General features: G+C 70.1%; 52 protein-coding genes and 3 pseudogenes (1 of these 55 running past the window's edge). 26 read left to right on the top strand and 29 right to left on the bottom strand.

Going from position 1 to position 55,805, the window contains the following annotated elements; genetic code table 11:
- A pseudogene (locus tag GAK38_RS13575) lies at nt 1-273 on the top strand (transposase); its annotated part reaches 51 nt to the left of the window's first position; the annotation flags it as partial.
- Nucleotides 274-434: 161 nt separating this feature from the next.
- Here the strand turns inward: GAK38_RS13575 and ompA are convergent.
- The gene (ompA, locus tag GAK38_RS13570; RefSeq protein ID WP_325344948.1) at nt 435-1,100 is read right to left on the bottom strand and encodes an outer membrane protein OmpA; all 666 of its coding nucleotides are present in this window, start codon (nt 1,098-1,100) and stop codon (nt 435-437) included.
- A 229-nt stretch (nt 1,101-1,329) separates the two neighbouring features.
- Between ompA and gyrA the strand changes: the two genes are divergently transcribed.
- From gyrA to GAK38_RS13490, 16 genes are all read left to right on the top strand, one after another.
- Nucleotides 1,330-3,972, top strand: coding sequence for a DNA gyrase subunit A (gene gyrA, locus GAK38_RS13565; RefSeq protein ID WP_325344946.1), 2,643 nt, complete (start codon nt 1,330-1,332; stop codon nt 3,970-3,972).
- 79 nt (nt 3,973-4,051) lie between these two features.
- Nucleotides 4,052-5,170 (top strand): 3-phosphoserine/phosphohydroxythreonine transaminase, encoded by a 1,119-nt coding sequence (serC, locus tag GAK38_RS13560; protein ID WP_325344944.1) that lies wholly within the window; start codon nt 4,052-4,054, stop codon nt 5,168-5,170.
- 1 nt (nt 5,171) lies between these two features.
- The gene (gene pheA / locus GAK38_RS13555) at nt 5,172-6,287 is read left to right on the top strand and encodes a prephenate dehydratase (RefSeq protein WP_325344942.1); all 1,116 of its coding nucleotides are present in this window, start codon (nt 5,172-5,174) and stop codon (nt 6,285-6,287) included.
- A 15-nt stretch (nt 6,288-6,302) separates the two neighbouring features.
- Nucleotides 6,303-7,184, top strand: a complete 882-nt coding sequence (locus GAK38_RS13550; protein ID WP_325344940.1) for a prephenate dehydrogenase — start codon at nt 6,303-6,305, stop codon at nt 7,182-7,184.
- A gap of 20 nt (nt 7,185-7,204) precedes the next feature.
- Nucleotides 7,205-9,217 (top strand): bifunctional 3-phosphoshikimate 1-carboxyvinyltransferase/cytidylate kinase, encoded by a 2,013-nt coding sequence (locus GAK38_RS13545; RefSeq protein WP_325344938.1) that lies wholly within the window; start codon nt 7,205-7,207, stop codon nt 9,215-9,217.
- A gap of 189 nt (nt 9,218-9,406) precedes the next feature.
- Nucleotides 9,407-11,092 carry a 30S ribosomal protein S1 gene (gene rpsA, locus GAK38_RS13540; protein WP_325344936.1) on the top strand — a complete coding sequence of 562 codons (1,686 nt, stop codon included), beginning with the start codon at nt 9,407-9,409 and terminating at the stop codon, nt 11,090-11,092.
- Nucleotides 11,093-11,253: 161 nt separating this feature from the next.
- Entirely contained in the window at nt 11,254-11,565 is a 312-nt protein-coding gene (locus GAK38_RS13535) for an integration host factor subunit beta (RefSeq protein WP_325344934.1), read from the top strand.
- A gap of 37 nt (nt 11,566-11,602) precedes the next feature.
- On the top strand, nt 11,603-11,920 hold the full coding sequence (locus GAK38_RS13530) for a LapA family protein (protein WP_325344932.1): 318 nt from the start codon (nt 11,603-11,605) through the stop codon (nt 11,918-11,920).
- Nucleotides 11,910-13,070, top strand: a complete 1,161-nt coding sequence (gene lapB / locus GAK38_RS13525) for a lipopolysaccharide assembly protein LapB (RefSeq protein WP_325344931.1) — start codon at nt 11,910-11,912, stop codon at nt 13,068-13,070. Before GAK38_RS13530 ends, lapB begins: the two co-directional genes overlap by 11 nt.
- A gap of 135 nt (nt 13,071-13,205) precedes the next feature.
- The gene (locus GAK38_RS13520) at nt 13,206-13,586 is read left to right on the top strand and encodes a ComEA family DNA-binding protein (protein ID WP_325344929.1); all 381 of its coding nucleotides are present in this window, start codon (nt 13,206-13,208) and stop codon (nt 13,584-13,586) included.
- A gap of 164 nt (nt 13,587-13,750) precedes the next feature.
- Nucleotides 13,751-16,729, top strand: a complete 2,979-nt coding sequence (locus tag GAK38_RS13515; RefSeq protein WP_325344928.1) for a monovalent cation/H+ antiporter subunit A — start codon at nt 13,751-13,753, stop codon at nt 16,727-16,729.
- Complete coding sequence (locus GAK38_RS13510; RefSeq protein ID WP_325344926.1) at nt 16,729-17,091, top strand: Na+/H+ antiporter subunit C; 363 nt, start codon at nt 16,729-16,731, stop codon at nt 17,089-17,091. Before GAK38_RS13515 ends, GAK38_RS13510 begins: the two co-directional genes overlap by 1 nt.
- A complete protein-coding gene (locus GAK38_RS13505; protein WP_325344924.1) occupies nt 17,091-18,806 on the top strand; it encodes a monovalent cation/H+ antiporter subunit D in 1,716 nt (571 codons plus the stop codon). Before GAK38_RS13510 ends, GAK38_RS13505 begins: the two co-directional genes overlap by 1 nt.
- A 14-nt stretch (nt 18,807-18,820) precedes the next feature.
- On the top strand, nt 18,821-19,315 hold the full coding sequence (locus GAK38_RS13500) for a Na+/H+ antiporter subunit E (protein WP_443089216.1): 495 nt from the start codon (nt 18,821-18,823) through the stop codon (nt 19,313-19,315).
- Nucleotides 19,315-19,593, top strand: coding sequence for a K+/H+ antiporter subunit F (locus GAK38_RS13495; RefSeq protein WP_325344921.1), 279 nt, complete (start codon nt 19,315-19,317; stop codon nt 19,591-19,593). Before GAK38_RS13500 ends, GAK38_RS13495 begins: the two co-directional genes overlap by 1 nt.
- Before the next feature lie 58 nt (nt 19,594-19,651).
- Nucleotides 19,652-20,017, top strand: a complete 366-nt coding sequence (locus tag GAK38_RS13490; protein WP_325344919.1) for a monovalent cation/H(+) antiporter subunit G — start codon at nt 19,652-19,654, stop codon at nt 20,015-20,017.
- Nucleotides 20,018-20,061: 44 nt separating this feature from the next.
- Here GAK38_RS13490 and GAK38_RS13485 read toward each other — a convergent pair whose 3' ends face one another.
- Entirely contained in the window at nt 20,062-21,282 is a 1,221-nt protein-coding gene (locus GAK38_RS13485) for an MFS transporter (RefSeq protein ID WP_325344917.1), read from the bottom strand.
- A 90-nt stretch (nt 21,283-21,372) separates the two neighbouring features.
- Here GAK38_RS13485 and GAK38_RS13480 point away from each other — a divergent pair.
- Nucleotides 21,373-22,218 (top strand): annotated as a pseudogene (locus GAK38_RS13480) (TIGR00730 family Rossman fold protein); the annotation flags it as partial.
- A 13-nt stretch (nt 22,219-22,231) separates the two neighbouring features.
- On the opposite strand, the pseudogene GAK38_RS13475 reads toward GAK38_RS13480, so the two are convergent.
- The 11 genes and pseudogenes from GAK38_RS13475 to pncB form a co-directional block, all read right to left on the bottom strand.
- Nucleotides 22,232-23,206 (bottom strand): annotated as a pseudogene (locus tag GAK38_RS13475) (Bug family tripartite tricarboxylate transporter substrate binding protein).
- Nucleotides 23,207-23,241: 35 nt separating this feature from the next.
- Nucleotides 23,242-24,300 carry an Ldh family oxidoreductase gene (locus tag GAK38_RS13470; protein ID WP_325344915.1) on the bottom strand — a complete coding sequence of 353 codons (1,059 nt, stop codon included), beginning with the start codon at nt 24,298-24,300 and terminating at the stop codon, nt 23,242-23,244.
- Nucleotides 24,297-25,271, bottom strand: a complete 975-nt coding sequence (locus GAK38_RS13465) for a Bug family tripartite tricarboxylate transporter substrate binding protein (protein ID WP_325344913.1) — start codon at nt 25,269-25,271, stop codon at nt 24,297-24,299. The genes GAK38_RS13470 and GAK38_RS13465 overlap by 4 nt, the downstream gene beginning before the upstream one ends.
- A 62-nt stretch (nt 25,272-25,333) precedes the next feature.
- Nucleotides 25,334-26,518 (bottom strand): enolase C-terminal domain-like protein, encoded by a 1,185-nt coding sequence (locus GAK38_RS13460; protein WP_325344912.1) that lies wholly within the window; start codon nt 26,516-26,518, stop codon nt 25,334-25,336.
- A gap of 40 nt (nt 26,519-26,558) precedes the next feature.
- The gene (locus GAK38_RS13455) at nt 26,559-27,527 is read right to left on the bottom strand and encodes a Bug family tripartite tricarboxylate transporter substrate binding protein (protein ID WP_325344910.1); all 969 of its coding nucleotides are present in this window, start codon (nt 27,525-27,527) and stop codon (nt 26,559-26,561) included.
- Nucleotides 27,528-27,559: 32 nt separating this feature from the next.
- Nucleotides 27,560-28,465 (bottom strand): dihydrodipicolinate synthase family protein, encoded by a 906-nt coding sequence (locus tag GAK38_RS13450; protein WP_325344908.1) that lies wholly within the window; start codon nt 28,463-28,465, stop codon nt 27,560-27,562.
- A 119-nt stretch (nt 28,466-28,584) separates the two neighbouring features.
- The gene (locus GAK38_RS13445; protein ID WP_325344906.1) at nt 28,585-29,640 is read right to left on the bottom strand and encodes a LacI family DNA-binding transcriptional regulator; all 1,056 of its coding nucleotides are present in this window, start codon (nt 29,638-29,640) and stop codon (nt 28,585-28,587) included.
- 68 nt (nt 29,641-29,708) lie between these two features.
- Nucleotides 29,709-30,851, bottom strand: coding sequence for an MFS transporter (locus GAK38_RS13440; RefSeq protein ID WP_325344904.1), 1,143 nt, complete (start codon nt 30,849-30,851; stop codon nt 29,709-29,711).
- Nucleotides 30,848-32,176 (bottom strand): DNA recombination protein RmuC, encoded by a 1,329-nt coding sequence (locus tag GAK38_RS13435; protein WP_325344902.1) that lies wholly within the window; start codon nt 32,174-32,176, stop codon nt 30,848-30,850. Before GAK38_RS13435 ends, GAK38_RS13440 begins: the two co-directional genes overlap by 4 nt.
- Nucleotides 32,176-33,168, bottom strand: a complete 993-nt coding sequence (locus GAK38_RS13430; protein WP_325344900.1) for a 2-hydroxyacid dehydrogenase — start codon at nt 33,166-33,168, stop codon at nt 32,176-32,178. Before GAK38_RS13430 ends, GAK38_RS13435 begins: the two co-directional genes overlap by 1 nt.
- 88 nt (nt 33,169-33,256) lie before the next feature.
- Nucleotides 33,257-34,438, bottom strand: coding sequence for a nicotinate phosphoribosyltransferase (pncB, locus tag GAK38_RS13425; RefSeq protein ID WP_325344898.1), 1,182 nt, complete (start codon nt 34,436-34,438; stop codon nt 33,257-33,259).
- 282 nt (nt 34,439-34,720) lie between these two features.
- Between pncB and GAK38_RS13420 the strand changes: the two genes are divergently transcribed.
- Nucleotides 34,721-35,302: a phasin family protein gene (locus GAK38_RS13420; protein WP_325344896.1), complete on the top strand. Its 582-nt coding sequence runs from the start codon at nt 34,721-34,723 to the stop codon at nt 35,300-35,302.
- Between the two features lie 133 nt (nt 35,303-35,435).
- On the opposite strand, the gene GAK38_RS13415 is transcribed toward GAK38_RS13420, so the two are convergent.
- The gene (locus tag GAK38_RS13415; protein WP_325344894.1) at nt 35,436-36,368 is read right to left on the bottom strand and encodes a patatin-like phospholipase family protein; all 933 of its coding nucleotides are present in this window, start codon (nt 36,366-36,368) and stop codon (nt 35,436-35,438) included.
- 144 nt (nt 36,369-36,512) lie between these two features.
- On the opposite strand from GAK38_RS13415, the gene GAK38_RS13410 reads away from it, so the two are divergent.
- Nucleotides 36,513-37,274 (top strand): 3-hydroxyacyl-CoA dehydrogenase, encoded by a 762-nt coding sequence (locus GAK38_RS13410; protein WP_325344892.1) that lies wholly within the window; start codon nt 36,513-36,515, stop codon nt 37,272-37,274.
- 154 nt (nt 37,275-37,428) lie between these two features.
- On the opposite strand, the gene infA is transcribed toward GAK38_RS13410, so the two are convergent.
- Complete coding sequence (infA, locus tag GAK38_RS13405; protein ID WP_325344890.1) at nt 37,429-37,683, bottom strand: translation initiation factor IF-1; 255 nt, start codon at nt 37,681-37,683, stop codon at nt 37,429-37,431.
- A 367-nt stretch (nt 37,684-38,050) separates the two neighbouring features.
- On the opposite strand from infA, the gene GAK38_RS13400 reads away from it, so the two are divergent.
- Nucleotides 38,051-39,283: a multidrug effflux MFS transporter gene (locus GAK38_RS13400; RefSeq protein WP_325344888.1), complete on the top strand. Its 1,233-nt coding sequence runs from the start codon at nt 38,051-38,053 to the stop codon at nt 39,281-39,283.
- Nucleotides 39,284-39,344: 61 nt separating this feature from the next.
- Here GAK38_RS13400 and GAK38_RS13395 read toward each other — a convergent pair whose 3' ends face one another.
- The 3 genes from GAK38_RS13395 to orn form a co-directional block, all read right to left on the bottom strand.
- Nucleotides 39,345-40,820, bottom strand: coding sequence for a sensor domain-containing diguanylate cyclase (locus GAK38_RS13395; RefSeq protein WP_325344886.1), 1,476 nt, complete (start codon nt 40,818-40,820; stop codon nt 39,345-39,347).
- Between the two features lie 144 nt (nt 40,821-40,964).
- A complete protein-coding gene (locus GAK38_RS13390) occupies nt 40,965-42,710 on the bottom strand; it encodes a DEAD/DEAH box helicase (RefSeq protein ID WP_325344884.1) in 1,746 nt (581 codons plus the stop codon).
- A gap of 304 nt (nt 42,711-43,014) precedes the next feature.
- Entirely contained in the window at nt 43,015-43,620 is a 606-nt protein-coding gene (gene orn / locus GAK38_RS13385; protein ID WP_325344882.1) for an oligoribonuclease, read from the bottom strand.
- A 51-nt stretch (nt 43,621-43,671) separates the two neighbouring features.
- On the opposite strand from orn, the gene GAK38_RS13380 reads away from it, so the two are divergent.
- The 3 genes from GAK38_RS13380 to rsgA are packed head-to-tail and all read left to right on the top strand — an operon-like array spanning nt 43,672 to nt 46,252.
- Nucleotides 43,672-44,964, top strand: coding sequence for a M48 family metallopeptidase (locus GAK38_RS13380; protein ID WP_325344880.1), 1,293 nt, complete (start codon nt 43,672-43,674; stop codon nt 44,962-44,964).
- The gene (locus GAK38_RS13375; RefSeq protein WP_325344878.1) at nt 44,961-45,317 is read left to right on the top strand and encodes a 4a-hydroxytetrahydrobiopterin dehydratase; all 357 of its coding nucleotides are present in this window, start codon (nt 44,961-44,963) and stop codon (nt 45,315-45,317) included. Before GAK38_RS13380 ends, GAK38_RS13375 begins: the two co-directional genes overlap by 4 nt.
- Nucleotides 45,314-46,252, top strand: a complete 939-nt coding sequence (gene rsgA / locus GAK38_RS13370; RefSeq protein ID WP_325344877.1) for a ribosome small subunit-dependent GTPase A — start codon at nt 45,314-45,316, stop codon at nt 46,250-46,252. Before GAK38_RS13375 ends, rsgA begins: the two co-directional genes overlap by 4 nt.
- A gap of 3 nt (nt 46,253-46,255) precedes the next feature.
- Here the strand turns inward: rsgA and GAK38_RS13365 are convergent, their stop codons facing one another.
- From GAK38_RS13365 to rpsP, 8 genes are all read right to left on the bottom strand, one after another.
- Nucleotides 46,256-47,224: a TraB/GumN family protein gene (locus GAK38_RS13365; RefSeq protein ID WP_325344876.1), complete on the bottom strand. Its 969-nt coding sequence runs from the start codon at nt 47,222-47,224 to the stop codon at nt 46,256-46,258.
- Nucleotides 47,221-48,312, bottom strand: coding sequence for a histidinol-phosphate transaminase (gene hisC / locus GAK38_RS13360; protein ID WP_325344875.1), 1,092 nt, complete (start codon nt 48,310-48,312; stop codon nt 47,221-47,223). The genes GAK38_RS13365 and hisC overlap by 4 nt, the downstream gene beginning before the upstream one ends.
- Before the next feature lie 88 nt (nt 48,313-48,400).
- Nucleotides 48,401-49,381, bottom strand: a complete 981-nt coding sequence (locus tag GAK38_RS13355; RefSeq protein ID WP_325344873.1) for a CobD/CbiB family protein — start codon at nt 49,379-49,381, stop codon at nt 48,401-48,403.
- Nucleotides 49,382-49,406: 25 nt separating this feature from the next.
- Nucleotides 49,407-50,132 carry a CoA pyrophosphatase gene (locus GAK38_RS13350; protein WP_325344872.1) on the bottom strand — a complete coding sequence of 242 codons (726 nt, stop codon included), beginning with the start codon at nt 50,130-50,132 and terminating at the stop codon, nt 49,407-49,409.
- A 94-nt stretch (nt 50,133-50,226) separates the two neighbouring features.
- Nucleotides 50,227-50,625 (bottom strand): 50S ribosomal protein L19, encoded by a 399-nt coding sequence (rplS, locus tag GAK38_RS13345; protein WP_325344871.1) that lies wholly within the window; start codon nt 50,623-50,625, stop codon nt 50,227-50,229.
- Nucleotides 50,626-50,750: 125 nt separating this feature from the next.
- Nucleotides 50,751-51,518 (bottom strand): tRNA (guanosine(37)-N1)-methyltransferase TrmD, encoded by a 768-nt coding sequence (trmD, locus tag GAK38_RS13340; protein WP_325344869.1) that lies wholly within the window; start codon nt 51,516-51,518, stop codon nt 50,751-50,753.
- Nucleotides 51,519-51,674: 156 nt separating this feature from the next.
- Entirely contained in the window at nt 51,675-52,238 is a 564-nt protein-coding gene (gene rimM, locus GAK38_RS13335) for a ribosome maturation factor RimM (RefSeq protein WP_325344868.1), read from the bottom strand.
- 55 nt (nt 52,239-52,293) lie between these two features.
- A complete protein-coding gene (gene rpsP, locus GAK38_RS13330; RefSeq protein ID WP_325344866.1) occupies nt 52,294-52,557 on the bottom strand; it encodes a 30S ribosomal protein S16 in 264 nt (87 codons plus the stop codon).
- 156 nt (nt 52,558-52,713) lie between these two features.
- On the opposite strand from rpsP, the gene GAK38_RS13325 reads away from it, so the two are divergent.
- Both GAK38_RS13325 and GAK38_RS13320 read left to right on the top strand, forming a co-directional pair.
- Entirely contained in the window at nt 52,714-53,250 is a 537-nt protein-coding gene (locus GAK38_RS13325) for a GNAT family N-acetyltransferase (protein ID WP_325344864.1), read from the top strand.
- Complete coding sequence (locus tag GAK38_RS13320; protein ID WP_325344863.1) at nt 53,247-53,693, top strand: NINE protein; 447 nt, start codon at nt 53,247-53,249, stop codon at nt 53,691-53,693. The genes GAK38_RS13325 and GAK38_RS13320 overlap by 4 nt, the downstream gene beginning before the upstream one ends.
- 9 nt (nt 53,694-53,702) lie before the next feature.
- On the opposite strand, the gene GAK38_RS13315 is transcribed toward GAK38_RS13320, so the two are convergent.
- From GAK38_RS13315 to GAK38_RS13305, 3 genes are all read right to left on the bottom strand, one after another.
- The gene (locus tag GAK38_RS13315; protein WP_325344861.1) at nt 53,703-54,713 is read right to left on the bottom strand and encodes an inorganic phosphate transporter; all 1,011 of its coding nucleotides are present in this window, start codon (nt 54,711-54,713) and stop codon (nt 53,703-53,705) included.
- A 16-nt stretch (nt 54,714-54,729) separates the two neighbouring features.
- On the bottom strand, nt 54,730-55,368 hold the full coding sequence (locus tag GAK38_RS13310; RefSeq protein ID WP_443089215.1) for a DUF47 domain-containing protein: 639 nt from the start codon (nt 55,366-55,368) through the stop codon (nt 54,730-54,732).
- A gap of 26 nt (nt 55,369-55,394) precedes the next feature.
- The coding region (locus tag GAK38_RS13305; protein WP_325343662.1) for an IS3 family transposase at nt 55,395-55,805 on the bottom strand (411 nt) is incomplete at its 5' end.

Here is a 55,805-nt window from a genome sequence, read left to right as displayed (position 1 = left end):
CGCCCATCGATGGGCAGCGTAGGTGACGCGTACGACAACGCCATGGCTGAGAGCTTCTTTGCGACGCTCGAATGCGAGTTGATCGAGCGACGCAGCTTCCGATCCAAGGTGGAGGCGAAGGCGGCGTTGTTCAGCTACATCGAGGGCTGGTACAACCCGCGCCGGCGCCACTCGGCGCTGGGCTATCACTCGCCTGAGGAGTTCGAGCACCGCGTCGTCGCCGAGGTGCAAGTGGCAACCGAGATCAACGAGGAAGATCCAATCCCGGCTTGAGAATCAAGCCGATAACCGTCCGGGGAACCGGGACAACTTCAATCCATCACATGTGCCCTTTCTTGGAGGCAAATGTGTCAACGCTGGCTAGGGTGGGTCACAGCCAATAAAAAAGGCTCCTCGCGGGAGCCTTTTTGAATTCGGCGTGAGCCGAATGAAGATCAGCGGGTAGCGCGGGTACCGACCACTTCGATTTCCACGCGGCGGTTCTTGGCGCGGCCTTCCTTGGTGCGGTTGTCAGCCACCGGCTGCTTCTCGCCCTTGCCTTCGGTATAGACGCGGTTGCGTTCGACGCCCTTGCTCACCAGGTAAGCCTTCACGGCTTCGGCGCGGCGGACCGACAGTTTCTGGTTGTAGGCATCGGTACCGATCGAGTCGGTGTGGCCGACGGCGATGATCACTTCGAGGTTGATACCCTGGATCTTGGAGACCAGATCATCCAGCTTGGCGCGGCCTTCGGGCTTCAGGACCGACTTGTCGAAGTCGAAGAAGGCATCAGCAGCATAGGTAACCTTCGAAGCCACAGCCGGAGCAACGGGGGCCGGTGCTGGCGCGGGAGCGGGCGGGGTCACGACCGGAGCGGGCGCGGGAGCGGCTACGGGAACCAGAGCACCGTCGCAGCCCTTGGCTGCAGTAGCGGGGGTCCAGTTGGAATCGCGCCAGCAGTATTCGTTGGTACCGTTCTTCCAGACCAGTTCGCCGGTGCCGTTCTGCCAGTTGTCGATGACGTTGCCATCGTTGGCTGCGGTCACGCGGGCTTGGGCGCCGGCGGCCGTGGCGAGCGCTGCAGCGGCGAACAACATCGCTACTTTGTTCAGTTTCTTCATGGTTCTCCTCTTGGGGAAAAAGCCGCAGCCGCGCTGCGATTTCAGTTACGTCGTCAGTGACCATCACCAAAAACGTTGAATTCATTGTGCCATACGTAACCAATGAAACCCCTAGGCCCCAAGGGCCCTACCGTAGGACAAAAGCGCTTTTGCCGCAGTTCTGTTGCGCGACTGCCACATCTCCCCTCTCCCTTAGAATGGGCGGCCTTTTGCCGCCAGCGCCGCCCCCATGACCCAGTTCGCCAAGGAAACATTGCCCATCAGCCTCGAAGAGGAGATGCGGCGCAGCTATCTCGACTACGCCATGAGCGTGATCGTGGGCCGAGCCCTGCCGGATGCACGCGACGGCCTGAAGCCGGTGCATCGCCGGGTGCTCTATGCGATGCATGAACTCAACAACGACTGGAACCGTCCGTACAAGAAGTCCGCGCGCATCGTCGGCGACGTCATCGGCAAGTACCATCCCCACGGCGACAGCGCGGTCTACGACACCATCGTCCGCATGGCACAGGACTTCTCGCTGCGCCACATGCTGGTGGACGGCCAGGGCAACTTCGGCTCGGTCGACGGCGACAACGCGGCCGCCATGCGGTACACCGAAATCCGCCTGGCCAAGATCGCCCATGAGATGCTGGCCGACATCGACAAGGAGACCGTCGATTTCGGCCCCAACTACGACGGCAGCGAGAAGGAGCCGCTGGTCCTGCCCAGCAAACTTCCCAACCTTCTGGTCAACGGCTCGGCCGGCATCGCGGTCGGCATGGCGACCAACATCCCTCCGCACAACCTCAACGAGGTGGTGGACGCCTGCCTGCACCTGCTGAAGAACCCCTCAGCGTCGATCGACGACCTGATGGAAATCATCCCGGCGCCCGACTTCCCCACGGCCGGCATCATCTACGGCATCAACGGCGTGAAGGACGGCTACCGCACCGGCCGCGGCAAAGTGGTGATGCGCGCCAAGGTCCACTTCGAGGACATCGACCGCGGCCAGCGCCAAGCGATCATCGTCGACGAGCTGCCCTACCAGGTCAACAAGAAGACGCTCCAGGAGCGCATGGCCGAGCTGGTGCACGAGAAGAAGCTCGAAGGCATCAGCCACATCCAGGACGAGTCCGACAAGTCGGGCATGCGGCTCGTGATCGAGCTCAAGCGCGGCGAGGTGCCCGAGGTCGTCCTCAACAACCTCTACAAGCAGACGCAGCTGCAGGACACCTTCGGCATCAACATGGTGGCGCTGGTCGACGGCCAGCCGCGCCTGTGCAACCTGAAGGACCTGATCAGCGTCTTCCTGCAGCACCGCCGCGAGGTGGTGACCCGCCGCACCGTGTTCGAGCTGCGCAAGGCCCGCGACCGCGGCCACGTGCTCGAAGGGCTGGCGGTGGCGCTGGCCAACATCGACGAGTTCATCCGCATTATCCGCGAATCGCCCACGCCGCCGGTGGCCAAGGCCGAGCTGATGGCCCGCGCGTGGGGCAGCACGCTGGTGCGCGAGATGCTGACCCGCACCCGCGCCGACGGCGGCACGATCAATGCCGACGACTACCGACCCGAAGGGCTGGCACGCGCGTTCGGCCTGGGCAGCGACGGTCTCTACCGGCTGTCGGACACCCAGGCGCAGGAAATCCTGCAGATGCGCCTGCAGCGCCTGACCGGCCTGGAGCAGGACAAGATCGTCGCCGAGTACAAGGACGTGATGGCCCTGATCGACGACCTGCTGGACATCCTGTCGAGGCCCGAGCGCGTGTCGGTCATCATTGGCGAGGAACTCACGGCCATCCGCACCGAGTTCGGCCAGACCAAACTCGGCGCGCGCCGCAGCCTGGTAGAGCACAGTTCGTTCGATCTCTCCACCGAGGATCTGATCACGCCGACCGACATGGTCGTCACACTGTCGCACGGCGGCTACATCAAGAGCCAGCCGCTCAACGAATACCGCGCGCAGAAGCGCGGCGGCCGCGGCAAGCAGGCCACGGCGACGAAGGAAGACGACTGGATCGACCAGCTCTTCATCGCCAATACGCACGACTACATCCTGTGCTTCTCCAACCGCGGCCGGCTCTACTGGCTCAAGGTCTGGGAAGTACCGTCGGGCTCGCGCGGCTCGCGGGGCCGCCCGATCGTCAACATGTTCCCGCTGGCCGACGGCGAGAAGATCAACGTGGTGCTGCCGCTGACCGGCGCCTTCCGCAGCTTCCCGGCCGACCACTACGTGTTCATGGCGACGTCGATGGGCACGGTGAAGAAGACGGCGCTCGACGAATTCAGCAACCCGCGCAAGGCCGGCATCATCGCCATCAAGCTCGACGAGGGCGACCAGCTCATCGGCGCCGCGGTCACCGACGGCAAGCACGACGTGATGCTGTTCTCCGACGGCGGCAAGGCGGTGCGCTTCGACGAAGGCGACGTGCGCGTGCTCGGCCGCGACACCCGCGGCGTGCGCGGCATGAACCTCGACGAGGGCCAGAGCGTGATCGCCATGCTCGTCGCCGAGGACGAGCAACAGAGCGTGCTGACCGCGACGATCAACGGCTACGGCAAGCGCACGCCGATCGGCGAGTACACCCGCCACGGCCGCGGCACCAAGGGCATGATCGCGATCCAGCAGAGCGAGCGCAACGGCAAGGTCGTCGCCGCCACGCTGGTGCATGCCGACGACGAGATCATGCTGATCACTGACCGCGGCGTGCTGGTGCGCACGCGCGTGGCCGAGATCCGCGAGCTCGGCCGCGCCACGCAGGGCGTCACGCTGATCGCGCTCGACGAGGGCGCCAAGCTCAGCGGCCTGCAGCGCATCGTCGAGAACGACGCGAGCCTGGCCGCGCCGGCCGACGACGACGAGAGCCCGGACACCGAGGCGCCGGCCGCCTGAGGCTGCGCCCCGCTTCACCGACCGCTGCCGGCAGCGCATGCGCGCGCCGGCAGCATTTCATTGACGGATGGATGAGCGCATGACCCGCCCCTACAACTTCTCCGCCGGCCCGGCGGCGATCCCCGAAGAAGTGCTCGCCCAGGCGGCTGCCGAACTGCTCGACTGGCACGGCAGCGGCATGAGCGTCATGGAGATGAGCCACCGGGGCAAGGAGTTCATCTCCATCTACGAGGCCGCCGAGGCGGACCTGCGCGAGCTGCTGGCCGTGCCGCCGGACTACCGCATCCTGTTCCTGCAGGGCGGCGGCATCGGCGAGAACGCAATCGTGCCGCTGAACCTCTCGCGCGGCGGCGCGGTCGACTTCGTGCTGACCGGCAGTTGGAGCCAGAAGTCGCAGAAGGAGGCCCGCAAGTACGCCGACGTGGCCATCGCCGCGACGTCCGAAGCCGACCACTTCACCTCCATCCCCGACGCGGCCACGTGGCAGTTGCGCGATGGCGCCAGCTACGTGCACATCTGCTCCAACGAGACGATCAACGGCACCGAATTCCAGACCCTGCCCGACCTCAAGGCGCTCGGCAGCGATGCGCCGCTGGTGATCGACTTCAGCTCGCACGTGGCCTCGCGCCCGGTGGACTGGTCGAAGGTCGGCCTGGCCTTCGGCGGCGCGCAGAAGAACCTCGGCCCCGCCGGGCTGACGCTGGTCGTCGTGCGCGACGACCTGATCGGCCACGCGCTGCCGGCCTGCCCGAGCGCCTTCGACTACCAGCTCGTGGCCGAGAACGACTCGATGTTCAACACACCGCCGACGTACGCGATCTACATCGCCGGCCTGGTGTTCCAGTGGCTCAAGCGCCAGAAGGAAACCACGGACAAGGGCGATCTCGCCGGCATCGCTGCGATCGAGGCGCGCAACATCGCCAAGGCGAAGCTGCTCTACGACTTCATCGACGGCTCCGATTTCTACGTCAACCGCGTGGCGCGCGACGCCCGCTCGCGCATGAACATCCCGTTCCAGCTGCGCGACGAGAGCCGCAACGATGCCTTCCTCGCGGGCGCCAGAGCGCGCGGGCTGCTGCAGCTCAAGGGCCACAAGTCGGTCGGCGGCATGCGCGCCTCGATCTACAACGCCATGACGATCGCCGGTGTGCAGGCGCTGGTGGACTACCTGAAAGAATTCGAGCGCGAACACGCCTGACATGAGCACAGCCCCCACCTCCAACGAGCCGGCGGCGTCTGCCGACCTGGCCCAGCTGCGCGTGCAGATCGACGCGCTCGACCAGCAGCTGCTCGACCTGCTCAACCGCCGCGCTCGCGTGGCCGAGCGGGTCGGCGAAGTGAAGAAGCGTGAAGGCACGCCCTTCTTCCGCCCCGACCGCGTGGCACACGTCATCGAGAAGATGCAGGCCGCCAACCCCGGGCCGCTGAAGGACCTGCACATCGCGGCGATCTGGCGCGAGGTCATGTCGAGCGGCCTCGCGCTCGAATCGCCGCAGCGCGTGGCCGTGCTGGGCCCCGCCGGCACCTTCTGCGAGCAGGCTGCGATCGAATACTTCGGCGGCGCGGCCGACCTGATCTACTGCGCGAGCTTCGACGAGGTGTTCCACGCCACGGCCGGCGGCAGCGCCCAGTACGGCGTGGTCGGCGTCGAGAACATGACCGAGGGCGTGGTCACCCGCTCGCTCGACCTGTTCCTGCACACGCCGACGCACGTGGTCGGCGAGGTCAGCCTGCTGATCCGCCACAACCTGCTACGCCAGTCCAACTCGCTCGACGGCATCGAGGCGGTGCTGGCCCACCCGCAGGCGCTGGCGCAGTGCCAGAACTGGCTGGCCAAGAATCTGCCGCATGCCGAGCGCCGCGCCGTCGCGAGCAATGCCGAAGGCGCGCGCCTCGCGGCCACCAACCCGGCCTGGGCCGGCCTCGCCAGCGAGCGCGCGGCCACGCAGTTCGGCCTGCACATCGTCGCGCACGCAGTCCAGGACGAGGCCTACAACCGCACCCGCTTCGCCGTGATCTGCCTGCCGCAGACGCTGGACACGCCGCCGCCCTCGGGCCGCGACCGCACCAGCCTGATCATCTCGGTCGCCAACCGGCCGGGCGCGGTGCACGACCTGCTGGTGCCGCTGAAGGAGAACGGCGTGTCGATGACGCGCTTCGAATCGCGCCCGGCGCGCACCGGCCAATGGGAGTACTACTTCTACATCGACGTCGACGGCCATCCGGCCCAGCCGCACGTGGCCAAGGCGCTGGGCGAACTGCAGCAGCTCTGCGCCTTCTACAAGGTGCTGGGCACCTACCCGGTCACCACATGACGGGCGGCAGCCATCATGTTTGAGCAGCTCGGCCTCATCGGCTGCGGCCTCATGGGCGGCTCCTTCGCACTGGCGGCCAAGCGCTCGGGGCTGGTGCGCCGCGTGGTCGGCTACAGCAAATCGCCCTCCACCACCGAGCGCGCGCGCCAGCTCGGCGTGATCGACGTCGAGGCGCCGTCGGCGCTGCTGGCTGCGGCCGGGGCCGACCTGATCCTGCTGGCCGTGCCGGTGGCCGCCACCGAAACCACGCTGCGCGCCATCCGCCACCTGGCCACGGCCGAGACGCTGATCATGGACGTGGGCTCGACCAAGGCCGACGTGGTGGCCGCCGCCCGCACGGCCCTGCGCGACCGCTTCGGCTCCTTCGTGCCGGCGCACCCGATCGCCGGGCGCGAAGTGGCCGGTGTGGAGCATGCCGATGCCGACCTCTACCGCGGCCGGCAGGCCATCCTCACGCCGGTCGAGCAGACGCTGGCCCGCCAGGCGCATGCCGCGCAGGCCGTCTGGGAAGCCGTGGGCTGCCAGGTGCGCACCATGTCGCCCGAGGCGCACGACACGGCCTTCGCAGCGGTCAGCCACCTGCCGCACCTGCTGGCCTTCGCCTACATGAATGGCATCGCCGCGCAGCCGGCGGGCCGGGAATTCCTGTCGCTGGCCGGCCCGGGCTTCCGCGACTTCAGCCGCATCGCCGCGGGCGACCCGGCGATGTGGCGCGACGTGCTGCTGGCCAACCGGCATGAGCTGCTGGCCCAGGCCCAGCAGTTCCAGGCCGCGCTGCACGCCTTCGAGCGGGCGGTAGAGCGGGCCGACGGCCCCGCCCTGGAAGAAATGATCCGCCAAGCGCGAGACAGCCGCGCCAGCTGGTCGCTGGACCGCAGCGCACCGCCCGCCGCCTGAACCGACGACGATCCGACGCCATGTACGACACCCCCTTCCTCGACCTTCCGCCGCTCGCGAGCGCCGCGGGCACCGTGCGCCTGCCGGGCTCCAAGAGCATCTCCAACCGGGTGCTGCTGCTGGCCGCCCTGAGCGAAGGCACGACGGAAGTGCACGACCTGCTCGCCTCCGACGACACCCGCGTCATGCTCGATGCGCTGCGCCAGATCGGCTGCGGCGTGGAGGCGGACGGCGCCGGCGGCGCGGTGCGCATCACCGGCCTCGGCGGCCGCGCCCCGGCGCCGGAAGCCGACATCTTCCTCGGCAACTCCGGCACCTCCACCCGCACGCTGACCGCCGCGCTGGCAGTCTTGGCGACGCTGCACGGCGGACGCTACGAAGTGCGCGGCGTGCCGCGCATGCACGAGCGGCCCATCGGCGACCTGGTCGATGCGCTGCGCCAGCTCGGCTGCCGGGTCGAGTACCTGAACACCGATGGGTATCCCCCGCTAGCGCTCTCCCCTGGCACGCTGCAGCTGTATACCCCCATCAGAATACGCGGCGACGTGTCGAGCCAGTTCCTCACCGGGCTGCTGCAGGCGCTGCCGCTGGCGGCTGCGGCGCAGGACGCCGTGATCGAGGTGGAAGGCCCGCTGATCTCGCAGCCCTACATCGATATCACGCTGCGCCTGCTCGCGCGCTTCGGCATCGACGTGCAGCGCGAAGGCTGGGAGCGCTTCACCATCCCCGCGGGCAGCCGCTACCGCTCGCCCGGCAGCATCCACGTCGAGGCCGATGCGTCTTCGGCCAGCTACTTCATCGGCCTGGGCGCCATCACGGCCGACCCGGCAGGCATCCGCATCGAAGGCGTCGGCGCCGACTCGATCCAGGGCGACATCCGCTTCACCGAAGCGGCCGCGCGCATGGGCGCGCAGATCGCGAGCGGCCCGAACTGGCTGCACGTGCAGCGCGGCGCATGGCCGCTCAAAGCCATCGACCTCGACTGCAACCACATCCCGGACGCCGCGATGACGCTGGCCGTCCTCGCGCTCTACGCCGACGGCCCCAGCACGCTGCGCAACATCGCCAGCTGGCGCGTGAAGGAGACCGACCGCATCGCCGCGATGGCCGCCGAAGCCCGCAGGCTCGGCGCCGCGGTCGAGGAAGGCGCGGACTGGCTGCGGGTGTATCCTCTGGAGGCGCCCGGCTGGCGCGCGGCAGCGGTGCATACCTACGACGACCACCGCGTGGCCATGTGCTTCTCTTTGGCCGCGTTCAACCCGGCGCGGGTACCGGTGCGCATCCTCGACCCGAAGTGCGTGGCCAAGACCTTCCCGGACTACTTCGAGACGCTGTTCGCGTTGGCCCGGGCGCCGGTGGACGACATTCCCGTGCTCTGCATCGACGGCCCCACGGCTTCCGGCAAGGGCACGGTGGCGGCCCAGGTCGCGCGCCGGCTGGGCTACCACTTCCTCGACTCGGGCGCCATGTACCGCCTCGCCGCGCTGGCCGCGGTGCGCGCCGGCCACACGATCGCGCCGGAGCACGAGGCCGCCATCGCCGCGCTGGCGCGCAGCCTGCCGGTGCGCTTCGACCACGGCCGCATCCTGCTGGGCGGCGAGGACGTGAGCGACGCGATCCGCACCGAGGAGGCCGGCATGAACGCCTCCCGCGTCTCGACCCTGCCGGCGGTGCGCGCGGCGCTGGTCGCGCTGCAGCTGAGCTTCCGCCGCCTGCCGGGCCTGGTGGCCGACGGGCGCGACATGGGCACGGTGATCTTTCCCGGCGCAAAGCTTAAGGTCTTCCTGACCGCCAGCGCCGCCTGCCGCGCCGATCGCCGGCACAAGCAATTGATTTCAAAGGGCATTTCGGCTAATATCGACGCCCTTCGCGCCGACCTGGAGGCCCGCGACGCCCGCGATTCGAACCGCGCCGTCGCACCGCTCAGGCCGGCGCCGGACGCCCTGCTGCTCGACAGCTCCGAACTGACGGTGGAACACGCCGTCAGCCAGGTGCTGCAATGGTGGCGGGGGCGGCAGCCCTTCTCCTCATAGCAGGAAGCTGCTGCCGCACAACGGTCCGTGCCGCCTCCCTCCGCGCGCCAGCGCACCGGGTGGCACGGGATGTTCAACCAACCGCGGCTGTGCCGCACACCACCACCGTCGCCAGACACCCGCTGCCCACCGCCCCGCATCTCGCTCATGGTGGCCGCAGCACAACCCTCGCGACGGAGAGGAACCTTCATGTCTGAATCCTTTGCCGACCTCTTTGCCGAATCGCTGCAGCGCCAGGAGCTGCGCGCCGGCGAGGTCATCACCGCCGAAGTCGTTCGCATCGAACACAACTTCGTCGTGGTCAACGCCGGCCTCAAGTCCGAAGCCTACGTGCCGATCGACGAGTTCAAGAGCGACCAGGGCGAGATCGAAGTGCAGGTCGGCGACTTCGTGTCGGTCGCCATCGACGCGATCGAGAACGGCTACGGCGACACCATCCTGTCGCGCGACAAGGCCAAGCGCCTGGCCTCGTGGCTGGCCCTCGAAAAGGCCCTGGAGTCCGGCGACTTCGTGACCGGCACCACCAGCGGCAAGGTCAAGGGCGGCCTGACCGTGCTGGTCAACGGCATCCGCGCCTTCCTGCCGGGCTCGCTGATCGACACCCGCCCGGTCAAGGACCTGACCCCCTACGAGAACAAGACCCTCGAATTCAAGGTCATCAAGCTCGACCGCAAGCGCAACAACGTGGTGCTGTCGCGCCGCGCCGTCGTGGAAGCCTCGATGGGCGAGGAGCGCGCCAAGCTGCTCGAAACCCTCAAGGAAGGCGCCATCGTGCATGGCGTGGTCAAGAACATCACCGAATACGGCGCGTTCGTGGACCTCGGCGGCATCGACGGCCTGCTGCACATCACCGACATGGCCTGGCGCCGCGTGCGCCACCCGAGCGAGGTGGTGCAGGCCGGCCAGGAGATCACCGCGCGCATTCTCAAGTTCGACACCGAGAAGAACCGCGTTTCGCTGGGGCTGAAGCAGCTCGGCGACGATCCGTGGCTCGGCGTGTCGCGCCGCTACCCGCAGGGCACGCGCCTGTTCGGCAAGGTCACGAACATCGCCGACTACGGCGCGTTCGTCGAGCTGGAGCCCGGCATCGAAGGCTTGGTGCACGTCTCCGAGATGGACTGGACCAACAAGAACATCGCCCCGAGCAAGCTGGTCTCGCTGGGCGATGAGGTCGAAGTCATGGTCCTGGAAATCGATGAGGACAAGCGCCGCATCAGCCTGGGCATGAAGCAGACGAAGGCCAACCCGTGGCAGGAGTTCGCGCAGAACACCAAGCGCGGCGACCGCGTCAAGGGCCCGATCAAGTCGCTCACCGACTTCGGCGTGTTCGTCGGCCTGGCTGCCGGCATCGACGGCCTGGTGCACCTCTCGGACCTCTCGTGGAACGAGCCCGGCGAAGCCGCCGTGCGCAACTACAAGAAGGGCCAGGAAGTCGAGGCCATCGTGCTGGCCGTGGACGTGGACCGCGAGCGCATCTCGCTGGGCATCAAGCAGCTCGACGGCGACCCGTTCACGACCTTCGTGACGGTCAACGACAAGGGCCAGACGGTGACCGGCAAGGTCAAGACGGTCGACCCGCGCGGCGCCGAGATCGACCTGGGCGGCGACATCGTCGGCTACCTGCGCGCTTCGGAAATCTCCCGCGACCGCGTGGAAGATGCCCGCAACGTGCTCAAGGAAGGCGACGAGGTCACGGCCGTGGTGGTGAACGTGGATCGCAAGACCCGCAACATCCAGCTGTCGATCAAGGCCAAGGATCTGGCCGACGAGCAGGGCGCCATTGCCAGCCTGTCGCAGCAGTCGGCCCGCGAAAGCGCCGGCACCACCAGCCTGGGCGCCCTGCTGCGCGCCAAGCTGGACGGCGGAGAGAAGTAAGGGGCACACGGGCTGAAGGCTAGGGGCCGAAGACGAGGGGCCGCCTGCGGCGGCTCGCAGATACCCAGCCGGGTACGCTTGGCCAACCTGCGGTCGACAAGCGCTGTGTCAGCATACCCCCCTAGCCTTCAGCTCCCGGCCTCCAGCCCCTCAAGGCACCCATGACCCGTTCAGACATCGTCGAAGAACTCGCGGCCCGTTTCGGCCAGCTCACGCACCGCGATGCGGAGCAGGCGGTCAAGACGATCTTCGACGCCGTGAGCGACGCGCTGGTGCGCGGCCACCGCATCGAGATCCGGGGCTTCGGCAGCTTCTCGGTCAACCGCCGCCCGCCGCGCATCGGCCGCAACCCGCGCAGCGGCGAGAGCGTCGCCATTCCGGAGAAGCGCGTGCCGCACTTCAAGCCCGGCAAGGCCCTGCGCGAAGCGGTCGACCAGCGCACCAGCGAACTCGAATCCGGCAAGCCCTCCTGATGCGCCGGTAGAATTTTCCTCGTCACAGAGGAACTGCATGAAATATCTGATGTGGCTGCTCAAGGCAGCCATTTTTTTCGCCCTCTTCGCCTTCGCACTGAACAACCAGCAGGACACCGTCGTGCACCTGTTCTTCGGCGCCCAGTGGCATGCGCCGCTGGTGCTGGTCGTGCTGGCCGCGTTCGCCACCGGCCTCGTGGTCGGCGTGCTCGGCATGGTGCCGCGCTGGTGGAAGCACCGCAGCGCCGCCCGGCGCGCCGCCGCGCCGACCGGCCTGGCGCCCGCGCCGGCGACGGCCGCCCCGGCCGGTGGTGCCCCCGTCCTCCACGAGCCGCCGCTGCACGATGGAATTTGACTACCTCACCTGGATCCTGCTGGGCCTGCCGGCCGCCTTCGTGCTCGGCTGGCTCGCGTCGCGGCTCGACCTGCGCCAGATGCGCATCGAGGGCCGCCAGGCGCCCAAGGCCTATTTCCGCGGCCTGAACTTCCTGCTCAACGAGCAGCAGGACCAGGCCATCGACGCCTTCATCGAGGCGGTGCAGAACGACCCGGACACCTCGGAGCTGCACTTCGCGCTCGGCAACCTGTTCCGCCGCCGCGGCGAATACGACCGCGCCGTGCGGGTGCACCAGCACCTGCTGTCGCGCGGCGACCTGGGCCGCATGGACCGCGAGCGGGCCCAGCATGCGCTGGCGCTGGACTTCCTCAAGGCCGGCCTGCTCGACCGCGCCGAGGACGCGCTGCGCCGCCTCGAGGGCACACCGTTCGAGGCGCAGGCGCGGCTCGCGCTGCTGGCCATCTACGAACGCTCGCGCGACTGGCCCCAGGCCGCGGCCATCGCCCAGCGCATGCACGACGCCCAGCAGGGCGACTTCAGCGTGCGCCAGGCGCACTACCTGTGCGAACAGGCGCTCACCCTGGCCCGCAACCACGACGTGCCGCATGCGCTCGCGCTGCTGGAGCAGGCCATCGCCGCCGCACCGCAGGCCCCGCGCGCCCGCGTGGAACTGGCCCGGCTGCAGCAGCTGCAGGGCCGGCACGACGCGGCCGTGGCGACGGTGCGCGAGATCGCCGCGGCCACACCCGGCGCGCTGGCACTGGTGGCGCCGCTGCTGGTGACCGCCGCCAGCGCCAGCGGCCAGACCGGTGCGGCGCGCGGGCTGCTGGAAGAGGGGTATGCCCGCACGCCCTCCCTCGACGTGCTCGAAAGCCTGGTCGCGCTCGACCGCGCCGCGCAGATCGACGACGAGCAGGCCCGCAGCCGCTACGTGCGCCACCTGGAGCAGGAACCTTCGCTCGTCGCCGCGGCCCGCTGGCTCGCCGGCGAGCAGCTCGCGCACGAGCAGTACCACCCGCAGGTGCAGCGCGCGCTCGACCAGGCCGCCAAGCCGCTGCTGCGCTACCGCTGCGCGGCCTGCGGCTTCGAGGCGCAGCAGCATTTCTGGCAGTGCCCAGGCTGCCAGAGCTGGGACAGCTACCCGCCACAACGGGTGGAAGAACTCTGAGCTGCCCCCGGGCGGCGTGCAGGTATTTCCGGGTATATTGGCCGCGCCCTTGCGCACCGCGGGGCCTGCGCTTCATCCATAGCAACCGTCCAGGCAGGCCGCCAGCCGCCCGGCAAGAACCCAGGAGTGTCGATCATGCTGAAGAAGTTTCTCGCTTTCATCGCCATGCTGACCGCGGTCGCGGCCTTCGCCGCCACCGACGTGAACAAGGCCACCGAGGCCGAACTCGATGCCGTCAAGGGCATCGGTCCCGCCACTTCCAAGCTCATCCTGTCGGAACGCAAGAAGGGCGAGTTCAAGGACTGGAACGACTTCATCGCCCGCGTGAAGGGCGTGGGCGACAGCCGCGCGAGCAAGCTGTCCAACGAAGGCCTGACGGTCAACGGCAGGAGCTATGCCAACGCCAAGCCCGGCGACAAGCCGGTCTCCGAGAAGATCAAGGACGGTGCCAGCACTGCCGCCAACAAGACCAAGGAAGTGGCCAGGGACGCCAAGGACAAGGTCACCGGCAAATAGCCCGGCCACCCCCCTCCGCCCGCTTCCTGCGAGACCCGCCTGACGGCGGGTTTTCTTTTTGGCGCGCGATGGCGGCAGCTCGCGGCATGAGCGGCCGCAATCCGGTGGAGTTGCGGGTTGTTGCGCCGGTTCCCGTGCAGGACGGCCGATAGAATCGATCGCGCATGCCCCTTGCCGCCCTCATCCTCCTTCCCTTCCTCGGCAGCCTGATCGCTGCCTTCCTGCCTTCCAACGCCCGCAATACCGAATCGACCCTGGCCGGGGTGATCGCGCTTTTCTGCGCGGTGCAGGCGGCGCTGTACTTCCCCGACATCGCCGAGGGCGGCGTGGTCCGCGAGCAGATCGCCTGGCTGCCCGCGCTGGGGCTGGACATCGTCCTCCGCATGGACGGCTTCGCCTGGATGTTCTCCATGCTGGTGCTGGGCATCGGCTCGCTGGTGGTGCTCTATGCGCGCTACTACATGTCGCCCAAGGACCCGGTGCCGCGCTTCTTCTCGTTCTTCCTCGCGTTCATGGGCGCGATGGCCGGCGTGGTGCTGTCGGGCAACCTGATCCAGATCGCGTTCTTCTGGGAGCTGACGAGCCTGTTCTCGTTCCTGCTGATCGGCTACTGGCACCACGACCGGGAGGCGCGCCGCGGCGCGCGCATGGCGCTGACCGTCACCGGCTCCGGCGGGCTGTGCATGCTCGCGGGCATGCTGGTGCTGGGCCACGTGGCCGGCAGCTACGACCTCGACCGCGTGGTCGCCGCGGCCAGCCAGGTGCGGGCCAATCCACTCTACCCGGTCATCCTGGTGCTGGTGCTGCTGGGCGCGCTGACCAAGAGCGCGCAGTTCCCGTTCCACTTCTGGCTGCCGCATGCGATGGCCGCGCCCACGCCGGTGTCGGCCTACCTGCATTCGGCCACGATGGTCAAGGCCGGCGTGTTCCTCCTAGCGCGCATGCTGCCGGTGCTCGGCGACACGCCCGAATGGTTCTGGCTCGTCGGCGGCGCGGGCGTGTGCACGCTGCTGCTGGGCGCCTATGCGGCGATGTTCCAGAACGACCTCAAGGGCCTGCTCGTCTATTCGACGATCTCGCACCTGGGCCTGATCACGCTGCTGCTGGGCTTGAACAGCCCGCTCGCCGCGGTGGCCGCGGTCTTCCACATCATGAACCATGCGACCTTCAAGGCGTCGCTCTTCATGGCCGCGGGCATCATCGACCACGAGAGCGGCACGCGCGACATCCGCCGGCTGTCGGGCCTGTGGCGGCTGATGCCGGTCACCGCCACGCTGGCGATGGTGGCCAGCGCGTCGATGGCCGGCGTGCCGCTGCTGAACGGCTTTCTGTCGAAGGAGATGTTCTTCGCCGAGACGGTCTACATCAACGCCACGCCGGCGGTGAACCTGGGCCTGCCGATCGCCGCGACCATCGCGGGCGTCTTCAGCGTGGCCTATTCGCTGCGCTTCACCTGGGACGTGTTCTTCGGCCCGCGGACCGACGACCTGCCGCGCACGCCGCACGAGCCCCCGCACTGGATGCGGGTGCCGGTGGAACTGCTGGTGCTGGCCTGCCTGGTGGTCGGCATCGTGCCGTCGTGGTCGGTCGGCCGCTTTCTGGCCGCGGCCGCGCTGCCGGTGGTCGGCGGCGAGCTGCCCGAATACAGCCTGGCGGTCTGGCACGGGTTCAACCTGCCGCTGGCGATGAGCTTCGTCGCGCTGTTCGGCGGGCTGGCGCTCTACCTGTTCCTGCGCTGGCAGCGCAGCCGCGGGCGCATGGAGGAGCCGCCGGTGGTCCGCGCCTTCAACGGCAAACGGACGTTCGAGAACCTGCTCGCGCGCATCACGCTGGCCGGCCGGCGCGGCCGCCGGCTGCTGGACACGCGGCGCCTGCAGCCGCAGATGCTGTGGCTGGTCTGCGCCGCGCTGGCCGCCGCCGGGGCCGCGGCGACCGGCGCCACGGGCCTGCCGGCCGGCGTGCGCGCGGCGCTGCCGATGTCGCCAGCCTTCGTGCTGCTGTGGGCCATCGGCATGGCCTGCGCCATCGGCGCGGCCTGGCAGGCCAAGTACCACCGGCTGGCCGCGCTCACGCTGCTGGGCGGCGCGGGCATCGCCACCTGCGTGACCTTCGTCTGGTTCTCGGCGCCCGACCTCGCGCTCACGCAGCTCGCGGTCGAGGTGGTGACGACCGCGCTCGTCATCCTCGGCCTGCGCTGGCTGCCCAAGCGCGAGGAAGGTCTGCGCGCCCTGCCGGCGCAGCGCCGCTCGGCCCGCATGCGGCGCGCGCGCGACATGGCGGTCGCACTGGCGGCGGGCGCCGGCATGGCGGCGCTGGCCTGGACGATGATGCGCCGGCCCTTCCCCGGAAGCACTTCCACCTTCTTCCTGGGGAACGCGCTGACGCAGGGCGGCGGCACCAACGTGGTCAACGTGATGCTGGTGGACTTCCGCGGCTTCGACACCTTCGGCGAGATCGTGGTGCTGGGCATCGTGGCGCTCACGGTCTATGCGCTGCTGCGCCGCTTCCGACCCGCGGCCGAGACGCTGGACCTGCCGCCGCAGCAGCGCGCCGTGCCGGCCGACCTGTCCACCGACCTGATCAACCCGCGCCTGGCCGAGGATACGGCCGTGGGCTACCTGATGGTGCCCGCGGTGCTGGTGCGGCTGCTGCTGCCGTTCGCCACGCTGGTGGCGTTCTACCTGTTCCTGCGCGGCCACAACCAGCCCGGCGGCGGCTTCGTCGCGGGGCTGGTGCTGTCGATCGGGCTGCTGCTGCAGTACATCGTCTCGGGCACGCAGTGGGTCGAGGCCCACCTGCCGCTCTATCCGCGGCGCTGGATCGGCGCGGGCATGCTGTTGGCGCTGGCGACCGGGCTCGGTTCGCTGGCCTTCGGCTATCCGTTCATGACCACCCACACCGCGCACCTGCACCTGCCGCTCGTCGGCGACATCCACATCGCCAGCGCGATGTTCTTCGACATCGGCGTGTTCACGCTCGTGGTCGGCGCCACGCTGCTGATCCTGACCGCGCTGGCCCACCAGTCGGTGCGCAGCCACCGCTTCCGTGCCCGCCTGGCGGAAGATCTCGGTGATTGGGTAGTATTCCCCGGTAGCCGGCAGCCGACGCCCGCTGCGAAGCCATACTCCCAAGGTGCCTGGTGATGGAGATCGTGCTTGCCATCGCCATCGGCGTGCTGACCGGCTCCGGCGTCTGGCTGCTGCTGCGCCCGCGCACCTTCCAGGTCGTCATGGGCCTGTCGCTGCTCTCGTACGCGGTCAACCTGTTCATCTTCAGCATGGGCCGCCTGGGCCTGGCCATCAACAAGGCACCCGTGCTGCGCGAGGGCCTGCCGCAGAACCTGGAGCACTATGCCGACCCGATGCCGCAGGCGCTGGTGCTGACGGCCATCGTCATCGGCTTCGCGATGACCGCCCTCTTCCTCGTGGTGCTGCTGGCCTCGCGCGGGCTCTCGGGCACCGACCATGTGGACGGGCGCGGCCACAGCACGGAGGAGTCGGCCTGATGGGCTCGCTCGCCGCGCCGCTGATGCCGCACCTGCTGCTGGCGCCGATCGTGCTGCCGATGCTCACGGCCGCGCTCATGCTGCTGCTCAAGGAAGAGCGCCAGCGGCTGAAGCTCACACTCAACATCGGCTCGACCTTCCTCGGGCTGCTGGCGGCGGTGGCGCTGCTGCGCTGGGTGGACCACCAGAGCGAGCCGGCCACGCTCGGCGTCTACCTGCCGGGCAACTGGCCGGCGCCGTTCGGCATCGTGCTGGCGCTGGACCGGCTCTCGGCGCTGATGCTGGTGCTGGCCGGCACGCTCGGGCTCGCGTCGGCGGTGTATGCCGCGGCGCGCTGGCACCGCGCGGGCGTGCACTTCCATCCGCTGTTCCAGCTGCAGCTCATGGGCTTGGCCGGCGCCTTCCTCACGGCCGACCTGTTCAACCTGTTCGTGTTCTTCGAGATCCTGCTCGCGGCCTCCTACGGCCTGCTGCTGCACGGCTCGGGCCGTCCGCGCGTGGCCGCGGGACTGCACTACGTCGCGGTCAACCTCGCGGCCTCGTCGCTGTTCCTGATCGGCGCGTCGATGCTCTACGGCATCACCGGCACGCTCAACATGGCCGACCTCGCGCGCGCCGTGCCGCTGGTGGCACCGGCCGACCGCGGCCTGCTGCACGCGGCTGCGGCCATTCCCGGCGTGGCCTTCCTCATCAAGGCCGCGCAGTGGCCGCTGAACTTCTGGCTGGTGCCGGCCTATGCTGCGGCCACCGCGCCGGTGGGCGCGCTGTTCGCCATCATGACCAAGGTCGGCGTCTACGTGGTGCTGCGGCTGTGGACGCTGCTGTTCGGCAGCGAAGCCGGCGACTCGGCGCTGTTCGGCGCGCAGTGGCTCGTCGCCGGCGGGCTGCTCACGCTGGGCGCCGCGGCCGTGGGCACGCTGAGCGCGCAGCGGCTGGGCCACCTCGCGGGCTACGGCGCCATCGTGTCGGCCGGCACGCTGGTCGCGGCCATCGGCTTCGGCCAGAACGTCCTCGTGGCCGGCGCGCTCTACTACCTGGTCAGCGCCACGCTGGCCGTGGGCATGCTGTTCCTGCTGGCCGACCTGATCGAGCGCTGGCGCAACGACGGCGCCAGCGTGGCGCCCCATGCGCGCGGCGACGTGGCGCCCTTCCTCGCGCCGGACCTGCGTGCGTCGGACGCGGCCGGCATCGACGACGAGCCGCAGGATCTGATCGTCGGCCGGCCGATCCCCGCGGCCGCGGCCTTTCTCGGCATCGCCTTCATGGCCTGCACGCTGCTGCTGGCCGGACTGCCGCCGCTCTCGGGCTTCGTCGGCAAGTTCGCCATGCTCGGCGCCGTGCTCAACCCGCTGGGCCTGGGCTCGTCCTACGGCCAGCAGCCGGGCTGGGCCGGCTGGACGCTGCTGGCGCTGCTGATCGGCTCGGGCCTGCTGTCGCTGCTGGCGCTGTCGCGCGCCGGCATCCGCCACCTGTGGGCGCCGCAGGGCCGCGACGCGCCGCAGCTGCGGCTGGCCGAGGGCCTGCCGGTGGCGGCGCTGCTGCTGCTGTGCGTGCTGCTGACGGTGAAGGCCGGCGCGGTGATGCGCTACACCCAGGCCACGGCCGACGCGCTGTTCGCGCCCGAGGTCTATGTGCGCTCGGTGCTCGGCGCGCGGCCGGTGCCCTCGCCCGAAGCCTCGGCCGCCGCCGCGGCGGCGGTGGAGGGGGCGCGATGAAGACACCGCACCGCATCGCGCGCCGCATCGCGCCGGCCCCGCTGCTGTCGCTGGCGCTGTGGGCGCTGTGGCTGCTGCTCAACCGCTCGCTCGGCGCCGGCCACCTGCTGCTGGGCGCGGTGCTGGCGCTGGTCATCCCGGTGCTGGCCGCCGGACTGCGTCCGCGGCGGGTGCGCATCCGCCGGCCCGGCGCGGTGCTGCGCCTGATGGCGACGGTGGCCGTGGACGCCAGCCGGTCGAACTGCGCGGTGGCGCGCCGGCTGCTCATGCCGGCGCACCGCTCGCCCCCTTCGGGCTTCGTCCATGTGCCGCTGGAGTTGCGCGACCCCAACGGCCTGGCCGTGCTGGCCGCCATCGTCTGCATGACGCCCGGCACCGCCTGGGGCGAGCTCTCGCTCGACCGCAGCGTGCTGCTGCTGCACATCCTGGAGCTGGACGACGCCGCGGCGGTGGTGCGCATGGTCAAGGAGCGCTACGAGCGCCCGCTGATGGAGATTTTCGAATCATGATGAGCCCCTTTCTCGCCTGGTCGCTGTCGCTCGCGCTGGCGCTGCTGGCGCTGGCCATGGCCTGCGCGCTGGCCCGCATGCTGCGCGGCCCCACGGCGCAGGACCGCGTGCTGGCGCTGGACTGCATGTACACCTGCGCGATGCTGGCCATCCTGGTGCTGGGCCTGCGCTATGCCAGCAGCAGCTACTTCGAGCCGGCGCTGCTGATGGCGCTGTTCGGCTTCGTCGGCTCGACCGTGATTGCCAAGTTCCTGCTGCGCGGGGAGGTCATCGAATGAGCCCCGCACAGCCGTCCGAAGGGGTTCGCACCGCCGCGCGCAGCACGGAGGTTTCGACATGACCGTTCCGCTCTGGGCCGAGGTCGTCACCGGCGTCCTCGCGGTGGCCGGCGCCGCCATCGCGCTGCTGGGCGCCGTCGGCCTGCTGCGGCTACGCAGCTTCTTCGAGCGGGTGCATGCGCCCACGCTGGGCGCCACGATGGGCAGCTGGCTGATCCTCTGGGCCAATGTGCTGTACTTCTCGCTGCACGACGGCGGGCTGACGCTGCATGCGCTGATCCTGGCGGCGCTGCTGTCGATCGGCTTCCCGATCACCACTATCTTCCTGATGCGCGCCGCGCTGTTCCGCGCGCGGCAGAGCGGCGCGGCCGACGTGCCGCCCAGCCTCAGCGCGCAGCTTTCGGACAAATACCGGCGGGAGTAACAACCCATAGCCAGCGTCACATACTGGCTGCGGGCACATACCCCCTACTGGATGCGGTCGTAGCGCGCCAGCGCCGGGAACAGCCGGACCCAGCCGAGCGCCACCAGCACCGTGCCCACGACGGCGCCCACCGGCCCGATCAGCGCGGCCATGCTGCCGGCGCGGAACTCGCCAAGCTGGTTGCTCGCGCCGATGAAGATCGAGCTGACCGCGCTGACCCGCCCGCGCATCGCGTCCGGCGTCTGCAGCTGCACCAGGGTCTGGCGCACGACCACGCTGACCATGTCGGCCGCGCCGGTCACGGCCAGCGCCAGGATCGACAGCGCGAGGCTCTGCGAGAAGCCGAACACCACGGTCGCCACGCCGAACAGCGCCACGGCCCACAGCATGCGCCCGCCCACCCGGCGCTCCAGCGGCCAGCGGGCCAGCACCACCGACATGACCAGCGCGCCCACGGCCGGCGCCGCGCGCAGCAGGCCCAGGCCCCAGGGGCCGGTGTGCAGGATGTCCTTGGCGTAGATCGGCAGCAGCGCCACCGCGCCGCCCAGCAGCACCGCGAACAGGTCGAGCGCGATGGCGCCCAGCACCACCTTGCGGTCCCAGATGAAGCCCACACCGGCCAGCATGGTCTGCACCGACACCGGCTCGGGCGGCGGCGGCACGTGCTCGTAGCGCATCCGCATCGCCAGCATGCTGGCCAGCGCGAACAGCGCCACGCAGGTCGCGTAGACGGCCGTGGCGCCGGCCACGAAGATCAGGCCGCCGAGCGCCGGGCCGCCGATCACCGCGATCTCCAGCGCGCCGGAGCTGAAGGCCATGGCCCGCGGCAGCTGCGCCGGCGCCACCAGCAGCGGCAGCAGCGCCTGCTGCGCCGGCATCTGGAAGGCCCGCGCCACGCCCAGCAGCACCGAGACGGCCAACAGCAGCCAGCGCCCGGCCCAGTGGCCCTCGGTCGCCAGCACCAGGATCAGCGCGACCAGGCCCTGGAGCACCATGCAGGCCGCGACGATGCGCCCGCGGTGCAGCCGGTCGGCCACCTGCCCGGCCACCAGCGTGAGCAGCAGCGCCGGCACGAACTGGTAGAGGCCGACGAGTCCGAGGTCCCAGGCGCGGCCGGTCAGGTCGTACATCTGCCAGCCCACCGCGACCATCAGGATCTGGTTGCCGGCCGTCCCGGCGAGCCGGGTCAGCCAGAACCGCATGAAGGAATGCTGCCGCAGCAGCGAGGAAAGGGTCGCGGGGTCCGCCGGTGCCGTTGTCGTCATGGTCTGGGGCGCGATCATAGCGAGGTGGACCGCAGCGCGCTGGCGGCGCCCAACGGCGACAATGACGGCCCATGCAATCCGACATAGAATCTCAACGACCGCCGACTCGCCGACGCCTGGGCCGAACTCCAGGCCCATGCCGACGCCGGCAACCCGCTGCACGCCGACGCCTACCGCCTCGCCTTCGCCGACCCCGAGTTCCTGCTGCGGCGCGAGACGCGCGGCATCCGCTTCCAGCTCGAACTGCTCAAGCCCGACCTCGGCCAGGCCGCCTACGGCATCGACAACACCGTCGTGGTCTACGGCAGCGCGCGCTTTCGCCCGCCCGAGGAGGCCCGCGCCGCGCTGGTGCAGGCCGAGGCCGGAGGCGACGCGCAGCAGATCGCGCGCGCGAAGCTCGCAGTGCGCAATTCGCGCTACTACGACCTGGCCCGCCAGTTCGCCCGCCTCGTGGCCGAGGACAGCCAGAAGCGCCCCGAATCGGAGCGCATCACCATCTGCACCGGCGGCGGCCCCGGCATCATGGAGGCGGCCAACCGCGGCGCCCACGAAGCCGGTGCGCGCAACGTCGGCCTCAACATCGCGCTGCCGCACGAGCAGAGCGGCAACTCCTACATCACGCCGGAGCTGTCGTTCAAGTTCCACTACTTCGCGCTGCGCAAGATGCATTTCATGATGCGCGCGAAGGCGCTGGTGGCCTTCCCGGGCGGCTTCGGCACGCTCGACGAGCTGTTCGAGGTGCTCACGCTGGTGCAGACCGGCAAGGCCAAGCCGGTGCCGATCGTGCTGTTCGGCACCGAGTTCTGGAAGCGTCTCATCGACTTCCAAGTGCTCGTGGAGGAAGGCACGATCTCGGCCGCCGACCTGAAGCTGTTCAGTCTGACCGACGACCCGCAGGAAGCCTGGGACCGGATCCAGGCGTTCTACAAGCTCTGATCGGTCGGCCGCATCAATCGACGGTCGCGCCGGACTGGCGGACCACGGCCTCCCACTTGCGGATCTCCGCGTCGATGTAGGCGCGGAACGCGGCGGCATCCTTGGCGTCGGGCTCGAAGCCGCGCGACGCGAGCTTCTGCTGCATCTCGGGCGTGGCCACCACGCGCAGGACGTCACGGCTGAGCGTCTCGGCCACCGGGGCCGGCATGCGTGCCGGCCCGAGGAAGCCGAACCACGAACCGGCCTAGAAGCCCGGCAGCCCCGATTCGGCCACCGTCGGCACCTGGGGCAGCGACGCGGAGCGCTTCAGACTGGTCACGGCGATCGCGCGCAGGCGGCCGGCCTGGACGTGCGGCAGCGAGGTCGGCAGGTTGTCGAACATCAGCTGCACCTGCCCGGCCAGCAGGTCGGCCAAGGCCGGCGCGCTGCCCTTGTAGGCCACGTGCATCATCTCGATGCCGGTGCGCGACTTGAACATCTCGCCCGACAGGTGGATCGAGCTGCCGGCGCCCGACGAGGCGAAGTTGAGCTTGCCCGGGTTCTGGCGGCCGTAGTCGATCAGCTCCTGCACCGTCTTCACCGGCAGCGAAGGATGCACCACGAGCACGTTGGGCACCGAGGCCATCATGGCGATCGGCGTGAAGTCGCGCCGGATGTCGTAGGGCATGCGGCGGTAGAGGCTCGCGTTGATCGCGTGGGTGCCGACCGCGCCGAGCACCAGCGTGTAGCCGTCCGGCAGGGCCTTGGCCACGGCGTCGGCACCGATGTTGCCGCCGGCGCCGGGCTTGTTGTCGATGATGACCGGCTGGCCCAGCAGCGCCGCCAGGTCCTGGCCGACCAGGCGGGCGATGATGTCGTCGTTGCCGCCGGCGGCCATCGGCACGACAATGCGCACCGGCTTGTCGGGCCAGGCCGCGGCGGCCTGCAGCAGCGGGGAGGCGCCGGCGCAGCACAGGGCTGCCAGCGCGTTGCGGCGGGTGGGATGCATGGGAAGTTTCCTCGGCGACCGATGTGCCGTCTGGGTCAGGTCGCGGTGAAGCGCCGGGCCGAGCCGAGCCGCGCGGCCCAGCCGTCCAGCGTGGCCAGCAGGCCGCTATCGCAGAGCAGGCCGTGGCGCTGCTGCTCGCGCTTGCTCTGGAGCGCCCGCTCGCCGGGCAGGCGCACGGCGCGGTCCGGGTCGATGCGCCGGCTCGCATGGCACTGCGCCACCAGCGCATCGGTGGCGCGCAGGAAGGCATCGGCACCGCCGCCGAACCCCGCCGGCGCCATGATCTGCAGGAACACGCCCTGCGCGCCGCGCACGCGCGGCAGGTCGTGGCCGAAGCCCGAGAGCGCGAGCGCGAACGCCTCCACCAGCAAGCCGCAGGCGAAGCCCTTGTAGCCGAAGTTTTCGCCGCCCACGGGCAGCAGCGTGCCCGGCGGCGTGGCCTGCATCACGGCCGGGTCGTCGGTCGGCACGCCCTGGCCGTCGAGCAGCCAGCGCCCCGGCAGGCGCCGGCCCGCGGCCGCGTGCTGGGCGATGGCGCCGTTGCTCGCGAGCGTCGTGCTCTGGTCGATCAGCACCGGGTCGCCGCCCGTCGGGATGCAGGCGGCGATCGGGTTGCTCGTGGTCACCGCGTCGGCGCCGCCGGGCGGCGCGACCGAGGCCACGCCCGGGTCGGTCACCATCAGCAGCGCCAGCAGGCCGCGGCGGCCGATGTCCTCCAGGTAGGCCTGCAGCGCGCCGATGTGGGTGCAGTTGGCCAGCGTGGCGGTGACCACCGCATGCGCCGCGGAGCGCTCCAGCGCCTGGGCCACCAGCTGTTCCATCACCCAGGCGCCGGGCAGGCGCGGCGTGTGCCAGCTGAAGTGAGCGCCGCCGTCGTGCAGCACCTCGATGCGGCCGGCGGTGGCGATGCGGCCGTCGCCAATGCGCTCCAGGTAGGTCGGCAGCTGCGCCAGGCCGTGGGTGCGGTGGCCGAGCAGGTCGCCCTCGACGAGGCGGCGGGCCACGGACTCGGCCTGCGGCGCGGCCAGCCCCGCGGCCTCCAGCACCGCCGCCGCGGCGGCCCGCGCCGCGGGCACGGGAAGGCGGGCCGTCATTGCGCCACGATCCCGGCGTCGCGGATGAGCCCGCCCCACTGCCGGGTCTCGGCGGCCAGTAGCCGGCGCAGCGCGTCGGGCCCGCCGCTGTCGGGCTCGGCGCCCAGCTCGACCATGCGGTCGCGCACGTCCTTGCGCTGCAGCACGGCCGCCAGCGCCTCGGTCAGCCGCGCGGCCACGGCGGCCGGCGTGCGCGCCGGCGCGAACACGGCGAACCAGCCGATCACCTTGAAGTCCGGCTGGCCGGACTCGACTGCGGTCGGCACGTCGGGCAGCAGCGGCGAGCGCGTGGCGCCGGTCACGGCGATGGCCCGCAACGCGCCGCTGCGGATGTGCGGCGCCAGCACCGCGACATTGTCGATGCCGGCCTGCAGCGTGCCGCCGAGCAGGTCCGGCATGAGCGCGCCGGTGCCTTTGTAGGGCACGTAGACCATGTCGGTGCGCGTGTTGCGCTTGAGCATCTCCCAGGCCAGGTGCTGGCCGCCGCCGGGGGCCGAGGCGGCATAGTCGATCTGCCCCGGATGGGCCTTGGCATAGGCGACGAGTTCGGCCAGCGTGTGCACCGGCAGCTTCGGGTGCACCACGAGCACGTAGGGCGTGGGGGCCACCATGCCGATCGGCAGCAGGTCGGTGGCGGGCTCGAACGGCACCTTGGGATAGAGCGCGCGGTAGGTCGCAAGCGTGCTGCTCGAAAACAGCAGCGTGTAGCCGTCGGCCGGCGCCTTGGCCACCGCGTCGGTGCCGATCATGCCGCTGGCGCCGGCGCGGTTGTCGACGATGAACTGCTGGCCGAGCCGCTCGCCCAGCCCGGCGGCCACGATGCGCGCCAGCACGTCGGTGGTGCCGCCCGGCGGAAAGCCGACGATGAACCTCACCGGCTTGGCCGGATAGGCCGGCTGCGCGGCGCCGGCCGGCAGCAAAGAGGCAAGCGGGGCGGCCGCGCAGGCGCCTACGAGGATTCTGCGTCGCATGGCGTGTGTCTCCTGGTGAGGTCGGCGGCGCCGGCTCTGCGGCCGGCTGCGCGCCGCGGGCATCAGCGCTTGGTCAGGTCGAACACGTGGCGCTGCACCGCGTGCTTGTGGATCCAGTCCCAGTCGTAGGTCACGCCCAGGCCCGGACCCTCCGGCACCGGCACCGTGCCGTCCTTGTCGATGCAGTCGATCTGGTCGGTGTAGCCGCAGCTGTAGACCGGCGGCACGACGTTCGGGCAGTCGGGCCCGACGAGGGCGACTTCGTAGTAGTTCGAGTTGCGGATCGCGCCCATCACGTGGCGGTGCGCCGGGCCCACCGCGTGGATCTCGACGTCGAGGCCGAAGGCCTCGGCCATGCGCGCGGTCTTGATGGCGCCGGTGATGCCCATGTCGTACTCGGGATCGACGCGCACGAAGTCGGTGCCGCCGGCGATGATGAAGTCGGCCTTGGGCTCCAGGCTGCGCACGTGCTCGCCGATCAGCAGCGGGGTCTTGAGCATCTCGCGCAGCTTCCTGTGCGAGAAGGCCGAGATGCCGGTGTCGCGGTACGGGTCTTCGTACCAGAAGTAGTTGGCCTCGTCACAGGCCTTGCCCACGTAGAGCGCATCGGCGAAGGTCTTCAGGTCGCAGCCGCCGTCGTACATCAGGTCCATGTCGTCGCCCACGGCCTTGCGCGCGGCCAGGATGATGGAGGCCTCGGCCTTCTTGTCGCCATCGAACCAGCCGTGGATCTTGTAGCCCGGGTAGCCCATCTCCTTGCACTGCGCGGCGAAGTCGCCGAAGGCCTGCGGGCTGTCGAGCCCGCCGGCACGGTCGCCGTGGAAGGTGCTGGCATAGGCCTTCAGCCGCTTGCGGTAGCCGCCCAGCAGGCGCTGGATGGAGGCATCGAGGCGCTTGCCTTCGAGGTCCCACAGCGCGATGTCGATCGGCGCATAGCCCATGTGGTCGAAGTGGTGCAGCAGGCGCTTGCAGTCGTCGTAGATGTCCTCGCGCATCGCCGGATCGCGCCCGAGGATGTTGGGCGCGAGCATCAGCCCCGGGGCGAGCGAGGGGCGGGTGCCGCCCCACATGGTCACGTATTCGCCGCGCGAGCCGTCGTCGGCCTCGACGACCACGGCGAACTTGCGCATCTTCATCTGGGCGCCCTTCTTGTAGGCGACGTGGTTGTGGGTGTGCTCGGTGTGGGCAGCGAGGTTGGTCACCTCGTATTCGAAATCGATGAATTCGAGGCGGTTGATCCGGGTCATGCGAGGGCCTTGGAGTGGAGGAGGAAAAGTCAAAGGTCGTTCAGTCGGCCGTGATGCCGGCGGTGTCGATCACGGTCTTCCAGCGGGCGATGTCGCCGGCGAGCTCGCTGCGAAAGCGCGCCGGGCCGCTGTTGACCACCTCGAAGCCGGCCGTTTCGAGCTGGCTGCGCACCTGCGGATCCTGGAGCGTGGCGTCGAGCGCCTGCACCAGCTTCTGCTGCACCGGCGCGGGCAGGCCGTGCGGCGCGGCGATGCCCTGCCATGAAGAGACTTCGAGCCCCTTGAAGCCGGCCTCGGCGATCGTGGGCACGTTCGGCAACTCGGGCACGCGCCTGTCCGAAGTGACGGCCAGCGCCTTCAGGCGCCCGCCGTGGATGTGGCCCGCGAGCACGCCGACGTTGCTGATGAGCACCTGTACATGGCCCGCAATCCGGTCGGTGATGGCCGCGCCGCCGCCCTTGTAGGCCACGTGCACGCCCTGGGTGCCGGTCTTCTGCCAGAACAGCACGCTCGACAGGTGGTCGGTGGAGCCGACGCCCGCGGAGGCGAAGGCCACCTTGCCGGGGTTCTTCTTCATGTACGCGACCAGCTCGGCCACGGTGTCGACCGGCAGGCTGGTCGGCACCGCGAATACGTTGGGCGTGCGCACCGAGATGGTCAGCAGGTCGAAGTTGCGCAGCGGGTCGTAGGGCACGCTCTTGAGCAGCAGCGGCGTGGTCGCATAGGTGCCGATGGAGCCCACCAGCAGCGTGTAGCCGTCGGCCGGCGCGCGCGACACCAGGGTCGCGCCGATGCTGCCATTGGCGCCGGGCTTGTTGTCGAGCACCACCGGCTGGCCGAGCTTCTCGCCGAGCTTGGCCGACATGACACGCATGCTCGCGTCCGACGATCCGCCGGGCGGGAACGGCACGATCACGGTGACCGGACGCGCCGGATAGGTCTGGGCCAGCACGCTGCCGCAGGCCGCCAGGCCGGCGGCCAGCATGCGCAGGACCGCGAAAAGGCGCATGGGATGTCTCCAGGTCGTTCCGGCCGGCCGCCTCAGTTCCAGCGTGCGGCCGCGGCGGCGGTGCGGCGCACCAGGCGGTCGATCTCGCCGAGGTCGACCGGCGTGAGCCTCGGCCCCGGCGAGCGCATGGCGGCGCTGCCGATGGCGCCGCGCCGGCGCAGCACCTCCTTGCGCACGGCCACGCCCCACTGGCTCTGGTTCTCGTAGCTCAGCAGCGGCAGGTAGGCGTCGAACAGGTCGTGGGCTTCCTCGACCTGGCGCTGCTGGAAGAGCCGGTAGACGCCCGAGAGCATCTCGGGATGCGAGAAGCCGGCCATCGGGCCGTCGATGCCGCGGCCCATCTCCAGCGGCAGGAACATCGCGTTGTTGCCGGTCAGGATCGCGATGCGGCGGCCCTGGGCCTCGCGCAGCTTGGTGATCTTGGTGATGCTCGGCAGGTCCTCCTCCTTGAGCACCTGGATCTGCGGATGGCGCTCCACGAGCTGCAGGATCGACGCCACCGACATCCAGGTGCCGGTGGAGAACGGGAAGTCCTGCAGCACCGTCGGCACGTCGCCGATCTCGCGGAAGACGGTGGCGAAGTACGAGAACAGCTCCTCCTCGGTGCGCAGGCCGCCCGGCGGCGCGATCATCACACCGGCCGCGCCCAGGTCCATGACCTCGGCCGTCAGCTCGCGCAGCTGGGCCACGCTGGCGCTGCTGACGCCGACGACCACCGGCCTGCCCTGCGCGCGGCGGATGAAGCGCCCGGCCACCGCGCGGGCTTCCTGCGGCGTGAGCTTGCCGGCTTCGCCGGCCACGCCCAGCACCGTGAGGCCGTCGGCGCCGTGCTTCAGGTAGAAGTCGACCAGCGTGTCGATGCTGGGCAGGTCCACCGCGCCGGCATCGTCGAAGGGGGTCTGGGTGACGATGTAGACGCCACGCGTTTGGTCAAGCATCGGTAACGGCTCCAGCAAGGGTCAAGGTGCATGGTATCGGTATCATGCAAGCCATGATATCGGTACCATCCAGGCCCAAGGAGCGGGTTTGCCCGGATGTCGTGGAAAGGAAGAGGCGGTCAGCCGCTGTCGCGGACAACCATCTGGAAACCGAAGTCGCGCACCGGCTCGTCCGGTCCGGTGCCGTCCATGCGGGCCAGGATGGCATGCGCGGCGGCACGGCCGATGACGGCGCTGTCCACCCGCAGCGTGGTGAGCGCCGGCACCGTGTCGGCTGCGAAGTCGAGGTCGCCGAAGCCGACGACGGCCATGCGCTGCGGCACGGCGATGCCCTGCAGGCCGGCCTCCATGAGCGCGCCGACGGCGATCAGGTCGGACGCGCAGTACACCGCGTCGATCTCCGGATGCCGCTGCAGCAGCGCAGCCAGCCCCTCGCGACCGTGCCGCATGCGCGACGGCGCGCCGCCCTGGTAGGCCGGCAGGCCGTCTTCGGTGCCCTGCACCAGCCCCAGCCGGCGCGCGCCGGCCTGGAAGCCGCGCGCGCGCAGGACGGCCCGCGGCTCGCTGGCAGTGATGAGCGCCAGGCGCCGGCGGCCCTGCGCATGCAGGTAGCTGGCGATGGCCTCGCCGGCGGCCTCGTGCGAGAAGCCCACCACCATGTCGATCGGCGCGTCGGTCATGTCCCACGCCTCCACCACCGGCAGACCCGTGGCGCGCAGCCGCTCGCGCGCGGCCTCGGACTGCATGACGCCAACCACCACGATGCCGTCGGGCCGGCGCGCGATGACCGCGTCGACCAGCGCCTCCTCGCGCGCCGGGTCGTAGCCCTTCTCGCCGAGCATGACCTGGTAGCCCGCGGCGGCCAGCGTCGCGCTCATGGCCTGCACCGCGCTCAGGAACGCCGAGCCCGAGGAGATCGTCGGCACCACGCAGGCGATCAGGCGCGAGCGGTTGGACTTGAGCCCGCCGGCCACGAGGTTGGGCACGTAGCCGGTGGCGCGCACCGCGTCGTGCACCCGCTGGCGGGTCTCGGGCGTGACCAGCGCGGGGTTGCTCAGCGCGCGCGAGGCGGTGATCTTGGACACGCCGGCCACGCGGGCCACGTCCACGAGCGTGATGCTCTCGCGCAGCACCCGTGTCGCGGCGGCGGGCGGCGCGTCGTGGCGGATACTCATCGGTCGGGGGGCAGCGCGGTCATGGCGCGATTATGGGGATTGCGCCGCAGCGGCGCCGCCGGCCTCGCTCAGAGCGAGCGCCCGAGCCGCCAGGCCGTGCGCGTGCCCAGCGCCACGGCCACGCCGATCACCCAGAACACGCTGGCCGCGCCGAGCGCCGCGCCGGCCGAGCCGAACAGCATCGGCATGGCCACGCTCGATGCGTTGATCGCCATGAGCCGCAGGCCCAGCGCCTCGCCGTGGCGCTCGTGCGGCGTGATCTGGTGCAGCATGCTCATGATCATCGGCTGCACCGCGCCGAGCGCCAGGCCCAGCAGCACCGAGCAGGCGGCCATGCCCCAGGCGCCGCGCATGAGCGGGTAGACGGCAAACACCGCCGCCACGGCGGCCATGGCCCAGGCGACCACCGCCGACTCGCGCAGGCGCTGCGCCAGCAGCGGCAGCGCCAGGCGCACGAGCGCCGCCGCCACGGCAAAGCTGCCGAGCACCGTGCCGATGGCCGAGGCGCTCAGCGCACGCTCGTTGCCGATCACCGGCACGAGGAAGGTGTGCACGTCCCAGCAGGACGAGACGATCCAGTTGATCAGCAGCAGGCGGCGGAATTCGCCCTCCCTGAGCAGGTCCCACACGCGGGCCCGGCTGGCTCCCGGCGGCGGCGCCACCGGCGGCAGCTCGGTGACGCCGCGCGCGCACCACCAGCTGGCCAGCGGCAGCAGTGCCAGCAGCGCGAAGGCCGCGCGAAAGCCCGCCAGGTCGATCGCCAGCCCGGCGCTGAACGGCCCGATGAAGCTCGATACCGCCGGCCCGAGCGCGAGCCAGCTGAAGGCCTGGCGCAGCGCGGTCGCCCCTTCGGCGATGCGGCCGACGTGGCGCTGCAGCACGATCGAGGCCGCGCCGCTGGCGCCGCCAGTGGCCAGCGCTGCGGCGCAGAGCACCGGAAACACCGGCCAGGCCGCGGCCAGCGCCGCGCCGCCGACGGCCACGCCGACCGCGATGGCCAGCGGCCGGCGCAGCCCGTGGCGGTCGGCATAGCGGCCGGCCGGCAGCGCAAGGAATACCTGTGTCAGCGCGAACAGCGCAAGCAGCATGCCGACGGCCGCGGCGCTGTAGCCCGCGCGCAGCGCAAGCAGCGGCGCGGCCAGCCGCACACCGGTCATGCAGGCATGCAGGAAGACCTGGGCCGCAACGAGCGACAGCAGCCCCGGCATCATGGCTGCGGCGGCTCCGCGTCGGGCACGGCCGGCAGCAGGCCGCGGGCCTGCTCGTCGGGCAGCGCCTCGACCTGGCGCAGCGCGCGGTTGAGCACGTTGGTGCGGGTCTGCGCCGCATCGAGCGTGTTGAGCACCGTCTGCGCCTGGTTGCGCACCTTGCCAAGCACGTCGCCGAACTTGCCGAATTCGGTCTTGACCGCGCCCAGCACCTGCCAGACCTCGCTCGACCGCCGCTCCAGCGCCAGCGTGCGGAAGCCCATCTGCAGCGCGTTGAGCATGGCCAGCAGCGTAGTCGGCCCGGCCAGCGTCACGCGGTGCTCGCGCTGCAGCGCCTCCACCAGGCCCGGGCGCCGCAGCACCTCGGCATAAAGTCCCTCGGTCGGCAAGAAGAGGATGGCGAAGTCGGTCGTGTGCGGCGGCTCGACGTACTTCTCGGCGATGGAGCGCGCCTCCAGCCGGATGCGGGCCTCCAGCGCGCGCGCGGCCAGTTCGGCGGCGGTAGCGTCGGCGCGCTGCTGGGCGTCGAGCAGGCGCGCATAGTCCTCGTTCGGGAACTTGGCGTCGATCGGCAGCCACAGCGGCGCGCCCGCGTCGCCGCGGCCCGGCAGGCGGATCGCGTAGTCCACCGCATGGCGCACGCCGGGCCGCGTGACGGCCTGGGCCACGTACTGGTCGGGTGCGAACACCTGCTCCAGCAGCGCGCCGAGCTGCGTCTCGCCGAAGGTGCCGCGGGTCTTGACGTTGGCCAGCAGGCTCTTCAAGTCGCCCACGCCCTGCGCCAGCGTCTGCATCTCGCCCAGGCCGCGGTGCACCTGCTCCAGCCGCTCGGCCACCTGGCGGAAGCTCTCGCCCAGGCGCGTCTCCAGTGTGGTCTGCAGCCGCTCGTCGACCGTCCTGCGCATCGCATCGAGCCGCTCGGCATTGCCGGCCTGCAGTTGCGCGAGCTGGGCTTCGAGCGTGGCGCGCACCTCGGCCATGCGGCGCGCGTTGGCTTCGCTCAACGCATGCAGTTGGGTGGACAGCGTGTCGCCGAGGCCGCGCTGCAGCAGGCCGATCTGCTGGGCCAGCGCGTCGATCTGGTGGTTCTGCGTGCGCGTGGCCTCGCCTGCCTGCTGCACCATGCTGCGCTGGAAGGTGGCGAAGGACTGCGCCTGCTCCTGGCGCGCGCCGCGTGCGGCAGCGTCGATGTCGCGCCGCAGCGCGTGTTCCAGGCGGTCGATGTGGTCAGCGTCGATACCATTGCCGTTCCTGCGCAGCAGCAGCGCGACCAGAAGCACCAGGTTGAGCGCGGCGAGCGCCCCCAGGATCAGGATGTCCGCCCGCATCAGGCGCCGCGCACCGCGTTCACCGGCGTGAGCGCTCCGCGCCCTTCGAAGAACGCGATCAGGTTGTCCGCCGCCAGATTCGCCATCGCCCGCCGCGTGGCGACGGTGGCGCTGGCGATGTGCGGCGTGAGCACCACGTTCTTCAGTGCGAGCAATTCCGGATGCACTTCGGGCTCGCCCGCGAACACGTCGAGGCCGGCGGCCGCGATGCGGCCTGCGCGCAGCGCCGCGGCCAGCGCCGCGTCGTCCACGATGCCGCCGCGCGCGATGTTGACGAGGGTGGCCGTGGGCTTCATCTTCGCCAGCTCGGCCGCGCCGATCGCATGGTGCGACGCGGCCGAGTACGGCAGCACCAGCACGAGGTGGTCGGCCGTGGCCAGCAGTTCGTCCGTGCCGACGTAGCGGGCCCGGCATGCGGCCTCCAGCTCCGGACCGAGGCGCGAGCGGTTGTGGTAGACCACGTCCATGCCGAAGCCGTGGGCGCCGCGCCGGGCGATGCCCTGGCCGATGCGGCCCATGCCAAGGATGCCGAGCGTGCTGCCGTGCACCTCGGCGCCGGCGAACATGTCGTAGCGCCAGCGCTTCCAGGCGCCCGCGCGCAGGTAGTGCTCGCTCTCGGTGATGCGGCGCGCCGTGGCCAGCAGCAGCGCGAAGCCGAAGTCGGCCGTGGTCTCGGTCAGCACGTCGGGCGTGTTGGTGCCGACCACGCCGCGCGCGGCGAGCGCGTCGACGTCGAAGTTGTTGTAGCCCACGGCCATGTTGGCGACGATCTTCAGCCGCGGCGCGGCCGCGAGCAGCGCGGCGTCGATGCGCTCGCTGCCGGTGGTGAGCGCGCCGTCCTTGTCGGCCAGCCGCACGGCCAGTTCGGCCGGGCCCCAGGGCGCGTCGCCCTGGTTGTGCTCGACCGCGAAGTGCCGCGACAGGCGGTCGATGATGTCGGGGAAGACGGCGCGGGCGACGAGGATGCGGGGCTTGCTGCGGTCGGTGGTCATGGCTGCGCAAAGAAAGGGAGAAACGGCAGGAGCTCGGATACTCCCACCACGATTGCCGTACAACGGCCGTCCGAAGCCCGCTACAGGGCTATACAGGCTCGGGTATTTCGAAGACCTGGCGCAGGTAGGCCAGGTATTTCTCGTCGTCGCACATGTTCTTGCCGGGCGAGTCGGAGAGCTTGGCCACCGGCTGGCCGTTGCAGCGCACCATCTTGATGACGATCTGCAGCGGCTCGTAGCCGAGGTCGTTGGTCAGGTTGGTGCCGATGCCGAAGGCCAGCTGGCAGCGGCCCTGGAAGCGGCGGTAGAGCTCGATGACGCGCGGGATCGTGAGGCTGTCGCTGAAGATCAGCGTCTTGGTGCGCGGATCGACGCGGTTGGCGCGGTAGTGCTCGATGATGCGCTCGCCCCAGGCGAACGGGTCGCCGCTGTCGTGGCGCGCACCGTCGAACAGCTTGCAGAAGTACATGTCGAAGTCGCGCAGGAAGGCGTTGATGCCGTAGACGTCCGACAGCGCGATGCCGAGGTCGCCGCGGTATTCCCGGGCCCACGACTCGAAACCGAACACCTGGCTGTCGCGCAGCCGCGGCCCCAGGCCCTGGCAGGCCTGGAGGTATTCGTGGGCCATGGTGCCCAGCGGCGTGAGGCCGTGCTTCATCGCGAACAGCACGTTGCTGGTGCCCGCGAGTTGGCCCCGTGCGCCGGTGCCGAGCCGGGCGACGAGCGTGCGCAGCACCTCCTCCTGCCAATCGCGGCTGAAGCGCCGGCGCGTGCCGTAGTCGGCAATCTTGAGGTCGCTGCCCTCGGCCTGCAGCTGGCCGAGCTTGGCGATGAGGCGGCGGCGGCCCTCGGCCAGGTCGGGCACACGCTGGGTGTTGCGGAAGTAGACCTCGTTGACGATCGCAAGCACCGGTATCTCGAACAGGATCGTGTGCAGCCACGGCCCCTTGATCGTGATGTCGATCTCGCCCGTGGACAGCGGCGTGACCGCGATGTTGCGCTCGTTGAGCTGGAACAGGCCGAGGAAGTCGACGAAGTCGCTCTTGATGAAGCGCATGGCCCGCAGGTAGGCCAGCTCGGCCTCGTGGAAGCGCAGCGTGCAGAGATGGCGGATCTCGGCGCGGATGTCGGCCACGTGCGACGCCAGATCGATGCCGGGCGTGCGGCAGCGGAAGCGGTACTCGGCCTGCGCGCCCGGGAACTGGTGGAGCACCACCTGCATCATGGTGAACTTGTACAGGTCGGTGTCGAGAAGGCTCTGGATGATCATGGTATGAAGGCATGCACGCCGCGCAGGGCTGGCGGCGGTGTCTCTTGCGTGGCTGCTCCTGGCGGGAATTCTGCCAGCCGCCGGCGCATCCCTGCGGCCCGGCGCCGGCGGGCCAGGCTCTAGAGAACTGCCTCTAGATTGCTGCAATGCAGCAAAAATGCCTTGCATCGGTGCGCAGCCTATCTATACTTGACAACAATGCTGCACCGCAACATAAACACGGCGCAGACAGGAAGAAGTCCCCCTTTTCGATCATTGACCATCCCTTTCTAGGAGCTTTCCATGTCCGTGACTGCCGAGCAAATCCTGGCAACCCACAAAGCCAACATCGACACGCTGTTCGGCCTGACCAGCAAGGCCTTCGAAGGCGTGGAGAAGCTGGTGGAGCTGAACGTGACCGCCTCGCGCGCCGCCCTGGCCGATGCCGCCAGCCACACCCAGGCCGTGCTTGGCGTGCGCGACGTGCAGGAGCTACTGGCCCTGCAGGCCAACCTGCTGCAGCCGCTGGCCGAGAAGAGCGCCTCGTACAGCCGCCATCTCTACGACATCGCCTCCTCCACGAGCAGCGAATTCAGCCGCGCCTTCGAAGCCAAGGCCGCCGAGGCCCAGCAGAACTTCGTCGGCCTGGTCGACAACGCCGCCCGCAATGCGCCGGCCGGCTCGGAAACCGCCGTCGCCGTGTTCAAGAGCGCCGTCTCGGCCGCCAACAACGCTTTCGAATCGGTGCAGAAGGCGGTCAAGCAGGCGTCCGACGTGGCCGAAGCCAACTTCAACGCCGTGACCACCCAGGCCACCAACGCCGCCAAGACGGCCACGGCCAACGCCGCTGCCGCCGCCTCGGCCGCCGCGCCGAAGAAGCGCTGAATTCCTGATCCGCTGCGCTGCCCGCAGGGCGGCGCGGCATCCAGGTCTCCTCGGGTCCCTGGAAAGCCACGCGGCTTCGGGATCCTTGCCAGCCCGGTCTGTCGACCGGGCTTTTTTGTGCCCGTACTCCTCGTCAGTGCGGTGCGCGGGCGGCCAGGGCCGCCTGCAGCGCCGGCAGCGCCTGCCGCATCGCCACGCGGCCGGCCTCGATCGAGCGGCGGCGCGAGGTGAAGTCGGCGCTGCCCACGCCGGCCAGCCCGGGGCGCACCACCACGTCGGCATCGCGCAGTTCGTAGCTGTTGATGCTGCGGCCCATGATGGCGAAGGTCTGCAGCAGCACCTGCAAGGTATCGGCCGTGGGGTTGCCTTCGGGCGCGGCCGAGATGTCGACCGCGATCACGAAGTTGGCGCCCATCTGGTGCGCATAGCGCACCGGCACCGGGGCGACCAGGCCGCCGTCCACGTATTCGCGCCCGGCGATCGCCACCGGCTGAAACACCGCCGGCACCGCGCTCGACGCCCGCACGGCGGTGCCGGCGCTGCCGCGCTGGAACAGCACGCCGTTGCCGCTGTGCAGGTCGGTCGCCACGATGCCCAGCGGCCGCGGCATGGTTTCGATCGGCCTGTTGGCCACCATGCCGTTGACGTAGCGGGCCAGCGCCTCGCCGCGCAGCATGCCGCGGGCGCTCAGCAGCGGCAGTGTCCAGTCGGTGAAGGCGGCCTCCTCCATCGTCTCGGCCAGCTGCTGGAGCTGCGCGCCGCTGCGGCCGCTGGCGTAGAGCGCGGCTACCAGGCTGCCGGCCGAGGTGCCGACGATGAAGTCGGGCTGGATGCCGGCCTCCTCCAGCACCTGGATCACGCCCACGTGGGCGAAGCCACGGGCTGCGCCGCCGCCGAGCGCCAAGCCGATGCGCAGCGGCAGCGCCGCGGGCGTCACGGCCGGCGGCGCGGCCGCAGGCGGCGCCACCGGCGCGGTGGTACAGCCGGCGGCGGCCAGGGCCAGCGCCAGCGCCGCCATGCGCGCGGCAGGCCAGCGGCGCAGCGCGCCGCATCGTCGTGTCTTCATCATCTCTTTCTCGCTCGAACCTGGGTCTTCGGCGGCGGCGCCGGCCGCCCCGCGCGTCGCGGAGGCGGCACTGTACGGCATCGCGACCCCGCCATAATTGACGTGCACGTCAATCTCACCCTCTCGACAAAGGAGACAGCGCATATGGAAATCCAGGGCAAGGTGTTCATCGTGACCGGCGGCGCATCGGGCCTCGGCGAAGGAGCGGCGCGGCTGCTGGCCGCCGAGGGCGCGACGGTCGTCATCGCCGACCTGCAGCAGGAGCGCGGCGAGGCGCTCGCGCGCGAGACCGGCGGCCACTTCGTGCGCTGCGACGTGAGCCAGGAGGCCGATGGCCAGGCCGTGGTGGCTAAGGCGGTGCAGGCCGGCCGGCTGTCGGGCCTGGTGAACTGCGCCGGCATCGCGCCAGCCGAGAAGACGGTGGGCAGGAACGGCGTGCACAGCCTGGCGCTGTTCAGCAGGACGGTCACGGTCAACCTGATCGGCAGCTTCAACATGATCCGCCTCGCGGCCGAGGCCATGGCCCGCAACGCGCCCGATGCGGCCACCGGCGAGCGCGGCGTGCTGATCTCGACCGCCTCGGTCGCCGCCTACGACGGGCAGATCGGCCAGGCGGCGTATGCCGCCTCCAAGGGCGGCGTGGTCGGAATGACGCTGCCGATCGCGCGCGACCTCGCAAGGAACGGCATCCGCAACATGACGATCGCGCCCGGCATCTTCGGCACGCCGATGGTCTTCGGCATGCCGCAGGAGGTGCAGGACGCGCTGGCCGCGGGCATCCCCTTCCCGTCGCGGCTGGGCACGCCGCAGGACTATGCGAAGCTGGTCAAGCACATCGTCGAGAACGAGATGCTCAACGGCGAGGTGATCCGGCTGGACGGCGCCGTCCGCTTGGCCCCCAGGTAGGCTATCACGGGGGTATAGCCTCATAGCGCTTGAAACACGGGTGCTACGGGCGGCCAATATGGGGAGTATCTTCCACGCACAAAGAAAAGCCGCGCTCCGGCGACAAGGAAGCGCGGCTCGTGCCGTGGCTGCCCGGCCTGCGGGCGGCGGGCAGTCAGCGGCGGGGCGTGCTCGGCGCCGGGCCGCGGCCGGCCAGGTGGCGGAAGGTGATGCGGCCCTTGGTCAGGTCGTAGGGCGACATCTCCAGCGACACCTTGTCGCCGGCCAGGATGCGGATGTGGTGCTTGCGCATCTTGCCGCCGGTGTAGGCCACGAGCTGGTGGCCGTTGTCGAGCGTCACGCGGAAACGCGAGTCCGGCAGGACTTCGGTCACCTGGCCCTGCATTTCGATCAGTTCTTCCTTGGCCATCGTCTCAAATCTCCAAATTCAAAAAGGCGCCTGGCACGCACCGCGCAGCCCGCTGGATGGGCCGGCGCCAGGACAGCGCGAACTCGGCAGCGGATCGTTCGGCAAGGGGGAAGCGCAGGCGGTGCGGCGTGCGCAAGAGGCGGCAGCTGCGAAGGCGCCATCCTCGTCGTGCCTGGCCGGCTGCCCGCGCGAATCTCGCGGGTGCCGGGGCATCAGGCATGCTCCCGGACAATTCACGCGGGGCACGAGCTGGAACACCCGGTATTATAGCTGGTTGCGCGCTTTTTTTGCCTGTTCGCACGACAGACGCGGACCATCCGCTCCCCGCCATGGCGGCGTGCGGCAACCGTTCCCACACAGCTCCCTCATGCATCCAGACGCTGCGAACCTCTGGCGCGGCCCCCGCTGGGCCCTGGCCGTCCTGCTGGCCGTGCTCGGCATGCTGGGGCCCTTCTCGATCGACACCTACATCCCGGCCTTCTCGGGCATCGGCGCCGCGCTGGGCGCCACGCCGGTGGAGATGCAGCAGACGCTGTCGGCCTACCTGTTCGGCTTCGCCTTCATGAACCTGTTCCACGGCGCACTGGCCGACAGCTTCGGCCGGCGGCCGGTGGTGCTGACGGGGCTCGCGGTGTTCACGCTGGCCTCCGCCGGCTGCGCGCTGTCGCAGAGCGTGGGCCAGCTGGTGCTGCTGCGCGCGCTGCAGGGGCTGTCGACCGGCGCGGGCATCGTGGTCTCGCGCACGGTGATCCGCGACGTGTTCCCGCCGTCGCAGGCGCAGCGCGTGATGAGCCAGGTGACGATCTACTTCGGCGTGGCTCCGGCCGTGGCGCCGATGGTGGGCGGCTGGCTGTTCGTGCACCTGGGCTGGCACAGCATCTTCTGGTTCCTGACCGCCGTCGGCGTCGTGCTGTGGACAGCCAACTTCCGCCTGCTGCCGGAGACGCTGCATCCCTCGCAGCGCCAGCCGTTCAACGTGCGCAACCTGATGGCCGGCTACTGGCAGCTGCTGTCGAGCCCGCGCTTCATGCTGCTGGCGCTGGCCAGCGGCGTGCCGTTCAACGGCATGTTCCTCTACGTGCTGGCGGCGCCGGCCTTTCTCGGCGAGCACCTGCACCTGGGACCGACGCAGTTCTTCTGGTTCTTCATCCTGACCATCGGCGGCATCATGGGCGGCGCCTGGACCAGCGGCCGGCTCGCAGGCCGCATCGCGCCGAAGCGGCAGATCCGCCACGGCTTTCTGATCATGCTGGCAGTCGGCCTGGTCAACCTTGCCGCCAACCTGCTGTTCGCCGCGCAGCCCTGGTGGGCGCTGCCGCCGATCGGCGTGTTCGCCTTCGGCTGGGCGCTGATGGTGCCCGTGGTGACGCTGCTGGTGCTGGACCTCTACCCCGAGCGCCGCGGCATGGCCTCGTCGTTGCAGGCCTGCGTGGGCTCGGTGGCCAACGGGCTGGTGGCCGGCGTGGTCGCGCCGCTGGTCATGCATTCGACGCCCGCGCTGGCCGCGGCATCGCTCGCGATGCTGGGCGTGGGGCTGGCGTCGTGGATCGGGCTGCACCACCGCTGGCCGGAGATCGGCCACAGCGTGGCCGAGGGCTGATACTCTCCAGCCTTCCACCTGCCAGCGCGCGGCTTGCGGGCGCTTGAGGCATATACTCCCTCTATCTGATCCGACGGTGCCGGCCGCTCTCCCGGTAGTGGCGCAGCTTCTCGCCGTACATGGCCTCGTCCGCGCGCTGCAGTGCGGCCTCCAGCGGGGAGCCTGCGGGGCAGACGGCGATGCCGATGGCCAGACTCAGCGTGGCGCCGGTGTAGAACTGGTTGTTGAGCTCCAGCAGCGACTCGATGCGCTCGCGCATCGCCTGGGCGCCGCGCTCGTCGGTGCCGGGCAGCAGGATGGCGAACTCGTCGCCGCCGACGCGCGCGGCGCAGGCCGGCGCATCGACCGCCTTGCCCAGCACCTCGCCCACGCGGCGCAGCATGGCGTCGCCGGCCGCGTGGCCCTGCTCGTCGTTGACCGCCTTGAGGCCGTTGAGGTCGATGGCCAGTACGGCGACCGGCCACGGTCCCTTGCGCATCAGGCGGTTGATCTCCTCGGCGTAGTAGGCGCGGTTGCGCAGCTGCGTGAGCACGTCGTGCTTGCCGAGGTATTCGAGGTAGGCCTCGGCCTTCTTGCGCGCGGTGATGTCCACCAGCGAGACCAGCACCAGGTCCCAGCGCGCCTCGTGGCCCGGCAGCACCGAGAACTGCATGTGGATATGGATGCGGTCGCCGGTCAGCGCGTAGTTGACGACCTCGCGCTGCTGCACCGTGCGGCCGCTCCACAGGTCCACCAGCTGCTCGGCGAAGGAGTCGTGCATCTCGTCGCGGAACACTTCGCGCAGGCCGCCGAGCAGCCGCTCCTTCGACGGCGCGCCGAACATCTCCAGCGTCTGCCGGTTCACGTCGATCACGCGGATCTCCTGCATGCAGCGGGTGATGAAGCTCGGGTGCACCTTCAGGAAGGTCTGGAAGTCGGCGATGCCGTTGCGACGGACCTCATCGAGCAGCTGGCGCACCGCGCTGAAGTCCTCGACCCACAGCGACACCGGCGACTGCTCGAACAGGCCGCGCGCGTACTGCTCGCTGTCGGTCACGCGGCGTAGCGCGGCCTGCTGGGCGGTCACGTCCTCGACCGAGACCAACACCCGGTCCCAGCGCGCCTCGTGGCCCGGCAGCACGCGCCCGCGCACGATCACGTCGAGCCGGCGGCCGTCGAGCGCGTAGTTCACGGTCTGGTTCGAGAACACGGTGCGGCCTTCCCACAGGGCCATCCATTCCTCGCCCACGCCGTCATACATGTCGTCGCGGAAGACGCGGTCCAGGCTGCCGAGCAGCGCCGCCTGGTCGGGCGCGGCGAACAGGTCGAGCGTGCGCTGGTTGACCTGGAGCACGCGGATGGCGGCCGTGCTCTCGGCCAGACGGGCCGGATCGCCGGCCAGGTGGGCGCGCAGGTCGGCCACGCCTTCGGCGCGCCAGCGGTCGAACAGGGCCTTGAGCGCGCTGTAGTCCTCCAGCCAGAGCGACACCGGCGCCAAGTCGAACGTGTGTTCGAAATCGGCGGCGGAGGACACGGAGGCGTTGGCGGGTGAGGTCATGGCGCTCGGCGGTTCGTCGGAAGTGGCGGCATTCTCCCATCGGCCGCGCACTGCACATCGCACCTGTCGCGCGGACGTGAAAAAAGCCCGCCGGCGGCGGGCTCGGTGAAACTTCGGGGCGCGCAGCGCACGCCCCGCTGTCGATCAGCGTGCGGGCCGGGCCGGGCGGCGCGCGTCGTGCGGCACGAACGGCTTGCCGCCGAAGCCGCCGCCGGCCGGCGCACCCCGGCCGCGACCGCCGCCGGCCGCGTCGTTGCGCGGGGCGAAGCTGTTGCCGCCGCGGTCGCCGAAGCCGCTCTTGCGGCTGTAGGCGTCGTTGTCGCGGCGGTCGCCAAAGCCACCACCGTTGCCACGGTCGCCGAAGCTGCGGCGATCACTGCCAAAACCGCCGCGATCACCACCCCGGCCGCCACCGTTGCCGCCGAAGCGGCCGCCGCGCGGACCGCCGTCGCCGCGGCTGCCGTAGTCGGCACGGGTGCGCGTGTCGGGGAAGCGCTGCTGCGGCTCCAGGCCCGGAATGATCTCGGCCCTGAACTGCTGGCGACTGTAGCCCTCGATGTCGAAGATCTTGCGGCGGTCGCGGAACTCGGCGAACGTGACGGCCAGGCCGTCGCGGCCCGCGCGGCCGGTGCGGCCGATGCGGTGGGTGTAGTCCTCGGCCTTCATCGGCAGGCCGAAGTTGAAGACGTGGGTGATGGTCGGCACGTCGATGCCGCGCGCGGCCACGTCGGTCGCGACGAGGATCTGCACCTGACCGCTGCGCAGCGCCATCAGGCGGCGGTTGCGCAGGCCCTGGCTCAGCGCGCCGTGCAGCGCGACGGCGCTGAAGCCTTCCTGCTGCAGGTCGGTGGCCAAGCCGTCGCATTCGACCTGGGTGCTGGCGAAGACGATGGCCTGGTTGATGCCGGTGTCGCGCAGCCAGTGGTCGAGCATCTTGCGCTTGTGCTGGGCATTGTCGGCCCAGAAGAGCTTCTGCTCGATGTTGGCGTGCTTCTGCTGTGGGCTGGCGATCTCCAGGCGCTGCGGCTCGCGCATCACGCGCGCGGCCAACTGCTGGATGCGCGGCGCGAAGGTGGCGCTGAACATCATGGTCTGGTGGCGCTCGATGGTGAGCTGGTTGATCTCGGCCAGGTCGTCGGCAAAGCCCAGGTCGAGCATGCGGTCGGCTTCGTCGACGACGAGGAAGCGCATCTGGTCGAGCTTGATCTGCTGCGAGCGCTGCAGGTCCAGCAGGCGGCCCGGCGTGGCGACGACGAGGTTGGCATTCTGCAGGCGGGCGATCTGCAGCTGGTAGGGCATGCCGCCCACCACGTTGGTCACGCGCAGGCCGCGGCAGTGCTTGACGAGGTCGATCGCGTCGTGCGCGACCTGCTGGGCCAGTTCGCGCGTCGGGCACAGCACGAGCGCGCCTGGCGTCGCCGCCTTGAAGTGGCGCGCATCGGTCGGGTTCTTGCGGCGCGGGCGCTTCGGAGGCGGCTCGCCGCGCTCGGCGGCAACGGCTGCGGCACGCTCGTAGGCTTGCCGTTCGGCGGCTTCGGCCTCGGCCTGCTGGCGCACCAGGGTGTGCAGCACCGGCAGCAGGAAGGCGGCGGTCTTGCCGCTGCCGGTCTGGCTGGAGACCATCAGGTCGGTATAGCGCGCGCCTTCGCGGCCCATGGCCAGCGGAATCGCCTGGGCCTGCACGGCGGTGGGCTGGCTGTAGCCGAGGTCGGCCACGGCCTGCACCAGCTCGGGCGCCAGGCCCAGCTCGACGAAGCCGTTGGGCTCGGCCTGCACGCCCGTGTCTTCGGCGCCTTCGGAGAGGGCGGCGGCGGTCTTCAGGGAAGTCTCGGAAACAGTATTTTCGGCAGGCGCAAATGCGCCCTGCTCGTCTCGCAGGGAGTCGGTCATGGACAGCTTTTCAACAAAAGGGATGGTCCGCGCGCTGCCGTCGTGGCAGGAGAGCGCGTGCTTGCATCCGATGGTCGGGAAAACATCAACCATCAAACGAAGCCGGCGCCGCGAGGCGGCGCTGGGTCGGGTGTCAATCTCGCGGTATCCGAAAGCCTGGAGCCAGGCCGGACCGCAAACCCGGTGTGTGACAGGAGATGCGCACTTTTTTCAGCGCCGCCGTCCTGTGCAGGTCAGCGAGCGCGAAGCCTGCGATTGTCGCAGATCACGGGTTTTCCCGCAAGCCGTACGAAAGGTGGGCGCATTACTTGGCGAGGAAGTGCTCGCGGTAGTGCGCGAGTTCCTCGATGGATTCGTGCACGTCGGCCAGCGCCGTGTGCTTCTGCGCCTTTTTGAAGCTGTTGTAGACCTCTGGCTTCCAGCGCTTGGCCAGCTCCTTGAGCGTGCTGACGTCGAGGTTGCGGTAGTGGAAGAAGGCTTCGAGCCTGGGCATGTACTTGACCAGGAAGCGCCGGTCCTGCCCGATGGTGTTGCCGCACAGGGGGCTCTTGCCTTTGGGCACGTACTGCTTGAGGAAGGCGATGAGCTGCTCCTCGGCCTCGGCCTCGGTCATGGTCGAGGCCCGCACCTTGTCGATCAAGCCGCTCCTGCCATGGGTGCCCTTGTTCCAGGCGTCCATGCGGTCGAGCACCGCATCGCTCTGGTGGATGACGAACACCGGGCCTTCGACGCGCGGCGCGAGGTCGGGGCCAGTCACGACGACGGCGATCTCCAGCAGCCGGTCGGTCTCGGGCTCGAGGCCCGACATCTCGCAGTCGAGCCAGATGAGGTTCTGGTCGGACTTGGCCAGTACGGTGGCGGCGGCATCTTCGGCAACGGGGGCGGCGGCGGGGAGGGTGTTCTCGGACATGGCCGGGATTGTCGCCCAAGGACACCTGGCTGCCGCTCTACACTCTGTTCCATGCCGTCGTCCGCTCCGACTCCCAACCTCCCGCTGGCGCTCACGCTGGCCTTTGCCGCGGCGCTGGCCGCCGGGCTGCTGGTGCGGCTGTGGCTGGCCTCGCGCCAGATCCGCCACGTCGCGCAGCATGCCGACCGGGTGCCCGCGCCGTTCGCTGTGCGCGTCACACCCGAGGCGCACCGCAAGGCTGCCGCCTACACCATTGCCAAGTCGCGCTTCGGCATCGCCGAGACGGCGCTTGCTGCTGCCGTGCTGCTGGACTGGACGCTGCTCGGCGGGCTCGATGCACTCAACCGCGCGCTGCTGGCCGCGCTCGGCCCCGGCATGGCGCAGCAGCTGGCGCTGCTCGCGGCGTTCGCGCTGATCGGCGGGCTGATCGACCTGCCGGCGTCGCTCTGGCGCACCTTTGTGATCGAGCAGCGCTTCGGCTTCAACCGTACCACGGTGCGACTGTGGTTCGGCGACCTGCTGAAGTCCACGCTGCTCGGCGCGGCCATCGGCCTGCCGATCGCGGCGCTCATCCTGTGGCTCATGGCTGCGGCCGGCAGCTGGTGGTGGCTGTGGGCCTGGGCCGTGTGGACCGGCTTCAACCTGCTGCTCATGGTGGTCTACCCGGCTTTCATCGCGCCGCTGTTCAACACGTTCAAGCCGCTCGACGACGCGGTATTGAACGAGCGCGTGACCGCATTGATGCAGCGCTGCGGCTTCGCGGCCAAGGGCCTGTTCGTGATGGATGGCAGCCGTCGCAGCGCGCACGGCAACGCCTATTTCACCGGCCTGGGCGCGGCCAAGCGCGTGGTGTTCTTCGACACGCTGCTCGCGCGCCTGTCGCCGCCCGAGGTCGATGCGGTGCTCGCGCACGAGCTGGGCCACTTCAAGCACCGCCATATCACCAAGCGCATGGTCGGCCTGTTCGCCGCGAGCCTCGCGGGCTTCGCGCTGCTGGGCTGGCTGTCGACGCAGGGCTGGTTCTACCTGGGGCTGGGCGTGCGCCCGTCGCTCGATGGCGGCGCGCCGAACGATGCGCTCGCGCTGCTGCTGTTCCTGCTCGCGGCGCCGGTCTTCCTGTTCTTCGTCGCACCGGTGTTCGCCCAGCTGTCGCGGCGCGACGAGTTCGAGGCCGATGCCTACGCGGTCGCACAGACCAGCGGCGCCGACCTGTCGACCGCGCTGCTCAAGCTCTACGAGGACAACGCCTCCACGCTCACGCCGGACCCGCTGTTCGCGCGCTTCTACTACTCCCACCCGCCGGCGTCGGAACGCCTGGCACGCCTCGGAGCCACGCCATCATGACGACCGCATCCCGCCCCGCCAGCGACCTGCACACCACCGACTGGTCCGCCCAGCCGGCGCGCCGCGCGCTCAACGCCACCGAGATCGTGGGCCAGCTCGCGCAGCGCAGCGGCTGGACGCTCGCCGGCGACGGCGCCGACGTGGCAATCGAGAAGACCTTCCGCTTCGCCGACTACTTCGAGACCATCGCCTTCGTCAACGCGGTGGCCCTGGTCGCCCACCGGCTGGACCACCACCCGGACCTGTCGGTGCACTACAACCGCGCCGTCGTGCGCTGGAACACGCACGATGCCGGCGGCCTGACGGCTACCGACTTCGACGCGGCAGGGCGCGTGGACGCGCTTCTTTCGTGAAGCGCAAGAGCGCGCACGGCGGCGGCGCCCCTGCGGCGCTGCAGGAAGGGCTGGTCGTCGGCAGCCACGGCCGCCACTGCGTGGTCGAGACGCCCGACGGCCAGCGCGTGATCTGCCACCCGCGCGGCAAGAAGACCGCCGCGGTGGTCGGCGACCGCGTGCAGTGGCTGGCATCGGAAGACGAGGGCACGATCGAGCGGGTGCAGGAGCGGCGCAATCTGTTCTACCGGCAGGACGAGATCCGCACCAAATCCTTCGCCGCCAACCTCGACTTGGTGCTGATGCTGGTGGCGGCCGAGCCGGTGTTCTCCGAGATGCAGCTCGCGCGCGCGCTGGTCGCGGCCGAGGACGCCGGCATCGCGCCGCTGATCGCCCTCAACAAGCAGGACCTGGCCGCGCCCTTCGCCCAGGCCTGGGAGCGGCTCGCGCCCTACCGCGCGATAGGCTACGAGGTACTGCCGCTGTCGCTGTCCGGCAGCCGCGCCGCGGCCGCGCACGCGGCGCTGGCCGAGCGCCTGCGGGAAAAGACCACGCTGGTGCTCGGCCCGTCGGGCGCGGGAAAAAGCACGCTGACCAACCTGGTGGTGCCCGAGGCTCGCGCGGCCACCGGCGAGATCTCGCAGGCCCTGCAATCGGGCCGCCACACGACCACGACGACGAGCTGGTACTGGGTGGACCGCGCCTCGCACACCGCGCTGATCGACTCGCCGGGCTTCCAGGAATTCGGCCTGCACCACATCGCCGCGGCGCACCTGCCGGACTGCATGCCCGACATCCGCGCCCATGCGCAGGACTGCCGCTTCTACAACTGCACCCACCTGCACGAGCCGGGCTGCGGCGTGATCGCGGCCGTGCAGGCCGGGCAGATCAGCGCGAGCCGCTACCGCATCTATGGCGAGCTGTACGCCGAGCTGAGCCGGGCGCCGCGGTACTGAGCCTCAGCGCCGCTGCGGCACCAGCGGCACGACGCGGAAGCCGCGCGCTTCCAGCAGCGCCGGCAGTCCCTGCGGGCCGATCATGTGAAGGGCACCCACGGCCGCGAACACCGGCTCGCCCTGGGCATGCAGCGCCGCGATGCCGTCGGCCAGCGCCGGGTTGCGGCCATCCAGCAGTGCGCGCATCTGTGCGCGCTCCAGGTCGGTGCGCTCGCATTCGCACCAGCTGCGGTAGTCGGCCAGCCGGCTGATGTCAGCGCTGCTCCACACGGCAGTCAGCGTGGCGGCGACCTCCTGCGCGCGCGCATCGTCCAATACCTCCAAGCCCTCGGCGACGGCCTCGTCCGACACATCCGCGCTGCCGAGCAGGGCCTGCATCTGCGACTCCGGCGTCTCCAGCGCCTTGACCGGCCAGCGGCGCACCTTGGCCCACTGCACCAGGATGCTCTCGGACGAGAACTCGGCATAGAGCTGCTGGTACCGCAATGCCTGCATCTGCATCACGGCCAGCAGCAGCAGGGGATGCATCGCATCGCGCAGCGGCTCGGGCAGGCACAGCCGGCGCAGCTGCGCATCGACCCGCGGCCGCAGCGCCGCCGGCCACGCCGCCGGGTGGCGGGCGATCTCGGCGGCGAGGCGGCGCTGGGTGTCCGCGTCCGTCGGGTCCAGCTCCAGGGCGAGCACGCGGCTGGCGTCCAGGGCGGCGCGGATGCGCGGGCCGGGCACCATCCAGTCCGCGCGGCCCACGTGTTGCGTGCCGTAGAGGTAGGAGCTGCGGCCGTTTTTCTCGATGCGCCAGAGAAAGCCGCGGTCGATGGCCGCGGCAGCCTGGCGGCGCAGCGCGGCGGCGTCGGGGGCCACCGGGGCCGGTGGGCAGGAGGCAGTGTCGTCCGCGGCAGCTGCCGTCCGCACCAGCGCCACGGCCAGCCACAGGCCGGCCGCCAGCGCGCGCAGCCAGCGGCCTGCCTTCACGATGAAGCGATGACCCGGGTCAGCGCCTGCACCAGCGCATCGCACTGGCCCGGCGTGCCGATGCTGATGCGCAGGTACTGCGCGATGCGCTCTGGCTGGCGGAAGTGGCGCACCAGCACCTTGCGCTCGCGCAGGCTGGCCGCGAGCGCGGCCGCGTCATGCGCCGCATGCCGCACGAAGACGAAGTTGGCCTGTGACGGCAGCACCTCGAAGCCCAGGTCTTCGAGCTGCAGCGTGAGACCTTCGCGGCTGTCGATCACCGCGGCGCGGGTCTTGTCGAAGTACGCCGCGTCCTCGTAGGCGGCGATGGCGCCGGCCTGGGCCAGGCGGTCCAGCGGATAGGAGTTGAAGCTGTTCTTCACCCGCTCCAGCGCATCGATCAGCGGCCGCTGGCCCACGGCGAAGCCCACGCGCAGGCCGGCGAGCGAGCGCGACTTGGACAGCGTGTGCACCACCAGCAGGTTGGGATGGCGGTCGACCAGGCCGATGGCGCTTCCGCCGCCGAAATCGACGTAGGCCTCGTCCACCAGCACCACACGGTGCGGGCTGGCCGCGAGCAGACGCTCGATCTGCGCGAGCGGCAGGCCGATGCCGGTCGGCGCGTTCGGGTTGGCGATCACGATGCCCGCGTGCGGCGCCGCGGCCCGGGCGGCGAGCGCGTCCACGTCCACCCCGAGCGCCGCGTCCAGCGGCACCAGCTGCGGCGCGATGCCGAACAGGCCGCAATAGACGCGGTAGAAGCTGTAGGTCACGTCGGCGAACAGCAGCGGCTGGCCGGCGTGCTGGAAGAACGCGAAGAACGCCAGCCCCAGCACCTCGTCGGAGCCGTTGCCGACGAAGACCTGGCCCGCATTGACGCCGTGGTGCGCGGCCAGCGTCTGGCGCAGCACGGTCGATTCGGGGTCGGGATAGCGCTCCAGCCCCTCGCGCGCCGCAGCGGAGATGGCGGCGATGGCCCGCGGCGACGGCGGATAGGGGTTCTCGTTGGTGTTGAGCTTCACCAGACCGTCTACGCGCGGCTGCTCGCCGGGCACGTAGGGCACCAGGGTGCCCACGACGGGGCTCCAGAAGGATGGGGGCGTGGTCATCGGCGAAAAAAGCGGTTTCGTTATATACAGGCAGGAGTTATAGCTGTAAGCGCCCGGATTTCGCGCGCTGCCAGCCTATACCCCCGTATCAACCCAAAAGGCGGGCCAGCGTCAGCAGCGCGAGCAGCACCATCCAGACGACGACCGAGCGCCACACCAGGCCGACCACGCTGCGCAGGTGGCTGACCTCGGGCTCGCGGCCGGGCGTGCTGGCGCCGTCGCCGGCCTCGATCGGAAAGCCCTCGACGGTGGACGGCGCGTAGCTGGCCCGCAGCGCCTCGCCGCCCAGGCGCATGCCGATGGCGCCCGAGGTGGCGGCCAGGATCACGCCGTCGTTGTCGTTGGGAAAGTGCTGCACATGGAAGCGCCAGCCATCGATCGCCTCCTCGAAGCTGCCGACCACGGCGAAGCACAGCGCCGTCATGCGCGCGGGCAGCCAGTCGATCACCGTCCAGGCCTGCGCAGCGGCGCGCTGCAGCGAGAAACTCGCGGGCTGGCTGCGCGTGTGGTCCTTGTACTTCCAGTAGCGCGAGACGAACTCGGCCATGCGGTAGAACACCGCGCCCGCCGGCCCCAGCCCGAACACCGCCAGCACCGAGAACCAGGCCAGCACGCCGAACACGTGGCGGTGCGCGGCCAGCACCGAATACTCGACCACGTGGCGCACCACCTCGCTGCGCGGCAGGTCGGCCACCTCGACCTGCTGCCACTGCGCGAGCAGTTCGCGCGCGCGGTACTCGTCGCCTTCCTCCAGCGCATCGCGGATGCCGGTGAAGTGGTGGCTGAACTGGCGGAAGCCCAGCGTGATGTAGAGCACGGCCACGCTCCAGAGCACGGCCGCCGGCCAGCCGATGCCCCAGAACAGCAGCGCGTAGACCGCCTGCACCGCGATGGCCGGCACGGCGACCGCCAGCGTCCAGGCGACCCAGCCGTGGTGCGGACGGCCGGCGTCGAAGTTGCGGCTGACCGACAGCGCCCAGGCCCGCAGGCCCGCATGGATGGGGTTGTTGCGCGCGAGCGGACGGACCTGCTCGATCAGCAGCGCCAGCAGGATGGCGAAAAAACTCATGGGCGCCAATGATAGTGGCGCTGCCTCATGCGGACAGGAAGCGGTAGAGATTGCGCAGCATGCCGGCGGTCGCGCCCCAGATGAAATGCTCCTTCGCACCGTCGTTCCAGGGCATCGAGAACCACTCGCGGCGCACCGCGTCCGGCCCTTCATAGACGTGGCGGCGGTGGTTGGCCGGGTCCGCCAGGAAGACCAGCGGCACCTCGAACACGTCGGCCACCTCGTAGGCGTTGGGCGCGAGCACGAAGTCCGGCCGCACCAGCGCCACCACCGGCGTGATGACGAAGGCCGTGCCGGTCCGGTAGGTCGGCAGCGCGCCGATCACCTCGGCGAAGCGGGCTTCGAGGCCGACCTCCTCATGCGCCTCGCGCAGCGCGGTGGCCGCCGGGCTGGCGTCGGTCGGGTCGGCCCGCCCGCCAGGGAACGCGACCTGACCCGAATGGTTGGACAGGTGCGCCGTGCGCTCGGTCAGCAGCACCGTGGGCCCCGACCCGCGCTGCACGATGGGGATGAGGACGGCAGCCTGCGTCGGCGCGCGGTCGCCGGACCAGCGCTCCAGCACCACCTCGGGCGACCACGGCGGCGGCGCGGCGAAGCGCCCGCGCAGCGCGTCGGCCGTCAACGCCGCGGCCAGGACGGCGGGCAGGTCCGCATCGACGCCCGCGACAGCGACCTCCCGCGGGTCGAAGCCGGGCAGCGACGAGGTGGGCGCGATGACGGAGGAGACGATGCGCTCGGGACGGCTGGTCATGGTGGGCGGCGGGTTCTCGGAGGACTCCAGAATGCAAAAGGCCGCTACGCGCCTGTGCGGTAGCGGCCTGCGGGCCTGCGGCGGCTGCGACGTCTTATGCCGCTGCTGCCGGTGCTGCTGCACCCTTGTTGAGGCGCGCCGGCAGCTTTTCCTTGATGCGTGCCGACTTGCCGCTGCGCGAGCGCAGGTAGTACAGCTTGGCACGGCGCACATCGCCGCGGCGCTTGACCTCGATGCCGGCGATCAGCGGGCTGTAGGTCTGGAAAGTGCGCTCCACGCCTTCGCCGCTGGAGATCTTGCGCACAGTGAAGGCGCTGTTGAGGCCGCGGTTGCGCTTGGCGATCACGACGCCTTCGTAGGCCTGCACGCGCTTGCGGGTGCCTTCGACGACGTTCACGCTCACGATGACGGTGTCGCCCGGCGCGAAGTCGGGGATGGTCTTGCCCAAGCGGGCGATTTCCTCTTGTTCGAGGATCTGGATCAGGTTGCTCATTGCTTTTTGCTCCGCGATCGTGGCCGCACCACAAGCGGCAGGCGTCGGGATTGACGTCGAAAGGCCCGGGTTTGCAGATGCAAGGGATCAGCGCTGCAGGCGCTGCGGACCGGTCGGCCAGAGGATCACGCAACCCGAGATTGTAGCAGCTTTGCGAGCACGGCCTCGTCCTTGCGGTCGAGGCGGCCGCCGGCGCGTGCCGCGTCGATCCGTTCGGGCCGGTGCGCCGCCGTGACGGCCAGGCGCTGGTCCCGCCGCCAGCGCTCGATCTGCGCATGGTGGCCCGAGAGCAACGCGGTCGGCACGGCCTGGCCCTCCCAGACCTCGGGCCGGGTGTAGTGTGGGCAGTCGAGCAGCCCGTCGAGCGCGGGGTTGAAGCTGTCCTGCTGGTGGCTGCCCTCATCGCCCAGCACGCCTGGCTGCAAACGCGCCACCGCGTCGAGTAGCGCGATCGCCGCGATCTCCCCGCCCGAGAGCACGAAGTCGCCCAGGCTCAACTGCACGTCGATGAAGGTGTCGATGAAGCGCTGGTCCAGCCCTTCGTAGCGGCCGCAGACCAGGACCGCGCCGGCGCCGGCCGACCAGCGGGCCACTTCGCCGTGGTCGATGCGCCGGCCGATGGGCGAGAACAGCACGGCCGGCGCCGGCTCGGCCTCGGCCCGGTCGGCGCGCACGGCTCGCAGGCAGCGCGCCAGCGGCTCGGCCATCATCACCATGCCGGGGCCGCCGCCGAACGGGCGGTCGTCCACGCGGCGGTAGTTGCCCTCGGCGTGGTCGCGCGGGCTCCAGAAGCGGACGTCGACCAGCCCCTGCGCATAGGCGCGCCGCGTTACGCCAGCCGCGAGGAACGGAGCGAACAGTTCGGGGAACAGCGTGATGATGTCGAAGCGCATGAAAACCCTGTCAGACAGTGCTGGACGCAGCATGCACCACCGCGCAGCCGAGGCCAGCAGACGCCGCGCAAGGGCCGCCCCGCCGCGCTGGCGCCGCCCTTCTTCCCGCGCCGCGAGAGAAGGGGGGAGCAGCGAAGCTGCTCGGGGGAATGCTCATCAATAGTCAGGCTGCCAGTCGACGGTGATGCGGCGGCCCGGGAGATCCACCGCGTCGACGTAGGCCGACACGAAAGGAATCATGCGCTCGCGCGGCTTGCCGTCCTGCTCGTAGCCCAGCACCAGCGTGGTCTGCGGGCCGGTGGCCAGCAGTTCGCGCACGGCCCCCAGCGCCACGCCTTCGCGGTTGACCACGTCCAGGCCGATCAGATCGACCCAGTAGTACTCGTCCTCGGCGGCGGTCGGGAAGCTGGAGCGCGGCACGAAGATGCGCGCACCGCGCAGCGCCTCGGCGGCATCGCGGTCGTCGATGCCGTGGGCCGAGACCACAACGGTGCCGGAGTGCTCGCGCGACGCTTTGATAGCCAGCCGCCGGGTGCCGGCGAAATGGCGCGCGCCCTTCTCGGGAGGTTCGAGGAACCAGCGCTTGGAAGAAAAAAGCGCCTCCGGCGTGGCGCTGTGGGGCTGGACGCGGAACCAGCCCTTGACGCCCCAGGCGTCGGCGATGCGGCCGACCTCAATCGCGTTTGCTGGCAGGTCCGCGGCGTCGAGATCGAGTGCCATGGGCGTCTGGAAAAGAAAAAGCCGCCGACCCGGGCCGGCGGCCTTCAGCCTTCTGTCAGGCAGCGGCGGTCGTCTTGGCGGCAGCCTGCTTGACCAGGCGATCCACGGTCGGCGAGGTCTGGGCGCCGACACCGACCCAGTACGTCAGGCGGTCCTGGGCGATGCGCAGGCCTTCCTCGCCTTCCTTGGCGGTCGGGTTGTAGAAGCCCAGGCGCTCGATGAAGCGGCCGTCGCGGCGCACGCGCTTGTCGGCGACGACGATGTTGAAAAAGGGACGGCCCTTGGAGCCGCCGCGGGAGAGTCGAATGGCAACCGACATGATCTATCCTTCGGGTGGCGCGGCAGACGGCCTTCCTTTGTAGGTGATGGGGCCCGCCGCGGAATTCCTCCAGCGTTGAGACACGCGACATGGCCACCCGGCCAGCGACACGCTGAATAGCCCGCCATTATATAGCGCCTGCTGCAGCACTTGACCATGCCCATCATCCGACCGAGCCGCGACGAGGATGTCGCCGCCATCGCCGCCATCTATGCCCACCATGTGCTGCATGGCACCGGCACCTTCGAGATCGAGCCGCCCTCGCCCGCTGACATGGCCGCGCGGCGCGCCGATGTGCGGGGCCGCGGGCTGCCGTGGCTGGTGGCCGAGGACGGCGGCCGGGTGCTGGGCTTCGCCTACGCGAACTGGTTCAAGCCGCGGCCGGCCTACCGCTTCTCGGCCGAGGACTCGATCTACGTCGCCGACGCGGCGCGTGGACGCGGCCTGGGCCGGCTGCTGCTCGCGGCGCTGGCCCAGGCGGCCGAGGCGGCCGGCGTGCGCAAGCTGCTCGCCGTGATCGGCGACTCGGCCAATGCCGGCTCCATCGGCCTGCACGAGGCCCTCGGCTTCAGCCACGTCGGCGTGCTCCGGTCGGTCGGCTGGAAGTTCGACGCCTGGCGCGACATCGTGCTGATGGAGAAGGTGCTCGGCGCCGGCGACAGCACGCCGCCGGTGCTGGACGCGCCGCGATGAAGAACAAGACCGTCGCCGCCTGGCTCGCCTTCCTCGGCGGGCCGCTGGGCCTGCACCGCTTCTACCTGCGCGGCTTCGGCGACGCGCTCGGCTGGCTGCTGCCGATACCCACCGTGCTCGGCCTCTACGGCATCGAACGGGCACGGCACTACGGGCTGGACGACGGCTGGAGCTGGGTGCTGATCCCGCTCGTCGGCTTCACGATCGCCGGCTGTGCGCTGACCGCCATCGTCTACGGCCTGGCCGCGCCCGAGAAGTGGAACGCGCGCCACAACCCGCAGCAGCCGGTCGATGCGCAAGCCGGGCGCACCGGCTGGCTCACGGTCGGCGCCGTGGCGCTGGCGCTGCTGATCGGCACCGGCGTGCTGATGGCCAGCCTGGCCTTCAGCTTCCAGCGCTATTTCGAATACCAGATCGAGGAAGCGCGCCGGATCTCGCAGTGACTGCGCCGGTCAGAACAGCCGCCAACTGACCCAGTAGCCGATCGCCGCGACGAAAGCGGCTGCGGGGATGGTCAGGATCCAGGCCCAGACGATGTTGCCGGCCACGCCCCAGCGCACCGCGCTCGCGCGCTGCACCGAGCCCACGCCGACGATGGCGCCGGTGATGGTGTGGGTGGTGGAGACCGGCACGCCGATCAGCGTGGCCAGGAACAGCGTCAGCGCCCCGCCGGTCTCGGCGCAGAAGCCGCCCACGGGCTTGAGCTTGGTGATCTTCTGGCCCATGGTCTTGACGATGCGCCAGCCGCCGAACATGGTGCCCGCGGCGATCGCGGTGTAGCAGCAGACGATCGCCCAGGTCGGCGGCGAGGTGTCGGCCGCCGATGCGTAGCCGGTGGCGATCAGCAGCATCCAGATGATGCCGATGGTCTTCTGCGCGTCGTTGCCGCCGTGGCCCAGGCTGTAGGCCCCGGCCGAGAGCAGCTGGAGCCGGCGGAACCACCGGTCCACGCGCGACGGCGTCGTGCGGCGGAACAGCCAGGCCACCACCACCATCATCAGCGAGCCGAGGACATAGCCCAGCAGCGGCGAGATGAAGATGAAGGCCACGGTGCGCAGCACGCCCGAGGCGACGAGCGCGCCGGTGCCGGCCTTGGCGATGGTCGCGCCGACGATGCCGCCGATCAGCGCATGCGACGAGCTGCTCGGTATGCCGTAGAACCAGGTGATGAAGTTCCAGGTGATGGCGCCGGTGAGCGCGCCGAACACCACGTGCACGTCGACCACGCCGGGCTCGGCGATGCCCTTGCCCACGGTGGCCGCCACGCTCAGGTGAAAGACGAAGATCGCGACGAGGTTGAAGAACGCGGCGAACAGCACCGCCTGCGCGGGTTTCAACACGCCGGTGGAAACCACGGTGGCGATCGAGTGCGCCGCGTCGTGGAAGCCATTCATGAAGTCGAACACCAGGGCGAGCGCCACCAGCACGGCGATGACCCACAGGGCCACCTGGACGGTCGTCATCGAAAGCGCCCCCGGCTCAGGAGTTCTCGAGGACGATGCCCTCGATGTGGTTGGCGACGTCCTCGCACTTGTCGGTGATGGTCTCCAGCAGCTCGTAGATGGCCTTGAGCTTGATGACCTCGCGCACGTCGGGCTCCTCGCGGAACAGCTTGCTCATGGCCGCGCGCATCACGCGGTCGGCGTCGGATTCGAGGCGGTCGATCTCCTCGCCGGTCTTGAGCGCGGCCTCGGCGGTGCTGGGGTCAGCCAGCTTGTCGAGCAGCCGGACGGCGTCGCGCAGCCGCTCGCAGCACTTGAGGCTCAGGTCCGACAGGCGGGTGATCTCTTCGGTCATGTGGCGCACGTCGTAGAGCGCCATGGTCTCGGCGGAGTCCTGGATCAGGTCGGCCACGTCGTCCATCGTGTTGATGAGCGAATGGATCTGCTCGCGGTCGCTCGGTGTGATGAAGGTCTTGTGGATCGCGCGGTTGACGTCCTGGGTCACGCGGTCAGCCGCGCGCTCGGCGTTGTCCACGTCCTGCGCATACTTCTCGCGCAGGTGCGCATCGTTGTAGTGGGCCGCCAGTTGCGAGAAGGCCCGTGCGGCCTCGACGATGCGGTCCGCATGCTGATTGAACATCTCAAAAAAATTGCCCTCCCGGGGCAGCTGATTGATCTTGCCCCTGATTTACGGACACCTATCTAAGCGACGTTGGCCAGCTCGTACTGCTCTGGGCTGAGGTAGCCCAGGGTCGAGTGCAGCCGGATCCGATTGTAGTCAACCTCAATGTAGTCAAACACATGAGCCTTGGCCTGCTCCCGTGTGGCGAGGTGTTCACCATGGATGGCCTCGACCTTCAGACTGTGGTTCCAACTCTCCATTGCTGCGTTGTCGTAGCAGTTGCCTCTGGCACTCATGCTGGCGATCAAAGCGTATTGCTCCAACAGGGCGCGGTGCTCGCGCGAGCAGTATTGGCTACCACGGCCAGTATGCACGATCACTCCCCGAGGCCGATTGCGAGCAAACAGCGCCATGCGCAGCGCGTCGCAAACCAGCGTAGCCGTCATGCGCTCAGACATCGACCAGCCCACAACCTTACGCGAATACAGGTC

Source organism: Xylophilus sp., assembly GCA_009914555.1.
In the GTDB taxonomy this organism is placed as follows: Bacteria; Pseudomonadota; Gammaproteobacteria; order Burkholderiales; family Burkholderiaceae_C; genus WNDY01.
Note: the sequence above shows the minus strand (reverse complement) of the source record. Positions and strands in the feature narration are given on the sequence as shown.

Coding starts and splice junctions, on each gene's coding strand:
- serC (WP_325344944.1), top strand. CDS start 4,052: ATGACCCGCCCCTACAACTTCTCCGCCGGCCCGGCGGCGATCCCCGAA.
- GAK38_RS13490 (WP_325344919.1), top strand. CDS start 19,652: ATGACCGTTCCGCTCTGGGCCGAGGTCGTCACCGGCGTCCTCGCGGTG.
- GAK38_RS13550 (WP_325344940.1), top strand. CDS start 6,303: ATGTTTGAGCAGCTCGGCCTCATCGGCTGCGGCCTCATGGGCGGCTCC.
- rpsP (WP_325344866.1), bottom strand. CDS start 52,557: ATGTCGGTTGCCATTCGACTCTCCCGCGGCGGCTCCAAGGGCCGTCCC.
- rpsA (WP_325344936.1), top strand. CDS start 9,407: ATGTCTGAATCCTTTGCCGACCTCTTTGCCGAATCGCTGCAGCGCCAG.
- GAK38_RS13320 (WP_325344863.1), top strand. CDS start 53,247: ATGAAGAACAAGACCGTCGCCGCCTGGCTCGCCTTCCTCGGCGGGCCG.
- gyrA (WP_325344946.1), top strand. CDS start 1,330: ATGACCCAGTTCGCCAAGGAAACATTGCCCATCAGCCTCGAAGAGGAG.
- hisC (WP_325344875.1), bottom strand. CDS start 48,312: ATGACCACGCCCCCATCCTTCTGGAGCCCCGTCGTGGGCACCCTGGTG.
- GAK38_RS13460 (WP_325344912.1), bottom strand. CDS start 26,518: ATGACCCGGATCAACCGCCTCGAATTCATCGATTTCGAATACGAGGTG.
- GAK38_RS13400 (WP_325344888.1), top strand. CDS start 38,051: ATGCATCCAGACGCTGCGAACCTCTGGCGCGGCCCCCGCTGGGCCCTG.
- GAK38_RS13440 (WP_325344904.1), bottom strand. CDS start 30,851: ATGATGCCGGGGCTGCTGTCGCTCGTTGCGGCCCAGGTCTTCCTGCAT.
- GAK38_RS13505 (WP_325344924.1), top strand. CDS start 17,091: ATGGGCTCGCTCGCCGCGCCGCTGATGCCGCACCTGCTGCTGGCGCCG.
- GAK38_RS13420 (WP_325344896.1), top strand. CDS start 34,721: ATGTCCGTGACTGCCGAGCAAATCCTGGCAACCCACAAAGCCAACATC.
- GAK38_RS13450 (WP_325344908.1), bottom strand. CDS start 28,465: ATGCTTGACCAAACGCGTGGCGTCTACATCGTCACCCAGACCCCCTTC.
- GAK38_RS13510 (WP_325344926.1), top strand. CDS start 16,729: ATGGAGATCGTGCTTGCCATCGCCATCGGCGTGCTGACCGGCTCCGGC.
- GAK38_RS13470 (WP_325344915.1), bottom strand. CDS start 24,300: ATGACGGCCCGCCTTCCCGTGCCCGCGGCGCGGGCCGCCGCGGCGGCG.
- GAK38_RS13415 (WP_325344894.1), bottom strand. CDS start 36,368: ATGAAGACACGACGATGCGGCGCGCTGCGCCGCTGGCCTGCCGCGCGC.
- GAK38_RS13545 (WP_325344938.1), top strand. CDS start 7,205: ATGTACGACACCCCCTTCCTCGACCTTCCGCCGCTCGCGAGCGCCGCG.
- GAK38_RS13515 (WP_325344928.1), top strand. CDS start 13,751: ATGCCCCTTGCCGCCCTCATCCTCCTTCCCTTCCTCGGCAGCCTGATC.
- GAK38_RS13520 (WP_325344929.1), top strand. CDS start 13,206: ATGCTGAAGAAGTTTCTCGCTTTCATCGCCATGCTGACCGCGGTCGCG.
- GAK38_RS13315 (WP_325344861.1), bottom strand. CDS start 54,713: ATGACGACCGTCCAGGTGGCCCTGTGGGTCATCGCCGTGCTGGTGGCG.
- GAK38_RS13465 (WP_325344913.1), bottom strand. CDS start 25,271: ATGCGACGCAGAATCCTCGTAGGCGCCTGCGCGGCCGCCCCGCTTGCC.
- GAK38_RS13535 (WP_325344934.1), top strand. CDS start 11,254: ATGACCCGTTCAGACATCGTCGAAGAACTCGCGGCCCGTTTCGGCCAG.
- rimM (WP_325344868.1), bottom strand. CDS start 52,238: ATGGCACTCGATCTCGACGCCGCGGACCTGCCAGCAAACGCGATTGAG.
- pncB (WP_325344898.1), bottom strand. CDS start 34,438: ATGATCATCCAGAGCCTTCTCGACACCGACCTGTACAAGTTCACCATG.
- orn (WP_325344882.1), bottom strand. CDS start 43,620: ATGTCCGAGAACACCCTCCCCGCCGCCGCCCCCGTTGCCGAAGATGCC.
- GAK38_RS13495 (WP_325344921.1), top strand. CDS start 19,315: ATGAGCCCCTTTCTCGCCTGGTCGCTGTCGCTCGCGCTGGCGCTGCTG.
- ompA (WP_325344948.1), bottom strand. CDS start 1,100: ATGAAGAAACTGAACAAAGTAGCGATGTTGTTCGCCGCTGCAGCGCTC.
- GAK38_RS13325 (WP_325344864.1), top strand. CDS start 52,714: ATGCCCATCATCCGACCGAGCCGCGACGAGGATGTCGCCGCCATCGCC.
- trmD (WP_325344869.1), bottom strand. CDS start 51,518: ATGCGCTTCGACATCATCACGCTGTTCCCCGAACTGTTCGCTCCGTTC.
- infA (WP_325344890.1), bottom strand. CDS start 37,683: ATGGCCAAGGAAGAACTGATCGAAATGCAGGGCCAGGTGACCGAAGTC.
- lapB (WP_325344931.1), top strand. CDS start 11,910: ATGGAATTTGACTACCTCACCTGGATCCTGCTGGGCCTGCCGGCCGCC.
- pheA (WP_325344942.1), top strand. CDS start 5,172: ATGAGCACAGCCCCCACCTCCAACGAGCCGGCGGCGTCTGCCGACCTG.
- GAK38_RS13350 (WP_325344872.1), bottom strand. CDS start 50,132: ATGACCAGCCGTCCCGAGCGCATCGTCTCCTCCGTCATCGCGCCCACC.
- GAK38_RS13380 (WP_325344880.1), top strand. CDS start 43,672: ATGCCGTCGTCCGCTCCGACTCCCAACCTCCCGCTGGCGCTCACGCTG.
- GAK38_RS13390 (WP_325344884.1), bottom strand. CDS start 42,710: ATGACCGACTCCCTGCGAGACGAGCAGGGCGCATTTGCGCCTGCCGAA.
- GAK38_RS13435 (WP_325344902.1), bottom strand. CDS start 32,176: ATGCGGGCGGACATCCTGATCCTGGGGGCGCTCGCCGCGCTCAACCTG.
- GAK38_RS13410 (WP_325344892.1), top strand. CDS start 36,513: ATGGAAATCCAGGGCAAGGTGTTCATCGTGACCGGCGGCGCATCGGGC.
- rplS (WP_325344871.1), bottom strand. CDS start 50,625: ATGAGCAACCTGATCCAGATCCTCGAACAAGAGGAAATCGCCCGCTTG.
- GAK38_RS13530 (WP_325344932.1), top strand. CDS start 11,603: ATGAAATATCTGATGTGGCTGCTCAAGGCAGCCATTTTTTTCGCCCTC.
- GAK38_RS13430 (WP_325344900.1), bottom strand. CDS start 33,168: ATGACCACCGACCGCAGCAAGCCCCGCATCCTCGTCGCCCGCGCCGTC.
- GAK38_RS13445 (WP_325344906.1), bottom strand. CDS start 29,640: ATGAGTATCCGCCACGACGCGCCGCCCGCCGCCGCGACACGGGTGCTG.
- GAK38_RS13455 (WP_325344910.1), bottom strand. CDS start 27,527: ATGCGCCTTTTCGCGGTCCTGCGCATGCTGGCCGCCGGCCTGGCGGCC.
- GAK38_RS13485 (WP_325344917.1), bottom strand. CDS start 21,282: ATGACGACAACGGCACCGGCGGACCCCGCGACCCTTTCCTCGCTGCTG.
- GAK38_RS13375 (WP_325344878.1), top strand. CDS start 44,961: ATGACGACCGCATCCCGCCCCGCCAGCGACCTGCACACCACCGACTGG.
- GAK38_RS13395 (WP_325344886.1), bottom strand. CDS start 40,820: ATGACCTCACCCGCCAACGCCTCCGTGTCCTCCGCCGCCGATTTCGAA.
- GAK38_RS13355 (WP_325344873.1), bottom strand. CDS start 49,381: ATGAGTTTTTTCGCCATCCTGCTGGCGCTGCTGATCGAGCAGGTCCGT.